The organism is Novosphingobium hassiacum (assembly GCF_014196055.1).
Taxonomy (GTDB): domain Bacteria; phylum Pseudomonadota; class Alphaproteobacteria; order Sphingomonadales; family Sphingomonadaceae; genus Novosphingobium; species Novosphingobium hassiacum.
Genome location: NZ_JACICY010000005.1, coordinates 265,021 through 320,083, shown reverse-complemented (window position 1 = coordinate 320,083; position 55,063 = coordinate 265,021). Strand labels below are relative to the sequence as shown.

General features: G+C 62.8%; 57 protein-coding genes, 2 tRNA genes and 2 riboswitches (1 of these 61 cut by a window edge). Of the genes, 43 read left to right on the top strand and 16 right to left on the bottom strand.

Features of this window, described 5'->3' with window-relative positions:
- The 9 genes from GGQ88_RS12585 to gcvPB form a co-directional block, all read left to right on the top strand.
- A partial coding sequence (locus GGQ88_RS12585; RefSeq protein WP_183613716.1) for an NAD(P)(+) transhydrogenase (Re/Si-specific) subunit beta occupies positions 1–195 on the top strand: 195 nt, incomplete at its 5' end.
- Positions 196–212: 17 nt separating this feature from the next.
- Positions 213–557 (top strand): hypothetical protein, encoded by a 345-nt coding sequence (locus GGQ88_RS12580; protein ID WP_246385893.1) that lies wholly within the window; start codon positions 213–215, stop codon positions 555–557.
- Between the two features lie 170 nt (positions 558–727).
- On the top strand, positions 728–1,390 hold the full coding sequence (locus GGQ88_RS12575) for an aspartate/glutamate racemase family protein (protein WP_484549391.1): 663 nt from the start codon (positions 728–730) through the stop codon (positions 1,388–1,390).
- 4 nt (positions 1,391–1,394) lie between these two features.
- On the top strand, positions 1,395–2,570 hold the full coding sequence (locus tag GGQ88_RS12570; RefSeq protein ID WP_183613714.1) for a deoxyguanosinetriphosphate triphosphohydrolase: 1,176 nt from the start codon (positions 1,395–1,397) through the stop codon (positions 2,568–2,570).
- Positions 2,563–3,240, top strand: coding sequence for an NAD(P)H-binding protein (locus GGQ88_RS12565; RefSeq protein WP_183613712.1), 678 nt, complete (start codon positions 2,563–2,565; stop codon positions 3,238–3,240). The genes GGQ88_RS12570 and GGQ88_RS12565 overlap by 8 nt, the downstream gene beginning before the upstream one ends.
- Before the next feature lie 54 nt (positions 3,241–3,294).
- Positions 3,295–3,394, top strand: a riboswitch (glycine riboswitch).
- A riboswitch (glycine riboswitch) is annotated at positions 3,395–3,523 on the top strand.
- Between the two features lie 33 nt (positions 3,524–3,556).
- Positions 3,557–4,738 carry a glycine cleavage system aminomethyltransferase GcvT gene (gcvT, locus tag GGQ88_RS12560; RefSeq protein ID WP_183613710.1) on the top strand — a complete coding sequence of 394 codons (1,182 nt, stop codon included), beginning with the start codon at positions 3,557–3,559 and terminating at the stop codon, positions 4,736–4,738.
- Positions 4,738–5,109 carry a glycine cleavage system protein GcvH gene (gcvH, locus tag GGQ88_RS12555; protein ID WP_183613708.1) on the top strand — a complete coding sequence of 124 codons (372 nt, stop codon included), beginning with the start codon at positions 4,738–4,740 and terminating at the stop codon, positions 5,107–5,109. The genes gcvT and gcvH overlap by 1 nt, the downstream gene beginning before the upstream one ends.
- 4 nt (positions 5,110–5,113) lie before the next feature.
- On the top strand, positions 5,114–6,472 hold the full coding sequence (gene gcvPA / locus GGQ88_RS12550; RefSeq protein ID WP_183613705.1) for an aminomethyl-transferring glycine dehydrogenase subunit GcvPA: 1,359 nt from the start codon (positions 5,114–5,116) through the stop codon (positions 6,470–6,472).
- A complete protein-coding gene (gcvPB, locus tag GGQ88_RS12545; protein WP_183613703.1) occupies positions 6,469–8,025 on the top strand; it encodes an aminomethyl-transferring glycine dehydrogenase subunit GcvPB in 1,557 nt (518 codons plus the stop codon). The genes gcvPA and gcvPB overlap by 4 nt, the downstream gene beginning before the upstream one ends.
- A gap of 64 nt (positions 8,026–8,089) precedes the next feature.
- Here gcvPB and GGQ88_RS12540 read toward each other — a convergent pair whose 3' ends face one another.
- Complete coding sequence (locus GGQ88_RS12540; RefSeq protein WP_183613701.1) at positions 8,090–8,221, bottom strand: Entericidin EcnA/B family protein; 132 nt, start codon at positions 8,219–8,221, stop codon at positions 8,090–8,092.
- Positions 8,222–8,313: 92 nt separating this feature from the next.
- Positions 8,314–9,210 carry a DMT family transporter gene (locus GGQ88_RS12535; RefSeq protein WP_221214644.1) on the bottom strand — a complete coding sequence of 299 codons (897 nt, stop codon included), beginning with the start codon at positions 9,208–9,210 and terminating at the stop codon, positions 8,314–8,316.
- Between the two features lie 60 nt (positions 9,211–9,270).
- Here GGQ88_RS12535 and GGQ88_RS12530 point away from each other — a divergent pair, with 60 nt between their 5' ends.
- Positions 9,271–9,492: a hypothetical protein gene (locus GGQ88_RS12530; protein ID WP_183613699.1), complete on the top strand. Its 222-nt coding sequence runs from the start codon at positions 9,271–9,273 to the stop codon at positions 9,490–9,492.
- Here the strand turns inward: GGQ88_RS12530 and GGQ88_RS12525 are convergent.
- Positions 9,489–11,024: a TadA family conjugal transfer-associated ATPase gene (locus GGQ88_RS12525; protein WP_183613697.1), complete on the bottom strand. Its 1,536-nt coding sequence runs from the start codon at positions 11,022–11,024 to the stop codon at positions 9,489–9,491. The two genes, GGQ88_RS12530 and GGQ88_RS12525, sit on opposite strands and share 4 nt — an antisense overlap.
- Positions 11,025–11,237: 213 nt before the next feature.
- On the opposite strand from GGQ88_RS12525, the gene GGQ88_RS12520 reads away from it, so the two are divergent.
- Together GGQ88_RS12520 and GGQ88_RS12515 are read left to right on the top strand one after the other, a co-directional pair.
- Entirely contained in the window at positions 11,238–11,882 is a 645-nt protein-coding gene (locus GGQ88_RS12520; protein ID WP_183613695.1) for a class I SAM-dependent methyltransferase, read from the top strand.
- Positions 11,875–12,738 (top strand): hypothetical protein, encoded by an 864-nt coding sequence (locus tag GGQ88_RS12515; protein WP_183613693.1) that lies wholly within the window; start codon positions 11,875–11,877, stop codon positions 12,736–12,738. The genes GGQ88_RS12520 and GGQ88_RS12515 overlap by 8 nt, the downstream gene beginning before the upstream one ends.
- A 20-nt stretch (positions 12,739–12,758) precedes the next feature.
- Here GGQ88_RS12515 and GGQ88_RS12510 read toward each other — a convergent pair whose 3' ends face one another.
- Together GGQ88_RS12510 and GGQ88_RS12505 are read right to left on the bottom strand one after the other, a co-directional pair.
- Positions 12,759–14,348: a glycosyltransferase family 39 protein gene (locus GGQ88_RS12510; RefSeq protein ID WP_183613691.1), complete on the bottom strand. Its 1,590-nt coding sequence runs from the start codon at positions 14,346–14,348 to the stop codon at positions 12,759–12,761.
- A gap of 71 nt (positions 14,349–14,419) precedes the next feature.
- Positions 14,420–15,430: a glycosyltransferase family 2 protein gene (locus tag GGQ88_RS12505; protein ID WP_183613689.1), complete on the bottom strand. Its 1,011-nt coding sequence runs from the start codon at positions 15,428–15,430 to the stop codon at positions 14,420–14,422.
- A 99-nt stretch (positions 15,431–15,529) separates the two neighbouring features.
- On the opposite strand from GGQ88_RS12505, the gene GGQ88_RS12500 reads away from it, so the two are divergent.
- Positions 15,530–16,531: a DMT family transporter gene (locus GGQ88_RS12500; RefSeq protein WP_246385891.1), complete on the top strand. Its 1,002-nt coding sequence runs from the start codon at positions 15,530–15,532 to the stop codon at positions 16,529–16,531.
- A gap of 6 nt (positions 16,532–16,537) precedes the next feature.
- Here GGQ88_RS12500 and GGQ88_RS12495 read toward each other — a convergent pair whose 3' ends face one another.
- The 5 genes from GGQ88_RS12495 to GGQ88_RS12475 are packed head-to-tail and all read right to left on the bottom strand — an operon-like array spanning position 16,538 to position 21,866.
- Positions 16,538–17,380 (bottom strand): HAD-IIA family hydrolase, encoded by an 843-nt coding sequence (locus GGQ88_RS12495; RefSeq protein WP_183613687.1) that lies wholly within the window; start codon positions 17,378–17,380, stop codon positions 16,538–16,540.
- On the bottom strand, positions 17,377–18,849 hold the full coding sequence (locus tag GGQ88_RS12490; protein WP_183613685.1) for a biotin carboxyl carrier protein: 1,473 nt from the start codon (positions 18,847–18,849) through the stop codon (positions 17,377–17,379). The genes GGQ88_RS12495 and GGQ88_RS12490 overlap by 4 nt, the downstream gene beginning before the upstream one ends.
- Positions 18,846–20,180 (bottom strand): acetyl-CoA carboxylase biotin carboxylase subunit, encoded by a 1,335-nt coding sequence (locus tag GGQ88_RS12485; protein ID WP_183613683.1) that lies wholly within the window; start codon positions 20,178–20,180, stop codon positions 18,846–18,848. The genes GGQ88_RS12490 and GGQ88_RS12485 overlap by 4 nt, the downstream gene beginning before the upstream one ends.
- Positions 20,177–20,623 (bottom strand): acetyl-CoA carboxylase biotin carboxyl carrier protein, encoded by a 447-nt coding sequence (locus GGQ88_RS12480; protein WP_183613681.1) that lies wholly within the window; start codon positions 20,621–20,623, stop codon positions 20,177–20,179. Before GGQ88_RS12480 ends, GGQ88_RS12485 begins: the two co-directional genes overlap by 4 nt.
- Before the next feature lie 7 nt (positions 20,624–20,630).
- Positions 20,631–21,866: a Tm-1-like ATP-binding domain-containing protein gene (locus GGQ88_RS12475; protein WP_183613679.1), complete on the bottom strand. Its 1,236-nt coding sequence runs from the start codon at positions 21,864–21,866 to the stop codon at positions 20,631–20,633.
- 93 nt (positions 21,867–21,959) lie between these two features.
- Here GGQ88_RS12475 and GGQ88_RS12470 point away from each other — a divergent pair, with 93 nt between their 5' ends.
- From GGQ88_RS12470 to GGQ88_RS12415, 13 genes are all read left to right on the top strand, one after another.
- The gene (locus tag GGQ88_RS12470) at positions 21,960–22,781 is read left to right on the top strand and encodes an IclR family transcriptional regulator domain-containing protein (protein ID WP_246385889.1); all 822 of its coding nucleotides are present in this window, start codon (positions 21,960–21,962) and stop codon (positions 22,779–22,781) included.
- 84 nt (positions 22,782–22,865) lie between these two features.
- A complete protein-coding gene (locus tag GGQ88_RS12465; protein ID WP_183613677.1) occupies positions 22,866–23,879 on the top strand; it encodes a zinc-dependent alcohol dehydrogenase family protein in 1,014 nt (337 codons plus the stop codon).
- A 58-nt stretch (positions 23,880–23,937) separates the two neighbouring features.
- Complete coding sequence (locus GGQ88_RS12460) at positions 23,938–24,483, top strand: VOC family protein (protein ID WP_183613675.1); 546 nt, start codon at positions 23,938–23,940, stop codon at positions 24,481–24,483.
- A gap of 35 nt (positions 24,484–24,518) precedes the next feature.
- Positions 24,519–25,760 carry an MFS transporter gene (locus GGQ88_RS12455; protein ID WP_183613673.1) on the top strand — a complete coding sequence of 414 codons (1,242 nt, stop codon included), beginning with the start codon at positions 24,519–24,521 and terminating at the stop codon, positions 25,758–25,760.
- Between the two features lie 15 nt (positions 25,761–25,775).
- Positions 25,776–26,729 (top strand): helix-turn-helix domain-containing protein, encoded by a 954-nt coding sequence (locus tag GGQ88_RS12450; RefSeq protein WP_183613671.1) that lies wholly within the window; start codon positions 25,776–25,778, stop codon positions 26,727–26,729.
- 117 nt (positions 26,730–26,846) lie between these two features.
- A complete protein-coding gene (locus GGQ88_RS12445) occupies positions 26,847–28,598 on the top strand; it encodes a TonB-dependent receptor (protein WP_343057195.1) in 1,752 nt (583 codons plus the stop codon).
- A complete protein-coding gene (locus GGQ88_RS21660; protein ID WP_343057194.1) occupies positions 28,541–29,341 on the top strand; it encodes a TonB-dependent receptor in 801 nt (266 codons plus the stop codon). The genes GGQ88_RS12445 and GGQ88_RS21660 overlap by 58 nt, the downstream gene beginning before the upstream one ends.
- 71 nt (positions 29,342–29,412) lie before the next feature.
- Complete coding sequence (locus GGQ88_RS12440; RefSeq protein WP_183613669.1) at positions 29,413–29,946, top strand: 2,4'-dihydroxyacetophenone dioxygenase family protein; 534 nt, start codon at positions 29,413–29,415, stop codon at positions 29,944–29,946.
- 13 nt (positions 29,947–29,959) lie between these two features.
- Positions 29,960–30,499 (top strand): 2,4'-dihydroxyacetophenone dioxygenase family protein, encoded by a 540-nt coding sequence (locus GGQ88_RS12435; protein ID WP_183613667.1) that lies wholly within the window; start codon positions 29,960–29,962, stop codon positions 30,497–30,499.
- 19 nt (positions 30,500–30,518) lie between these two features.
- The gene (locus GGQ88_RS12430; RefSeq protein ID WP_246385887.1) at positions 30,519–31,043 is read left to right on the top strand and encodes a 2,4'-dihydroxyacetophenone dioxygenase family protein; all 525 of its coding nucleotides are present in this window, start codon (positions 30,519–30,521) and stop codon (positions 31,041–31,043) included.
- Between the two features lie 18 nt (positions 31,044–31,061).
- Positions 31,062–32,129 carry an aromatic ring-hydroxylating oxygenase subunit alpha gene (locus GGQ88_RS12425; RefSeq protein WP_183613663.1) on the top strand — a complete coding sequence of 356 codons (1,068 nt, stop codon included), beginning with the start codon at positions 31,062–31,064 and terminating at the stop codon, positions 32,127–32,129.
- Positions 32,130–32,139: 10 nt separating this feature from the next.
- On the top strand, positions 32,140–32,979 hold the full coding sequence (locus GGQ88_RS12420) for an SDR family NAD(P)-dependent oxidoreductase (RefSeq protein ID WP_183613661.1): 840 nt from the start codon (positions 32,140–32,142) through the stop codon (positions 32,977–32,979).
- An 11-nt stretch (positions 32,980–32,990) separates the two neighbouring features.
- Entirely contained in the window at positions 32,991–33,998 is a 1,008-nt protein-coding gene (locus tag GGQ88_RS12415; RefSeq protein WP_183613659.1) for a zinc-binding dehydrogenase, read from the top strand.
- Between the two features lie 9 nt (positions 33,999–34,007).
- Here GGQ88_RS12415 and GGQ88_RS12410 read toward each other — a convergent pair whose 3' ends face one another.
- A complete protein-coding gene (locus tag GGQ88_RS12410) occupies positions 34,008–35,024 on the bottom strand; it encodes a LacI family DNA-binding transcriptional regulator (RefSeq protein ID WP_183613656.1) in 1,017 nt (338 codons plus the stop codon).
- Positions 35,025–35,291: 267 nt separating this feature from the next.
- Here GGQ88_RS12410 and GGQ88_RS12405 point away from each other — a divergent pair, with 267 nt between their 5' ends.
- The 7 genes from GGQ88_RS12405 to GGQ88_RS12375 all read left to right on the top strand — a co-directional run bounded on the left by GGQ88_RS12405 (position 35,292) and on the right by GGQ88_RS12375 (position 43,370).
- Positions 35,292–36,929, top strand: coding sequence for an alpha-amylase family glycosyl hydrolase (locus GGQ88_RS12405; protein WP_183613654.1), 1,638 nt, complete (start codon positions 35,292–35,294; stop codon positions 36,927–36,929).
- Positions 36,930–37,108: 179 nt separating this feature from the next.
- Positions 37,109–38,557 (top strand): glucose-6-phosphate dehydrogenase, encoded by a 1,449-nt coding sequence (zwf, locus tag GGQ88_RS12400; protein WP_183613652.1) that lies wholly within the window; start codon positions 37,109–37,111, stop codon positions 38,555–38,557.
- Positions 38,550–39,176, top strand: a complete 627-nt coding sequence (locus GGQ88_RS12395; protein ID WP_183613650.1) for a 6-phosphogluconolactonase — start codon at positions 38,550–38,552, stop codon at positions 39,174–39,176. Before zwf ends, GGQ88_RS12395 begins: the two co-directional genes overlap by 8 nt.
- Positions 39,176–40,996: a phosphogluconate dehydratase gene (gene edd / locus GGQ88_RS12390; protein ID WP_183613648.1), complete on the top strand. Its 1,821-nt coding sequence runs from the start codon at positions 39,176–39,178 to the stop codon at positions 40,994–40,996. The genes GGQ88_RS12395 and edd overlap by 1 nt, the downstream gene beginning before the upstream one ends.
- A 25-nt stretch (positions 40,997–41,021) precedes the next feature.
- Positions 41,022–41,990 carry a glucokinase gene (locus GGQ88_RS12385; protein WP_183613755.1) on the top strand — a complete coding sequence of 323 codons (969 nt, stop codon included), beginning with the start codon at positions 41,022–41,024 and terminating at the stop codon, positions 41,988–41,990.
- Positions 41,991–42,097: 107 nt separating this feature from the next.
- Positions 42,098–42,880 carry an enoyl-CoA hydratase-related protein gene (locus GGQ88_RS12380; protein WP_183613646.1) on the top strand — a complete coding sequence of 261 codons (783 nt, stop codon included), beginning with the start codon at positions 42,098–42,100 and terminating at the stop codon, positions 42,878–42,880.
- Between the two features lie 40 nt (positions 42,881–42,920).
- Positions 42,921–43,370: a DUF488 domain-containing protein gene (locus GGQ88_RS12375; protein ID WP_183613644.1), complete on the top strand. Its 450-nt coding sequence runs from the start codon at positions 42,921–42,923 to the stop codon at positions 43,368–43,370.
- Position 43,371: 1 nt separating this feature from the next.
- Here GGQ88_RS12375 and aroB read toward each other — a convergent pair whose 3' ends face one another.
- Complete coding sequence (gene aroB, locus GGQ88_RS12370; RefSeq protein WP_183613642.1) at positions 43,372–44,481, bottom strand: 3-dehydroquinate synthase; 1,110 nt, start codon at positions 44,479–44,481, stop codon at positions 43,372–43,374.
- Positions 44,472–45,053 carry a shikimate kinase gene (locus GGQ88_RS12365; protein ID WP_183613640.1) on the bottom strand — a complete coding sequence of 194 codons (582 nt, stop codon included), beginning with the start codon at positions 45,051–45,053 and terminating at the stop codon, positions 44,472–44,474. Before GGQ88_RS12365 ends, aroB begins: the two co-directional genes overlap by 10 nt.
- A gap of 100 nt (positions 45,054–45,153) precedes the next feature.
- Here GGQ88_RS12365 and GGQ88_RS12360 point away from each other — a divergent pair, with 100 nt between their 5' ends.
- From GGQ88_RS12360 to GGQ88_RS12340, 5 genes are all read left to right on the top strand, one after another.
- Positions 45,154–45,297, top strand: a complete 144-nt coding sequence (locus GGQ88_RS12360; RefSeq protein WP_183613767.1) for a hypothetical protein — start codon at positions 45,154–45,156, stop codon at positions 45,295–45,297.
- Positions 45,294–47,210, top strand: a complete 1,917-nt coding sequence (locus GGQ88_RS12355) for a hypothetical protein (protein WP_183613638.1) — start codon at positions 45,294–45,296, stop codon at positions 47,208–47,210. The genes GGQ88_RS12360 and GGQ88_RS12355 overlap by 4 nt, the downstream gene beginning before the upstream one ends.
- 2 nt (positions 47,211–47,212) lie before the next feature.
- Positions 47,213–48,112, top strand: a complete 900-nt coding sequence (locus tag GGQ88_RS12350; protein ID WP_343057193.1) for a tyrosine recombinase — start codon at positions 47,213–47,215, stop codon at positions 48,110–48,112.
- A 32-nt stretch (positions 48,113–48,144) separates the two neighbouring features.
- Positions 48,145–49,089, top strand: a complete 945-nt coding sequence (locus GGQ88_RS12345; RefSeq protein WP_183613636.1) for an acetyl-CoA carboxylase carboxyltransferase subunit alpha — start codon at positions 48,145–48,147, stop codon at positions 49,087–49,089.
- A gap of 111 nt (positions 49,090–49,200) precedes the next feature.
- Positions 49,201–50,682 (top strand): M48 family metalloprotease, encoded by a 1,482-nt coding sequence (locus GGQ88_RS12340; RefSeq protein WP_183613634.1) that lies wholly within the window; start codon positions 49,201–49,203, stop codon positions 50,680–50,682.
- 65 nt (positions 50,683–50,747) lie between these two features.
- On the opposite strand, the gene GGQ88_RS12335 is transcribed toward GGQ88_RS12340, so the two are convergent.
- Complete coding sequence (locus GGQ88_RS12335) at positions 50,748–50,933, bottom strand: Flp family type IVb pilin (RefSeq protein ID WP_183613632.1); 186 nt, start codon at positions 50,931–50,933, stop codon at positions 50,748–50,750.
- A gap of 96 nt (positions 50,934–51,029) precedes the next feature.
- Positions 51,030–51,212 carry a Flp family type IVb pilin gene (locus GGQ88_RS21810; RefSeq protein WP_183613631.1) on the bottom strand — a complete coding sequence of 61 codons (183 nt, stop codon included), beginning with the start codon at positions 51,210–51,212 and terminating at the stop codon, positions 51,030–51,032.
- A 69-nt stretch (positions 51,213–51,281) separates the two neighbouring features.
- On the opposite strand from GGQ88_RS21810, the gene GGQ88_RS12325 reads away from it, so the two are divergent.
- The 5 genes from GGQ88_RS12325 to GGQ88_RS12305 all read left to right on the top strand — a co-directional run bounded on the left by GGQ88_RS12325 (position 51,282) and on the right by GGQ88_RS12305 (position 54,751).
- Positions 51,282–51,737 (top strand): (deoxy)nucleoside triphosphate pyrophosphohydrolase, encoded by a 456-nt coding sequence (locus tag GGQ88_RS12325; protein ID WP_343057192.1) that lies wholly within the window; start codon positions 51,282–51,284, stop codon positions 51,735–51,737.
- A gap of 14 nt (positions 51,738–51,751) precedes the next feature.
- Positions 51,752–51,828: transfer RNA gene (locus GGQ88_RS12320), tRNA-Arg, on the top strand.
- 67 nt (positions 51,829–51,895) lie between these two features.
- A tRNA-Arg gene (locus GGQ88_RS12315) sits at positions 51,896–51,972 on the top strand.
- A 234-nt stretch (positions 51,973–52,206) separates the two neighbouring features.
- The gene (gene pdhA, locus GGQ88_RS12310; protein ID WP_183613629.1) at positions 52,207–53,346 is read left to right on the top strand and encodes a pyruvate dehydrogenase (acetyl-transferring) E1 component subunit alpha; all 1,140 of its coding nucleotides are present in this window, start codon (positions 52,207–52,209) and stop codon (positions 53,344–53,346) included.
- A gap of 1 nt (position 53,347) precedes the next feature.
- Positions 53,348–54,751 (top strand): pyruvate dehydrogenase complex E1 component subunit beta, encoded by a 1,404-nt coding sequence (locus GGQ88_RS12305; protein WP_183613627.1) that lies wholly within the window; start codon positions 53,348–53,350, stop codon positions 54,749–54,751.
- Between the two features lie 56 nt (positions 54,752–54,807).
- Here GGQ88_RS12305 and GGQ88_RS12300 read toward each other — a convergent pair whose 3' ends face one another.
- A protein-coding gene (locus tag GGQ88_RS12300) for a TadE/TadG family type IV pilus assembly protein (RefSeq protein WP_183613625.1) crosses the window boundary here: on the bottom strand, positions 54,808–55,063 show its 3' end. It continues 389 nt past the right edge of the window; the window shows 256 of its 645 coding nt (coding positions 390–645); the start codon falls outside the window, past its right edge — the gene reads right to left on this strand; it ends in the stop codon at positions 54,808–54,810.

The following is a 55,063-nucleotide window of genomic DNA, read 5'->3' as shown; positions in this document are numbered from 1 at the left end:
AAGTCCTCGCCGATCTACGGCATGCCGGTGTTCGACGTCGACAAGGCCAAGACGATCTTCTTCGTCAAGCGCTCGATGGGCGGGGTCGGCTATGCTGGCGTCGACAACGACGTGTTCTACATGGACCAGACGATGATGTTGCTGGCCGATGCCAAGAAGATGGTCGAGGATATCGTCAAGTCGCTCGGGCATTAATCGGCAAGAAGCACGTGTTGCGCGGCATCCTTCGACAGGCTCAGGATGAGCGGGTCTGGGGTGCCGCGTTGTTGCTTTGCGTCGCAGCGTGCGCACCGGCCAAGCTGGCGGAGGGCCGCGTGAAATCCGCGCTGGTCGATGCGGGCATTTCGGATGCGAACGCGGCTTGCATGGCCGAGCGGATGACCGACCGGCTCTCGATCGGGCAGCTCAAGAGGTTGCAGTCGCTGCAGGGTGCAAAGCGCGGGATCGGCGATTATCTGGCGACGGTGCGGCGCTTGGGCGATGCGGAGCTGCTGGGAGTGACGACGAGTGCGGCGGCGTTGTGCGCAACCGGGTTTGCGCCGGAGAAGAAGTCCTAGCCGCAATCCTGCCCCTCGTCGGTTCGACACGAACGGAACTTGTGAGTTGGGGCGCAAAACACCCCTCCCGCTCTGGACCTCGCCCATTCGCTTTCGTAAGGCCGATGCCGACAGGGGCTGTGGAACTCTGGGAGTATCTGACTTTGCGCAAGATCGGGCTTATTGGCGGTATGAGCTGGGTTTCGACCCGGACCTACTACGAAGACATCAACCAGCTCGTCCAGGCACGCACCAACAAGCTGGCGAGCGCGCCGATGCTGATCGAAAGCCTCGATTTCAGCGACTTGGTCCGCCTGTCCACGCCTGAGCAGTGGGACCACGCGGCGCAGGTTCTATCGGACAGCGCGCGTCGTCTCGAACAGGCCGGAGCCACTGCGCTGCTGATCGGCGCAAATTCGATGCACAAGGTCTACGACAAGGTCGCCGAGGCTGTTTCGGTGCCGGTGATCCACATCGCCGACGTTGTCGCCGCGCGGATGAAGCAGGATGGTGTGACCAATGCGACGCTGCTCGGTACGCGCAACGTCGTTATGGAGAGCTTCTACCGCAAGCGCCTCGTCGCACATGGCGTGACGCTGATTGCTCCGGTGATCGAGGATGTTGAGGAAGTCGACCGGATCATCTATGAAGAGCTGATGCACGGCAAGGCGACGCGCGCTGCCGAGCGGACGTTCAAGACCATGCTGACGACGATGGGCCAGCAGGGCGCGCAGGCGGCCGTGCTTGGGTGCACTGAACTCGACATGGTGATCGACGTCGATGCCAATGTCCTGCCGATCTATGACGGCACCCGGATCCACGCGTCAGCGGCGGTCGACTGGATACTCGGCTAGCCTGATGCACAACGGAGGCCGCGCGCCTTATGCCAGTGATCCCGACCGTTCGCGAGGACGCGAATTTGTGTTGGACGATGGCGCGGCGCGGGGGCCACGCAGTGCGTTCCAGCGCGACCGCGACCGGATCATCCATTCGATCGCGTTCCGGCGCCTTCGCCACAAGACGCAGGTGTTCATCGCGCCCGACGGCGATCACTACCGCGTCCGCCTGACCCACAGCCTGGAGGTAGCCCAGATCGGTCGGGTGATCGCGCGCGCGCTGGGGCTTGACGAGGACCTGACTGAGGCGCTGTGCCTGGCGCACGACATCGGCCATCCGCCGTTCGGCCATGCGGGCGAGGATGCGCTCGAAGCCGCCATGGCGCACGCGGGCGGGTTCGATCACAACGCCAATACCTTGCGCGTGCTGATGCGGCTCGAAAGTCCCTATTGCGGGCACGAAGGGTTGAATCTCTCGTGGGAGACATTGGAGGGACTGGCCAAGCACAACGGGCCGATCCTGAAGCCGGGCTGGGCGTTGTCGGAACTGGACGCGGCCTATCCGCTCGCCCTTGGAACGTTCGCCTCGCTCGAAGCGCAAGTCGCGGCGATTTCCGACGACATCGCCTATGATAACCACGACATCGACGATGGCTTGCGTGCAGGATTTCTGTCGCTTGATGATCTGATGGAACTGCCCAGCGTGGCGGATCAGTGGCGACAGATCGAGGCGCGCTATCCACGCGCGCCGCAGGACCGCATGTTGCGCGAGCTGGTGCGCGGCCAGATCGGCCGGATGGTCAACGATGTGATCGCAGAGAGCCGCGCGCGGATTGCCGAGAGCGGGGTCGCCAGCGTCGAGGACGTTCGCGCTGCTGGCCGCCCGCTCGCCACGTTCTCGTCTGCGATGGGCGACGAGGAGCGCGCGCTCAAGCGGTTCATGTACGAGAGATTGTACTTGCACGAGGAGCAGCGAGGGACGGCGGACCGCGCTGCTGAGGTGATTTCGGCCCTGTTCGCCGCTTATGCCGAGGACCCTGCCTTGCTGCCACCGAGCTGGCGCGCTGGCCTGCCAGAAGCGGAGCCTGCCAAAACGCGGCATATCGCCGATTTCATCTCGGGCATGACCGACCGCTATGCCATCGACAGCTACGTCCGCCTGTTCGGGCGCGTGCCGGAGGGCCTGAAGAATGTCTGAGCAGACCCGCGTGGTCCTTGTCGGCGCGACCGGCCTGATCGGTCGCGCTGTCATGGCCGAGGCGGTCGGACGCGTGGATATTCATCTGGTTGCCGTGGCCCGCCGCGAGGTGCGGTTGCCGCCGGGTGCGCGGATGGAACTGCTGCTATCGGATACCGAACACTGGCCCGATGCGATCGCGGCAGGGCGTCCGCATGCGGTCGTGATTGCGCTTGGCACCACGATCAAGGCAGTCGGCGGCGACAAGGCCGCGTTCCGCGCGGTAGATCATGATCTGGTGCTTGAATCCGCCCGCGCGGCCAAGGAGGCTGGGGCGCGGCAACTGATCGTCGTGTCCTCGGTCGGCGCCCAGTTTTCGTCGAAGAACTTCTATCTCTCGGTCAAGGGGGAGGTCGAAGACAAGCTGGCCAAGCTGCGGTTCGACCGGCTCGACATCATTCGCCCCGGTTTGCTGCGCGGGAAGCGCGAGGGTGCGGCACGTCCCGCTGAGCGCATCGGCATGGCACTAAGCCCGCTGCTCGATCCGTTGATGCTGGGCTCGCTGAGCAAGTACCGCTCGGCAAAGGACAGCGATCTTGCCCGCGCGATCCTCGCGTTGACCGGTGATACCCGTCGTGGCCGTTTCGTTCACGAGCATGATGAACTGCGCCGCATCCTGCGTCGGGGATAAGCCTTCGGGCATCAGGTTGACTTAACCTCGCACCGCAGCGAGAAGGCTCGCGTCGCTGGTCGCGCGGGAGAGCTCTCTCGATTCGTCAGTATCGAGAGACGCCGAAGGAGCAACCGCCCCGGAATCTCTCAGGCAAATGGACCGCGTGGGTCGATAGCGACGCTCTGGAAAGTGCTACTTCCCGTACGGGAGGGGCCGCCGAAGGGGTAACCCCGCACAAGCCCTCTTCTCGGGAGAGGAGGGTGGGGGAAAGCTCTCAGGTTTCCGTGACAGAGGGGGCGCCGAATGGCGTCTGAACTGTACGGGACACTGATTTGTGAGCGACACATACAATAATTCTGAAGGTGCGAACGTCGATATCGACGGTGACGAGTTGATCGGCACCCTGACCTTGCCGCTCGATTCCTGGCACCGCGCACGCGATGGCCGCGTGGTGGAATTCGCGGGCTACTGGATGCCGGTCCAGTACAACGGCGAAGGCGGCGGGATTATCGCCGAGCACCTGTGGACGCGCACAAGCGCCGGCTTCTTCGACGTTTCGCACATGGGCCAATTGTACATCTCGGGCGAGGGCGTCGAAGCTGCGCTCGAAGCGGTGTTGCCGATCGACCTGTCGACGCTGCCCGTGGGCGGCGTGCGCTATTCGCTGCTGCTGAACGAGACGGGCGGCATTCTCGACGACCTGATGGTCACGCGCTGGGGGACGGGGTTCTACCTCGTCGTCAACGGCGCGACCAAGTGGGATGACATCGGAACGTTGCGTGAGGCTCTGCCCGACAATGTGACGCTCAATCACCTCGACGATACCGCGCTGTTCGCGTTGCAAGGACCGATGGCTGCCGAGGCGCTGGAGCCGCTCGTGACCGGCGAGCAGCCGCTGTCGGCGCTTACGTTCATGCGCGGCGCGGCGTTCAAGCTCGGCGGGATCGACGCGTGGATCAGCCGCTCGGGCTATACCGGTGAGGATGGTTTCGAAATCTCGGTTCCGGGTGAGAACGCGGCAGAGCTTGCCGACCTGATCTGCGCCCAGCCTCAGGTCCGCCCGATCGGGCTCGGTGCGCGGGATTCGCTGCGGCTCGAGGCGGGCCTGCCGCTTTACGGGCACGACATGAACGAGGACGTCGATCCGGTCAGCGCCGATCTGCTGTTCGGTATCAACAAGCGCCGCCGCAGTGAAGGTGGCTTCCCCGGTTGCGATGTCATCTTGCCTTTGATCGCCAGTGGCGCACCGACGCGCCGCGTCGGCCTCCTGATCGACGGACGCATGGCCGCCCGCGAAGGCGCCAAGGTCCTGAACGGCGACGTCGAAGTCGGCACGGTCACCTCGGGTGGCTTCTCGCCCAGCCTTGAACGACCGATCGCCATGGCATTCGTAGCCAGCGAACTTGCCGTCTCCGGCACATCCCTTTCCATCGATGTACGGGGCCGCAAACTTGCCGCCACGGTCGCACCGATGCCCTTCGTTCCCCATCGCTACCATCGCAAAGGAGCCGCATGATGACCCGCTATTTCACCAAGGACCATGAATGGATCGCGGTAGAAGGCGACGAAGCGACGGTCGGGATCACCGACTATGCGCAAGGCCAGTTGGGTGACATAACCTTCGTCGAAGTGCCCGGTGTCGGTGCCGAAGTCGGCAAAGGCGATGCCGCCTCGGTAGTCGACAGCGTCAAGGCTGCGTCCGATGTCTACGCGCCTGTTTCGGGCACGGTTACGGTGGTCAACGATGCGCTCGAAGACCAGCCCGAACTGGTCAACACCGACCCCGAGGGCGAGGGCTGGTTGTGGAAAATGACCCTGTCCGACACCGCCGAACTCGACAGCCTGATGGACGAGGCTTCGTACCAGTCGTTCATCTCGGGATTGTAAACCGATGCGCTATCTTCCCCTGACCGACGCTGATCGCGATGCGATGCTGGCGGTGATCGGCGCGGGCTCGGTCGACGAGTTGTTCGCCGATGTGCCCGCCGCCGCGCGCCTTGCCGAGCCGATCGCTGGCCTGCCCAATCATGCCAGCGAAATGGCGGTCGAGCGTCACATGGCGCGGCTGTCGGCCGACAACCTGACTGCCGGTGCCGCGCCGTTCTTCCTGGGCGCAGGCGCGTACCGCCATCACATCCCCGCCAGCGTCGATCACATGATCCAGCGTGGCGAGTTCCTGACGGCCTATACGCCGTATCAGCCGGAAATCGCGCAAGGCACGCTGCAGGTGCTGTTCGAGTTCCAGACGCAGGTCGCGCGGCTGTTCGGTACCGATGTCGCCAATGCCTCGCTATACGATGGTTCGACGGCGTGCTGGGAAGCGATCGCCATGGCGGCGCGCATTACCAAGCGCAACAAGGCGATCATCTCGAGCGGGCTGCACGCGCACTACGTCGAGACAGCACGCACGATGGCGAAGTTCACTGGCGACGAGCTGGTCACGAGTGCGCCTGAGCTTGTCGCCGAACCCGACGATGCGGCTGTGATCGCCGCCATTGATGGCGGAACGTCGTGCGTTGTCGTGCAGTATCCCGACGTGCTCGGGCGGATTCCTGATCTGGCAGCGATTGCGCAAGCCGCTCAGGCCAAGGGCGCGCTGCTGATCGCGGTCGTGACCGAGCCGGTCGCGCTCGGACTGCTCGAAAGTCCAGGCAGCCTTGGCGCCGACATCGTGGTGGGCGAGGGCCAGTCTATCGGCGTCGGGCTGCAATTCGGCGGGCCTTACCTTGGCCTGTTCGGGTGCCGCGAGAAGTTCCTCCGCCAGATTCCCGGTCGGCTCTGCGGTGAGACCGTCGATGCGGATGGCAAGCGCGGTTTCGTGCTGACGCTGTCGACGCGCGAACAGCACATCCGCCGCGAGAAGGCGACGAGCAACATCTGCACCAACTCCGGGCTGTGCGCGCTGGCATTCTCGATCCACATGACCTTGCTGGGTGGGGAGGGGCTGTCGAAGATGGCCAAGGCCAGCCACATGCGCGCGCGTCAGACGGCAGAGCGCCTGTCCGCGATTCCGGGCGTGGCGGTGATCAACCGGCACTACTTCAACGAGTTCGCCGTCACCCTTCCGCACGACGCGCGGCAGGTTGTGCGTGATCTTGCCGACCGGCAAGTGCTCGGCGGCGTGTCGCTGGGACGGCTTTACCCGCACGTCGACGCGCTGTCTGGCGGTCTGCTGGTCGCAGCGACCGAGTGCACGACCGACGAGGATATCGAAACATTCGCCACGACGCTCGCGGAGGTGCTGGCATGAACGAACTGAACCCCTCGGGCTGGCGTCCGGCGATGGGCGCGTCTGCCCCCCCTGATACCATCGAGACCTTCACCGGAAATCGCGCGCTGCAGCTTGAGGAAGCGCTGCTGTTCGAACTCGGCTCGCCCGACCGTTCGGGCGTCGACTTCGACGATATACCCGATTTCGATACGGCGCTGCTCGGCCCCAACGCGCGCAAGGCGCGGCTTGATCTGCCAGGCCTGTCCGAGCCCGAGACGGTGCGCCACTATACCCGCCTGTCGCGGCAGAACTATGCGATCGACCTCGGGCTGTTTCCGCTGGGATCGTGCACGATGAAGCACAATCCGCGACTGGACGAGAAGGTCGCGCGGTTCCCCGGTTTTGCCGATGTGCATCCGCTGCAGCCCGTGCAGACGGTGCAGGGCGCGCTTTCGGCGATCAACGAACTCGCGGTGTGGCTGATCGAACTGACCGGGATGCACGGCGTGGCGATGACGCCCAAGGCAGGCGCCCACGGCGAATTGTGCGGGCTGCTGTGCATTCGCGCCGCGCTCGAAGCCAAAGGCGATCCGCGTGCGGTGATTCTTGTGCCGGAAAGCGCACATGGCACAAATCCTGCCACTGCAGCTTTTGCAGGCTACCGCGTCGAGAATATCCCGGCGACTACGGACGGTCGCGTCGATGTCGACGCGCTCAAGGCTCGGCTTGGGCCGGACGTTGCAGGCGTGATGATCACCAATCCCAACACCTGCGGGTTGTTCGAGAGCGAGCTCAAGAATATCGCCGATGCGGTCCATGCGATCGGTGGCTACGTCTACTGTGATGGCGCAAACTTCAACGCGATCGTCGGGCGGGTGCGTCCGGGCGATCTTGGCGTCGATGCGATGCACATAAACCTGCACAAGACGTTCTCGACCCCGCACGGTGGCGGTGGTCCGGGTTCGGGGCCGGTGGTGCTGTCCGAGGCGCTCAGCCCGTTCGGTCCGCTGCCGTTCACGTCACGGCAGGCCGACGGCTCGATGAAGCTGATCGAAGAAGAGCAGGCGCATGAAGAGCACCCGCAGGCGTTCGGCCGCATGTGTGCGTTCCATGGCCAGATGGGCATGTTTACGCGTGCGCTGACCTATATCCTCAGCCACGGCGCTGACGGACTGCGTCAGGTGTCGGGAGATGCCGTGCTCAATGCCAATTACATCCTGCGCAGCCTCGAAGATGTGCTGGATGCGCCGTTCGGGGCGGCAGGCCCATGCATGCATGAGGCACTGTTCAGCGACGATGGCTTTGCCGAGGGCTTTACGACGCTCGATCTGGCCAAAGGGCTGATCGACGAGGGCTACCACCCGATGACGGTGTACTTCCCGCTGGTCGTCCATGGCGCGATGCTGATCGAGCCGACCGAGACCGAGAGCAAGGCGGGGCTCGATCAGTTCATCGGCGCGATGCGTTCACTGGCGGAGCGGGCAAGGGCAGGGGACGAACTGCTCAAGTCGGCACCGCACCTTGCGCCACGGCGGCGGCTCGACGAGACGCTCGCCGCGCGCAAGCCGAAGCTGGTGTACAAGCCTGCATGATACGAAAAAGGGCCGCACCGGACATGCCGGGCGGCCCTTTCTAACTGGGACTGCGAAAGCAATCTTAGTTGATTGCGTCCTCGGTGGTCTTCGAGACCGACTTGAGGTCATCGCCAGCACCCTTGACGGTGTTGCAGGCGGTGGCGCCGAGCAGAAGGCCACCCATCATCGTGGCCATTACAAACTTGCGGATCATGGTTTTCACCCTTTCGAATACCGGGATAACACGCCGTGCGGCGCGTCACGGACTGGACGTGGTGAGAACGCTGGAGTGGGTGAGCGGTTCCGTCAGGCCTTGAGCTCGTCTGCGCGCGCCTTGCCGAGCATGCGTTCACGCCAGATTATCAGCAGACTGGCGCCTATAATGATCGGTGCACCGATCCATGTGGAGGCTGGGGGGAGGTGGTTGAAAATCAGCCAGCCCCAGAATGTCGCCCAAGCAAGCTGGACATAGTCCACGACGATGACGCTGGATACCGACCCATAGCGTAACGAAGATGTCATCGCGATCTGAGCACAGAGTCCGGTAATGCCGATCCCGCCGAGCATGAGCCAGCCGACCAGATCATGGCTCACGCCCGTCGTCAGCAGGAACAGGCCCAGCACGGGCGCGCTGAAGGCCGAAAAATAGAAGACCACCGTCACAGGCTCTTCGGTGCGGCTCAGGTCGCGAACCTGGATCGTCACGAGAGCGACCATGAGCGCCGCGCCAATCCCGACTGCCACGCCGGAAAGGGGCAGGTTCGTCGTATCCGGACCGGCAATGACCAGGACACCCAGCAACCCCACCGTCACGGCCATCCAGCGCCACACACCGACCTGTTCCTTGAGCAGCACGGCTGCCAGGATCACGGCAAACATCGGCGTGGTGAAGCCCAGAACTGTAGCCTCGGCGAGGGGCAGCAGCCGCACGACGCCCAGTGTCAGGAACATCCCGGTGCCGCCAATCAATGCTCTGCGTGCATGAATCCACGGTCGCTGCGTTCTCAGCCGGCCAAGCTCACCGCGCGTAGCCAGCCAGCCGAAGATCAGGACCGTGGGCACTGCTTGCCGCCAGAACAGCGTTTCGGAGAGCGCGATACCCCGCTCTCCGGTGAGCTTGACCAGAAGCAGCATGACGGAAAAGAGGATCGTAGCCAGAAAGCGCAGGAAAAGCGCGAAAATCGGGCGGTCATGCGATGGCATGGCAAGCCCTTAGGCGATGAGGTCTTGCGATCAAGTAGTTAGTTGACCATGGCGCGCGCGATGGATGACTGGTTCGCGCATATCTGGGAGTTTCACGCAGTGACGGGCGCGATCGCGCTCGTTCTTGCGCTGGTCGCGACTTGGGCCGAACGCCGTCGGCTGCGTCGAACGAACCTCGACGCTGTAGGGTTCATGCCGTGGACCGTGATCTATCTGATCGCATTCCTTGCCGCCGTCGTCCTGCTTGGCCTGGCGGCAAGAGAATGGTTCGCGACGCCTTAGAGGCAAGCTTCCAGATAGGCCTGATCGAAGCCGTACTGGCGCGCCTTTTCCAAGGTGTACGGACGCAGGCCCGACGAGCGGAATTCACCGATGATCTTGCCTTCGTCGGTTTCGTCGAGATACTCGAACTTGAACAGTTCCTGCGTCACGATCACATCGCCTTCCATGCCGATCACTTCGGTCACGTTGGTCGTGCGGCGCGAACCATCGCGCAGGCGCTTGACCTGAACGATCAGATCGACCGATTCCGCGATCTGCCGGCTGATGGCTTCCTTGGGGATCTTGATGTCGCCCATCAGGATCATGTTTTCCATACGGCCAAGGCATTCGCGCGGGGAGTTGGCGTGAAGCGTGCACATCGAGCCATCGTGGCCGGTGTTCATCGCGGCCAGCAGATCGAAACATTCCGCGCCACGAATTTCACCCAAGATGATGCGATCAGGACGCATACGCAGGGCGTTCTTGACCAGATCGCCGATGGTGATCGCGCCCTGGCCTTCAAGGTTTGGCGGACGCGTTTCGAGCGGCAACCAGTGCGGCTGCTGCAGGCGGAGTTCGGCGGCGTCTTCGATAGTCAGCACGCGCTCGCCCGGATCGATCATTTTCGACATGGCGTTGAGCATCGTCGTCTTGCCCGAGCCGGTGCCGCCCGAAATGACGATGTTCATGCGGCAGGCACCAGCGATCTTGAGGCAGGTCGCCATCTTGTCCGACATCGAGCCGAAATCGCGCAACATGTCGATCGTGATCGGCTTTTCGGAAAACTTACGAATCGAGATTGCGGTGCCGCGCAGTGACAGCGGCGGCACGATCACGTTGACGCGGCTGCCGTCCTTGAGGCGGGCGTCGGCCAGCGGCGTGGTCTGATCGACGCGGCGGCCGACCTGGTTGACGATGCGCTGGGCGATCTGGAACAGATGGCTTTCGTCGCGGAAGCGGATTGGGGCGAGCTGGAGCTTGCCCTTCTTTTCGATGTAGGTCTGCTCTGGCCCATTGACCATGATGTCCGAGATGTCCGGATCGTTGAGCAACTCTTCCAACGGACCGAAGCCGAGCAGCTCGTCGATCAGAACCTTTTCGAGCGCGAACTGCTCGCGCCGGTTGAGCGTAACCTTGAGCTCGGCCAGCACTTCCATGATGATCGGCCGGAACTCTTCCGACAGTTCTTCCTTGGTCAGCGTGGCGGCAGCTTCGGGATCGACGCGTTCGAGCAGGCGCGGGAGCACCTGTTCCTTGATCTTGTGGACCGATGCCTCGAAGCCCTCGGCCTGATAATTGCCCTCGTTCACGCCGTTCGCGCGATCGGCCAAGCGGGTCAGCGCATCGGCCTTCAGCGCGTTGGCGCTAACGGGCGCATCGCCGGGATCCATCGCCGGCAGTGGAGGAAACTGGTCGCCACCCATCGGCAGGGGCACGGCCGCCGCCTGCGCCTGCGCCTGCTCCGCGCTCTTCATGGGTCGAGCCACGCCGAACTGCGTCTTTGATGCGCCGGGCGAGCTCGTCACCCCATTGCGTCGACCGAATGCGCTCATTTCGCCAAGACCCCTGCGTACCTGTCTTCAAGGCGAACAACCGGTTGGCCATCCGCAAACTTCTCGACGTGGTGAATAACGTGCAAACTTTGACGTTTTGCTAACGACGGTCCGAGTGCTTGATGCCCGCCATCGCAGCGACAAAACATCGTTAGTGCAATCTTAACGGCGCTCGCGGTACTCGTGCGGGGAAGGGCATTCAGGGGAAATTCGATGCAGATCGCCAAGCAAGTCTATTCGTCATCTGCTCAGGCGATTGCGGCGCTGCCGATGCTCGATGAGTTCTGGCACGGCGCTGCGTCGGCTGATCCTGCGGGCTTGCATCGCTGGTTCGCATCGCTCCTCGCAATTCATCAGCCGGAACGCATGATCCCCTTGGATTGCCCATGGTGGAATGTCGAAGCCACTCTCGAGATCGACGCGTTTCTCAAGACACGCCCTGATGCCCGCGTGTTCGAATACGGATCTGGCGCAAGCACCGCGTGGTTGGCACGCCGTGCTCGCGAAGTGATCAGCGTTGAACATCACGCGGGGTGGCATCAAAGGCTTGGGCAGGTCATTTCAGACCGTCCGAATGTCCGCCTTTGGCATCGTGATCTCGCAGGTCCCGGCTACGTCGATGCGATTGCCGAGGCTGGCGGTGCGTTTGATCTGATCGTGGTCGATGGCCGCCAGCGTAACATTTGTCTCGAGCGCGCAATACCTTTCATGAAGCCTGGCGGGGTGATCTTGTTCGACGATACGGGTCGGCGGCGCTACCGCAGTTCGATCAAGACTTGCGGCCTGAGAGAGCGCCGGCACTTCGGCCGCTCGTATTGCGTACCTTACCCTGACTTCACCAGCATTCTGCATGCCTGAAAGTAATTGGCAGGCCCGCCCTGCTAGCAGCAAACCCCGCTCCTTTCGCGGCAGCGCTGTCCGCTGGGGCGGGTTTGCAGTCTTGACCGCTTGCGCAGGCTTCGTCAGCTACCGGTTGATCCAGCTGGATCCGAGGCAATTGGTCGATCAGGCCTCGTGGCGACTGGGCGCGGCAATGGTCGCTGCCCCCGTCTTGTTTGCGGCATCCGATAAATTGCTGGCCTCTGCGTGGTCCGTCCTTGCAGGCGCGGACGGTTTGGTCGCATCGCGACGGACGGACGCTATCTATGGTCGCGGCGTGCTTGCAAAGTACCTTCCAGGCTCGGTTTTTCAGTACGCAAGCCGTCAGATCGAGGGCGCTAGCGCTGGTCTGCCGCATGGCGCGTTGGCTAAGGCCAGCGTGCTTGAAATCGCATTGCACGTGCCAGCGAGCCTGACCGCAGCCGGCATTGCGCTCGCTCTGGCACAAGTGCCGGTACTTGCGGTCCTCGCCAGTCTGGGCGCTTCGTTTGTTGCAGCCAAGACGCGCAACAAAGTACTGCGTGCTGGCGCGCTCCAGTTCGGTGCGTTCACCTGCTTCGCGATCGCTGCAGCTACCATCGGCACGGCCCTTCTTCCCGGATCGGCAGCGCTCGGGGTGTTTTCGGCGCTGTTTCTCCTGTCCTGGCTTGCCGGCTTTCTTGTTCCGGTGGCGCCAGGCGGATTGGGTGTTCGCGAAGCGGCGTTGTTGGCGTTAGCAGGCTCGCAGTTTCCGGCCGAACCGCTGCTGGCATGCGTGCTGGCACTGCGCGTAGCCTCGATACTGGGGGATGCTCTGTTCGGTGCTATAACGCTTTGGCGCGCTAGCCGAACCTGACTGCTTCCCGGCAGTGCCTATCAGAAATCCTTGAGCACGGGGCCGACCGGTTCCAGCATGCTCGGCCGCGCGAGATGATCGCCCCAGCGCAGTACCACGGAACCATTTTGCAGTCGGACAAAGAGGTGGTTGCCGCGTGCAAGTTGCACCGTCTGGCCAGCGGCAACGACTGCACCGTCGATTCGCGCAGCGCCACCTTCAAGCGTGTAAGTGCCCGGGGCATAAATGGTAAAGCTGGCCTGGTCTGTCCGGGGTTTGAAAGCGTGCCCTGCGACCCAGAGTGGACCCCAGTGTGGGATAAAGCCATCTTTCAAAAGCGCGCGGTCTTCGGGCTTTAGCTCCCAGGCGCCGTCGGGCGTCGTCTGATTGCGTTCAAGCGGCTCTTGGTTGACGATCAGGAGCGGGACGACTTGCATACGCGCAGCTTCTGCCAACGAAGGTTCTAGCCCAGCCATGTACTTGCGAACACCCCACACGGTCATGAAGAAATTGGCTTTTGAAAATTCCGGCACCATTCCCGGAAAGTCAAAGTATGCGACCGGTTGGGGAAAGATCTGATGGACAGCAGCCAGCATCTGCTTTTGCGCAGGCAGCACGCTGCGCGGGGTCGAAACACTTGATGCCATGGCTTGTATAAGCATCGCCGCGATCAGAAATTTCACGCTCACGCTTTTTGCCAACGCTTCCATCCCGATTGCCGCAACCACTGCCACGGGTGGCAGGATGAAGGCGTAAAAGTATGGGAAACTGTTGGCGTAGAACGACACGCACCCGATCGTCGCGAGCATCAGCCACGCGGCGATGCGAAGATTGCGTCCGGGCGCAGTTGCCGAACGTGCCAGCACCGCTGCGGCACGCAACGCGGCAAGCGTCAGCACAGGCGCGGTGAACATCGCCATCAGAAGATAAGGCCAGCGCGGAAACAGTCCGAGGTCGAACATCATCGTGCCGGACGAAGACAGGCTCTTGCTTGCCTCGCGCGCTGCCGGTGGCGGTGCCGAAGGCAATGTGAACCAGCTCGCCAAGGTGAACAGTGCGGCAAATGCTATGCTGAAGAAAATCAGGATTGCCGTCTTGCGGAGCAGGTCCCGCCGATCGGCAGTTTCGTGCCACCGCACCCAAGCCACCGCTAGAAAGGCGGGGGCGTAGAGCACGATCTTGATCGTGACGGCGAATCCCAAACCGATCAGGAACGCGGCGGTGATGATGTTGGCAATGTGCAGTCGGCCACGCAGGAGAATCCATAGGGCCGCCATGAGCGTGGCGGCTGCCATCGGGTCAGCCCTGAACGACATGCCGTGCTGTAAGACGTAGCCTGCAGATATGTAGGCAAGCGTTGCGAGCAGGGCTGCAGTTTTGTTGGCAAAGCGCCGTGCCGTTGCGTAAATTGCGCAGCAGGTCACGATCTCGCAGGCAAGCATGAATACGCGCGCTACGCGGATCTGGTCGACTGCATCTATCTTGAGCCATGCCAGCCAGAAGAAGCCGCGGGCGTAGAACACTTGCAACAATTCGCGCAGTTCACCACGCGCGAAAGCGTGCGCTTCACTCAGGTGAAAGAATTCGTCCCAATTGACCGGTCGGTTCCAGACCAGCTCAATTTGAAGCAAGGCGACGACCGCTAGCGCAAACAGGACCAGTCTTGCTTCCGCACTGGACCTTCCAGCTACGTCGCTCGATGTCATGCGCTACGTTTCCGAAGGCGGTCGTCGGTTGATTTGGCATCGTGTGTCGGATGATCGAACCCGTCGAGACGCTCTTCGAGCGTACGCAGCTTATGCAACGAGGTTTCAAGCAACTTGCGATTGGCACCGATCAGTTCGGCGAGAAGTCCCATCAGGCCGGTTAGCGCGCCGAGCACCAGCAATGCGCCGCCGATGACCAAAGATTGCACATGTCCATCGCCGTCACCCATTGCCCAGAGCACGACAAAACGAAGCATGGGCAGAATGCCGACAAACGCGAGCACGCCACCGATAATCGCGAACGTCCGCAGCGGATTGTAAGTGGCGTAAGCGCGCGCCATCGTCATCAGCTGGCGCGAGATGAACTGCGGGATCGACTTGAACAGCCGCGAAGGTCGCTCGGTCGCGTTTGTGCGGATCGGCACACTGATGATTTTGAACCGCTTGCGTCCGGCTTGGATCAGCATGTCGGTGGTGTAGCTGAACTCGGTGGTAATCGTGATCCGCTGAGCCGCTGCGCGGCTAATTGCGCGAAATCCGCTGACGGCGTCGGTAACATCGGTGCCCGAAAGATTGCGCACAACCGCGCTGCCAAGGCGCTGCAGACCGCGCTTCAAGGGGCCGAAATGCTCGTTGTGGCCAACGCCACGGTCGCCGATCACGATGTCGGCCTCGTGAGCCACAATCGGCGCGACCAGCTTGGCGATGTCCTCGCCGACATATTGGCCGTCGGCGTCGGTGTTGACGATGATGTCGGCGCCCGCAGCGAGCGCCGCGTCCAGACCGCTTTGGAAGGCGGCGGCGAGCCCGCGATTGCGGTGGTGGCGAACGATATGATGCGCGCCAAATCGGCGGGCGACTTCGGCAGTACCGTCCGTACTCCCGTCATCGATGATCAGGATTTCGATCTTGTCGATACCCGCAATGCGGCGGGGCAAGGCGATCAGCGTATGGGGCAGGCTGTCTGCCTCGTTAAGGCAGGGAATCTGGATGATCAGCTTGGTCATGGTGCCCCGATTTCGTCCGTTCGCCGATGGCCCCCGAAGCCGTCGCGTGTCCGTAGTCGTAGGCTCCCATGGTTAACTCTCGGTAAAGTTGCGCCGTCGATGCCCAAGCGATTGCGTGATCTGCGGCTGTGCGTCATGGCGGTTGCGGCGGTGGTCGATCGGGCGGTTGCCCCGATCAACGGGCAGGACGGGCTCAACTTGGCGAATCATTACAAATCCGCGCTGCTTCTGGCTCTGGTCGGCTTTGCGCTGCTCTCGGTCGGCGACGCGCTGGTCAAGACCATGGCGGGCGTCTGGCCGGGGATAGCCATCGGAGCGTTGCGTTACGTGTTCGGCGCAGTCGGACTGGGCGTGGCCTTGCTCGTGCGCGAAGGGCGGGCAGGGTTTAGATTTCCGCGCCTGCGCTGGCAGATCGTGCGCGGAGCCAGTGTTGCCGTATCGGCTATGTCGTTCTTCACCGCAGTGCAGGTGATGCCGATCGGTGAGGCGACCGCGATTTCGTTTACGAGCCCGATGATTACCGCGCTTCTGGCAGCCCTGATCTTGCGCGAGCCGATGCGCAAGGAGACGTGGATAGCGAGCGGGATGGCCTTTGTCGGTGTGTTGGTAATCCTGCGACCGAACTTCCTGATGCTCGGCCCGGCAGCACTGTTGCCGGTGATTGCCGCCACCGGGATGGCGCTGCTGATGATCGCCAACCGGAAGGTCGCGGGCATGGGGAGCGCGTTGTCCATGCAATTCAACGTTGCGCTGATCGGGGCGATCTGTCTTGTTTCGGCGACGGTTGCTGGCCATTTCGGCGGCCTCGCTTTCATGCAACTCACCGTTCCGCCAGCGTCGGTTGCGATAAAATCCGTTGCGATCGCCGTGACGGCCAGCACCGCGCACATGCTCATCTACCTTGCAACGACACGCGCTGGTCCTGCAGCCATCGCGCCGATGACCTACGTCCAATTGTTGATGGCCGGAATGTTTGGATGGGTCCTGTTCGGCGAGCGGCCCGATTTTGCTGCGGCGACCGGGTCGCTGGTGATCGTTGGCGCAGGAATTTATCTGTGGCGCTCAGGCCGTGCTCCGCCCGAACCCGCAATGACCGATTGACGCGGGTCAGAGCGCAGCGAGCAGCGGCGCCAAATCGTTGAGCAGGACGCTCGGTCGGTCCTTGTCCGGCAGCACGGCGTCGAGCGCCATCATTCCGGTGGCCAGGCCAACAGAGTGCGCGCCGACAGCATTGGCCATGCGCATTTCGAGTGCAGGATCGTCACCCACCACCACGACATGGCCAGCGGCCGAGCGCGGCAGGCGCATAACCTTCATCGCGGTCTCGAACGCCACGAGGGATGGTTTGCCAAGGATGCGCGGGCGCTTGCCGGTCATCGCGGTCAGCATGACGTTGATCGGATAACTGGCTCCGATGGCGCGGCCATTCTCGGCGGCAAAGAACGGCACGTTGCTGGCGGTGACCAGCTTTGCGCCGTTCCATAGCGAGTGGCAGCCGGCCTCAAGCGCCTCGAAGCCGAATTCGCGGAACCACCCGGTGTAGACCGCCTGCACGCCCTCGGCTTCGTCCGATGGGCCGACAACCTCCAACCCCGCATCTATCAAGGGGGCGGCGCAGCCCGCGTTGCCGAGCACGCGGACCTTGGTCAGTCCGGTCCTGGCGAGCCAGACGGCGGCGGACGATGAGGGCGTGAGCATTTGACCATCGTCCACCGGAAGTCCGGCATTGCGCAGCGACTGCGCATAGGCCGCCGGTGGCTTGGCCGTCCCATTGGTGAAGACCACGAACGGCGTGCCGCTGGCCTTCAGCGCCTGCAGGACTTCGATGGCGTGGGGCAGGGCGCGATGCCCGCCGCTTTTGGAATCGCCCAGCGCGATCGTCCCGTCCATGTCGAAGACGTAGCCCGCAGCGTCACTCAGGCGGGCCTTGAAATCAAGTGACAGGGTCAAAGCGATGCTCCGGCGTGAAGGGCCATGCGCAAGCCGCCGCGTTCGACGACGATATCGCGCGCATGGGGCCGTGCCGCGAGCTGCCGCAGAAGGGAAATGATCGGGGCGGCTTCCGGCGTATAGGTGGAACGCGAGGGCCCCGCAGCCAGCATCGCGTCGACCTGCTCACCCGGCATGACCGCCCGGAGCAGAAACTCCTCGTCGGGCAGGTGGCTGCCGAACTGGCGGCGCAGGTCGGCGACCGCAGGGAACATCGGTTCATTTTCCAATTCGCGCGAGCGCGGCCGGTCCATGATCGTGGCCAGCACAGCCGGGTCGACCGGCGAGGTCGGCTTGCCGAATTTGCCCATGCAATAGCGGATCACCTGGTCGGAAACCTGCGCGTAACGGCGATCGCCGATCACGTTGAACAGCGCCTGGGTCATGACCATCTGCGGGAAGGGCGTGACCATGATCGGGTAGCCGAGATCGGCGCGGACCTGCCCGGTTTCCTCGATCACCGCGTCCATACGGTCGGCAAGACCCAATTCTTCGAGCTGACGCGCGATCGTGGTCATCACCCCGCCTGCGATTTGATGCCGCAGGAAGCTGGCGTCGAAGTTCTGCGGACGACCGGGCGGGAGACCTTCTGCCGCGGCGACCTTGTTCCAGTAGGTGGTCAATCGGGCGAGCGCGGGTTTGTCGATGCCGACCAAAAAGCCTGCTTCTTCGAGGTTCGCAACCATACGGTTGGCTTCCGGAAGCGACGATCCATCGCCACCTGCGCCAACGCCGACATGGATCGCCGAGACGCCGAGCCGTGCGGCTTCAAGGCTCGACAGCATGCCTTGGCCGACGGTGGTATGCGCGTGGATCTCCAGCGCCTTGTCGCCGATCACCGCCTTGATCGCAGGCACGAGAGTGCGCACGCGGTCGACGCTGAGCAGCCCCGCAGGGTCCTTGATATAATACAGGTCGATGTCGGCGCTTTGCCCGACCGCCATGGCGAAATTCGCGTAGAATTCGTCGGTATGGATCTCGGACAGGGTGAACGTCAGCGCGCACATCACCTCGGCGTCGCCTTCGGCTTTCACTAGCCTGGCCGCCTCGATCACCGCCGGAACTTCGTGCATCGGGTCGAGCAGGACGAACCGCCCGACGCCGTTCGCCTGAAGCGCGCGGTAGACCAGACGCATGAATTCGGGGTCGGCCTGCTGCCACGCGATGAAGCGCAGGCCCGTGGTGATGAACTGTAGCGGCGTGGTCGGCATCGCCGCGCGCATCCGCCGCATCCGCTCCCACGGATCGTTGCGGAAATAGCGCACGGCCACGGCCATATGGCTCGACGAGCTGAAGTCAATCGCGCGAAAGCCGCAGGCCTCGGTCAACGCGGCGGCCTGCAGCATATGCGCGGTATTGAGGCCGGTTGCGCCCCACAGGCTCTGATTGCCGTCGCGCATGGTGACGTCGACGAGGCGGATTTCGGTCATTTGGCAAGGCCTGCAAGGAAGCCGGTATCGACGCCGCCTGCGATAAAGCGCGGGTCTGCGGCGATGCGGCGATGGAGTGGTGTAGTGGTGGGCAGCCCCTCAATGACCAGCGTGTCGAGCGCCTTGCCGAGCCGTTCGACGGCCTCGGCGCGCGACTTCCCATGGACGATCAGCTTGCCCATCAGTGAGTCGTAGTACGGCGGAACTTCACCACCATTGGTGATGTGCGTATCGACGCGGACGCCCGCGCCTGCGGGCCACGCCGCGCGAACGACACGGCCTGGCGACGGGCGAAAGTCGAGCTCGGGGTCCTCGGCATTGATGCGTACTTCGATCGCGTGCCCGACCGGGCGGACCATTGCCTGCGTCAGGCCAAGGGTCTTGCCGCTTGCGATGAGCAACTGCTGCTCGACGATGTCCACTCCGGTGATCGCCTCAGTGACGGGATGTTCGACCTGGATGCGGGCGTTGAGCTCAAGGAAGAAGAACGAGAAATCATCGGCATCGACGAGGAATTCGGCCGTTCCCGCGCCGCGATAGGCGATGTGGCGGGCGAGCTGAACCGCCGCGTCCTCGATCGCGGCGCGTGCCGACTCGGGCATGGCCGGGGCAGGGGCTTCCTCGACCAGTTTCTGAAAGCGTCGCTGGATCGAGCAATCGCGGGTTCCAAGGTGAATCGCGCTGACGCCATCACCGAGGATCTGCACTTCGACATGTCGCCCGCGCGCGACGAAACGTTCGACATAGACCGCAGCATTGCCGAACGCGGCCTGTGCCTCGGCCTGCGCCATGTCGAGCGCGGTATCGAGCTCGCCAGCATGATCGACGCGGCGCATGCCCTTGCCGCCGCCACCCGCGACCGCCTTGAGCAACAGCGGATAGCCGGTTTGCGCAGCACGTGCGTGCACATCGGCGCGGGTTGCAGCTTCGCCACCCTGCAGCACCGGGAGTCCCGCCTCGACCGCAAGCGCGCGGGCTGCGAGCTTGTCGCCCATACCTTCGAGCGTCACGATTTCAGGGCCGACAAAACGCATTCCCGCAGCGATTACCGCGCGGGCGAACGCCGCATTCTCGGACAGGAATCCGTAGCCCGGATGGACCGCGTCGCATCGCGCAGCGATCGCGGCGGCGACGACGCGCTCGATTACCAGATAGCCTTGCGATGATGGTGCGGGGCCGACCAGCGCAACCTCGTCGGCCATCATGGCAGGTAGCGAGTTCATGTCGGCCTGCGATGCGCCGAGCACGGTCTCGATGCCCATGCGCTGCGCGGTGCGGACGATCCGCAGGGCGATTTCGCCACGATTGGCAATGAACAATCGCCGGATCATGCGAGCCGCACCAGCGCCTGCCCCTTGGTGACCAGCGTCCCGTCGGTGATGAAGATTTCCGCGATCGTGCCGCTTCGCCCGGCATGGACCGGGTTCATCAGCTTCATCGTCTCGATGATGCCGATGACGGTTTCCTCCCCTACCGTGTCACCAGCGTTCACGAACGGTGGGGCGCCGGGCTGTGGCGAACGATAGAACGTACCCGGCAACGGTGAACAGATTGCCGCAGGATCGGCCTGCACGCCTGCAACATCCGCAGCAATTTCGCCCGACGCTCCAGCCCATTGCCATTCCTGCGTCAGTCCATCTTGGGCGCCGTCACCTTTGGCCACGCGCAGGCGGAAGCGGCGTGTGGACAGGTCGAGTTCGCGGAAACCGGAGTGCTCAAGAATCGCTGCAATCTCGGCGACGTCTTCGGCAGTGAGGGGCAGGTCGTCGGACATCTGGCAGTCAGGCCTTTGCAGCCAGCATTTCTCGCGCTGCTGCGGTCACCGCATCGGAGAAAGCTTCGTCGTTGAAGTGGCAATCCACGGCGGTAACCGGCACGTGGTCCGGCATCACCTTGCGCAGATATTCGGCGAAGGGCCCCGGCACCGACAGGTCGAACAAGTGCCCCGCCGCGCTGTCGTGGCTCGAGAAGCCGCGAAGCGGCGTGAACACGCGCACCGGCCCTTTGGCATCCCGCACATTGGCGGCAAGGTGATCGGCCAGCTTTTCGAGATCGGCGGACTTGGTGCGTACTGCGGTCAGTTGCGGGTTGTGCTCATGATAGCGCCGTCCAGGGAACTGCACTTCCGACGATGCCAACGGACCTCCGATGATGAAGTCGGCGTTGCCCGATGCGATGATCGTTGGAATGCCCTTGCGCAGCGCCGGACGCCCGCGATCGGGTCCGGCATCCGCCAGCCCGCCAAACAGGTGATCGATGATCTCTGTCGGCGACAGGTCGAGCACAAGCGCCACATCCTTGTCGATTGCCAGCGCGTCGAGCGTCGGCCCACCCGCGCCAGAGGAATGGAACACCATCACCTCGCAACCATCGGCTTCGAGCGACTGACGGATACGCTTCACGCTGGCTTCGGTCGTGCCGAGCGTCGTGATCAGCACCAGCGGCTTGATCGGGCCGGTATCGGGATCGTATCCATTGGCCATTCCCGCTACTGCATTGGCGGCATTGCGGAATACGTCGCGGCTGATTGTGTTGATGCCCGAGATATCGGTCACCGCGTTCATCATCGCGATGTCCTTGACGCCCATGTACGGCTTGGTGAAACCCGACGCCATGGTCGATACGATCAGCTTGGGCAGGCCGTAAGGGAAGCTTTGCATCAGCGCGCCGGCAAGCGCCGATCCCATCGATCCGCCGACCGCAAGGATGCCCGAGAGCGGCGCATCGGCGTCCCATGCGTGAGCCGCAGCGATTGCGCCGCGGATCATTGCTTCCTGGCATTTGCCTTCGTGGCCGAGCGCGCGGATTTCCTCGATCGTCGTGCCGGCGAACTGCGCAACCACCTCGGGAGATATCTCGGCACCACCGACGCTCCGGCGCACGCTGGGGTCAAGGTGCACCACGTTCACGCCCGCAGCTTCAAGAGCGGCCCGCGTAAAGCGCGCCTCTTCTTCCTTGGTGTCCTGCGTGCAAATGAACAGCACGCTTGGCCTGTCTTTCGGCAGCTCGTCAGTCATGGTTTCCCTCTCCGTCCCCTTAGGCTGCGTCAGCGCGATTGACTTTGCACCTGCCTTTGGTGATTTTGCGTTCCATAAGGTGAAACGCCATCAATGGCGCATGAGGGGCGGGTGATGCTGGAACGCAAGGTCAAGACTGTGCGCGCGCTCGAACGGGGGCTGGACGTTCTCGTTGAAGTGCAGACCCGCAAGGCGGCCAGTCTACATGAACTGCATCTCGCTACGGCGTTGCCCAAGGCCACCTTGCTGCGGATGCTGGTCACGCTAGGGCAGAAGGGTCTGGTGTGGCAGCGCCTCGCCGACGGCGCCTATCTGCCGCATGTCGACAGCATGGAGCGGGTGTCGGTGACGTCATCGTCGCACATTGCCGAAGTCGCCTCGCCGCACATGAAAGCGCTCTCGACCCGTGTGGCTTGGCCCTCGGTCCTGGCCGCCCCGCGGCTCGACCATATGGAGATCATCGAGACCAACAGCCCGTTGTTCAAGCTGGATTCGGCGATCCTCGGTCCGGTTGGGGTCAAGTTGTCGTATATTCATACCGCCACCGGGCGCGCCTATCTTGCGGCGTGCGGCGATGCCGAGCGCGATGCGATCATCGAGCGGTTGCGCCCGCGCAACAGCGCGCAAAGCAGCGACGCCGAACTGCGCCACATCCTTCAGCAGGTGCGGCAGCGCGGCTACGCCACACGCGATCCGCAGCATCCCTGGCCCGACCGGTCGAAGCAACTGGTCCTGCGCGACGGGCGGAGGTCGATGGCCGTACCGATCGTCGTAGCTGGCGCGCCGATCGCGACGATCAACGTGACGTGGCCCGGAAGGCGCGGCGCCGATGACGCGGTCATCCAGCGCCATCTCGATGCATTGAAGGCGACTGCCCGCGCAATCGGCAAAGCGCTCGAGATCAATCCGAATTAACTTTCACTGGGTGAAATTCGTTTGCCTTGCTCATTAATACCGGCGCGATAATCGGCAATGGTATTGTTCAGGGAGATAACAAAAATGCGGCAGTGGCTGGTTCCGGCAGGTTCGACATCGCTGGACGATCTGCGTCTGGTCGACGCGCCCATGCCCGAAGCGGGGCCCGGCGAAGTGCTGGTACGGGTTCGCGCCTGCTCGCTCAACTTCCGTGATCAGATCATTCCGCTCGGCCTGTATATGGGCGGCGTCGTGCAGCAGGACATCGTGCCACTGTCCGACGGTGCGGGTGAAATCGTTGCCTTGGGGCAGGGCGTCACCGCACTTTCCGTCGGTGACAGGGTTGCCGGCACGTTCTTTCAGAACTGGGCGGACGGCCCACCGAATCCCGGTGCTGGCCCCGCGCTCGGCGCGCCGCCGGCAGCAGGAATGTTGCAGGACTATGTGGTTCTGCCCGCCCATGGCGTCGTCCCACTGGCGAGCAGCCTCGATTATGCTCAGGCTGCCTGCCTGCCATGTGCCGGGGTGACTGCATGGAATGCGCTGATGGAAGGCCCGCACCCGGTCGCCGCTGGCGAAAGCGTGCTGGTCCTTGGCACCGGCGGCGTTTCACTGCTTGCTCTGCAGATCGCCAAGGCAGCAGGGGCCCGGGTCATCGCCACATCATCGTCGGATGAAAAGCTCGCGCGGGTCAAGGCGCTCGGCGCCGACCACGTGATCAATTATCGCACGACGCCCGAATGGGGTGCCGAGGCTGCCCGTCTTGCCGGTGGTGGGGTGGACCACGTCGTCGAAGTAGGCGGGGCAGGGACGCTTAAACAGAGCATCGCTGCGGTCGGCTATGCCGGCGAGATCGCGCTGATCGGCGTGCTTACGCGAGAGGGTGACACCAGCCCGCACGGCATGATGTTCAAGGGCGCGACACTGCGCGGAATCTTCGTTGGTTCGAAGGGCATGGCGCAGCGCCTCAACGATTTTGTCGATAGCCATGCGATCAAGCCGATCGTCGACCGCACGTTCGGCATCGAACAGGCGATGGACGCTTATCGCTATCAGTCATCGGCAGCCCTGTTTGGAAAAGTCGTGATCGAAATCTGACGTACAGGCCAAAGCATCACCGGTCCGCAAGCGATCGGGATGCAGGAGAGGAAGACTGATGGGACGAATGCTCGGCTTCGGCCAGGCGATCGGTGGCGTGATCCAGACCGCGTTCGTGGTCGAGGATGTCCGCGCCTCGATCGCGCACTTCCAGCGCGATTGTGCCGCCGGGCCGTTCTTCCTGCTGGACCATTTTCTTAGCGACGGACAGACTTATCGAGGAGCGCAATCGACTGCAGACGTTGCCATCGCAATGGGCTTCGTTGGCCACATGCAGATCGAACTGATCCAGCCTCTCGACGAAAACCCGTCGGTATACCGCGAGACCATTGGCGAGCGGGGATACGGCTTCCACCATTTCGGAGTCGCTTGCGAGGACGTTGATGCCGAAATGGCGGACTACGTAGCGCGGGGATACGCGCTCGCGTTCAAGGCGGCCGTGCCGACAGGGGGCAGCGTCGCCTATCTTGAGGGTGGCAACATGGCAGCACCGGGCTTCCTCGAGCTGATACCGGCGACAGCGGGGATGGACACGCATTTCACGGCCATGTGGCAGGCGGCGCAGGGTTGGGATGGGTCTGATCCTGTCCGCCCATTCGCATGAGCCGGGTCGACCACAACATTGAGGGAACAGAGGCGATGCCGGGTACACAACGCAAGAGCGGCGGCTATCAGGCCTGGGTGGTCGGGCTGCTCAGCCTCAACTTCGGCATCCTGTTCTTCGATCGCAACGCGCTCAACTTCCTGATGCCGTTCGTCCAATCGGACCTGCAGCTTTCGAACACGCAAGTCGGCATGTTCAGTTCGGCGTTGTCGCTGACCTGGGCGTTGTCGGGTCTGGCGGTCGGCCGCATTTCGGACAAGCTGGGTTCGCGCAAGCCGGTGATCGTGATCGCCACGATCGCGTTCTGCCTGTGCTCGCTGATCTCGGGTCTTGCATCGTCATTCCTGATGCTGCTCGGCGCGCGTCTGCTGATGGGTGCGGCAGAGGGCGGGGTGATGCCGGTCAGCCATTCGATGATCGTGGCCGAAGTCGCGCCGGAACGTCGCGGCATGGCGATGGGCGTGGCGCAGAACCTGGGGTCGAACCTGCTCGGATCCGGCCTTGCCCCGCTGCTGCTGGTGCCCGTCGCCGTAGCTTCGGGATGGCGTACCGGGTTCTACCTTGCAGCCGTACCCGGTCTGGTTACCGCTGCGCTGATCTGGTTCACCTTGCGCGAACCGCCGGTCGAGGTGGAGAACCACGCGCATCCCAAGGTTACCCTGCGTGAGGCATTCGCCCATCGCAATGTCATCCTCTGCGCGCTGATCTCGATCCTGCTCGTGTCATATCTCGTCGTATGTTGGGCATTCATGCCGCTCTACCTGACCAAGGCGCGCGGCTTCAGTCCCGAGACGATGAGCTGGTTGATGGCAACGCTCGGCGTTTCGGCCGGCATCGGCAGCTTCGTGGTTCCCGCGATTTCCGACGCAATCGGGCGACGACCGGTGATGATCTTCTTCTCGTTCCTCGGCGTCATCCTGCCGCTCTCAGCCATCTATTATCAAGGGTCGGCTGTCGTTCTGGCTGGGGTGTTCTTCCTTGGCTGGGGGCTGAACGGCCTGTTCCCGATGTTCATGGCGACCATCCCTGCGGAATCCGTCGATCCGCGGCTGACCGCAACACTCACCGGCGTGGTCATGGGTACGGGCGAAGTGCTTGGCGGCGTGCTCAGCCCGTTCTTTGCTGGCACGCTGGCCGATGCCTACGGCTTGACCGCGCCGCTTTGGCTCATGCTCGGGTGCACGATTGCTGCGGGTATCTGTGCGCTCGGGTTGATCGAATCCGCGCCGCGCATCGTTGCCCGGCGCGAGGCACTCGTCCCTGCAGCCGGATTCTGAAACGGGAGACAAACGATGGGTGAACTTCACAGGTTCTACACCGACGACGTTACTCCGCCGAACCGGGCGCGCTACTGGAACGAGCTTGCTGACCGCGTTTTTGCGGGCACGTTCATCAATGTACCGGGCGACGATTTCACCGGGCGGATGTTGACGTGGCGCGTCGGCGAGCTCGATATGATCCGCGCCGATTCCACCCGATCTGCGGTCGGGCGCACCCCGATCGCGCATGACAACGAACGCCTGATCCTGCATCTGCAATGTCGGGGCACAAGCGTGCACAAACAGCGCAACAACGAATGCTCGCTCGAGCCGGGCGACTTCGTTATCGCCAGCCCCCATCTGCCCTATTCGATGAATCTGACCGGGCACGAAATGCTCGTGGTCGAATTCCCGCGCGCGCCACTGGTCGAACGCTTTCCCGGCGTGGACGATGCCTTGCTGCAGCGCATGTGCGGAGCGACGCCAGGTGGCCGCGTGTTCCATGATTTCCTGCTCTCGCTTTGGCAGCAGGGCGAGCGTGCGTCCGAAGACAGTGAATGGGAAACCGGGGTCAACACCGTGTTCTACGACCTTGCAGCATTGGCAATGCGCGGCGCACAAAGACCGACAGCTGAAGTCGGCGAAGCGGATTTGCGTCGGCGGGTGCTCGCCATGATTTCGGCAGACCTCGAAGACCCTGCCTTGCGCACGGCGTCGATTGCGGATGCCTGCAACATATCGGTCCGCACCGTCCAGAACGTGTTCGCTGCTATCGGTACTACGCCCACTGCGCATATCCTTGAACAGCGGCTGCGGCGCGCTGCAGACCGGCTCGTCGCGCGGCCCGACGCCAGCATCACCGAGATCGCGTTCGAGCTCGGCTTCAACGACAGCGCCTATTTTACGCGATGCTTCCGCCAGCAGTTCGGTGCCGCGCCGCGTGACTGGCGGATGGGGCGTGGGCCGAAATTTGCGCACGAGTCCTGATTGCATTGCGCGCCAGTGCAAGCGCGGCGGTAGCGGCGCAGGTAGGGTGTACCAACAATAGCGGACCGCCAATCAATGGTCCGACGACGACAAGTGTAAAACAGGGAGAGGAAGACCATGAAATTTGCATCGGTTTCCGTTGCAGCAATGGCCGTGGCAATTACCATGCCGGCCTACGCACAAGACGCAGCAGCGCCTACGGGCGGGATCGCTGAGATCGTCGTCACCGCACAGAAGCGGGCTGAAAACGTCCAGGACGTTCCTATCGCAATCTCCGCGTTCAGCGCGGATTCGCTGCAGGAACGCGCGGTCAGCAGCGTCGCGTCACTGTCCAACATTTCGCCGAACGTGACGCTTGACGCGGGCACGCCATTCTCAGGCTCGAGCGCGGTGCTCTCGGCCTATATCCGCGGCATTGGTGCCAACGACTTTGCCTTCAACATCGATCCGGGCGTCGGCGTGTACCTCGATGGCGTGTATCTCGCCCGCTCGGTCGGCGCGAACCAGGATCTGCCTGACGTTGAGCGTATCGAAGTTCTCAAAGGGCCGCAGGGTACGCTGTTCGGGCGCAACACCATCGGCGGCGCGATCTCGATCGTCACGCACGATCCGGGCGACGAATTCCGCTTCAAGGGTGACGTTACGACTGGTCGCTTCGGCCTGCTCCAGACGCGCGGCACTGCAGATATTCCTCTGACCGACGGACTTGCTGCATCGGTCAGCTTCGCGACTAAGAACCGCGGCGGCTACGTCAAGCGCATCCCGTTCCCAGGCGCGTCGAACTTCGATTCGACCCCGATCACCAACTACAAAGCCGCCGGTTATGACAACATCGGTTACGGCACCGAGGGTGGCGATGACTCGTGGAACCTGCGCGGCAAGCTGCGCTATGACAATAGCTCGAACTTCCGTGTAACGCTCTCGGGCGATTACATGAAAGTGGATCAGTCACAGCTTGCCAACCGCCTGATCCGCACGACGCCTGCCGTCTTTGCAGGTACGTACAATTGCGCGATCCAGGGCATCGTTTCCGACGCCTGCGGAGGCGGCCCGCCTTCGTTCGCCTACATCGGCGGTATCGGCGGCCTGAATTCGATCTTCGACAACCCGACCGTGTTTGGTGTGAACGTCGATGCCAATCCGAACAACAATCGCCTGCCTTACGACGATCGCTTCGTCACCAAGGACATCGACACCAGCTACGCCAACGGCAACAACTACTCGAAGCTGACATCCTACGGCGGTTCGGGCACGATCGAATTCGACCTGTCGGATACGATGATGATCAAGTCGATCACCGCCTATCGTGAACTCCACTGGAATGTGGGCATGGACATTGACGGCTCGCCGCTCAACTTCCTGCACACCAGCTTCACCATGAACCAGTACCAGTTCAGCCAGGAACTCCAGCTGAACGGCTCAGCGCTCGACAAGAAGCTTAACTACGTTCTGGGCGCATACTTCTTCAAGGAAGCCGGCGACCTTCACGACTACGTGACCTTCGCCGAGGGCCTGCTGCAGGTCGACGGTCCCAACGACCTCTCGACCAAGAACTATGCGTTCTTCGGCCAGATTGATTACAAGCCGACCGAGCAGTTCGGCATCACCATTGGTGGCCGCTATACTAAGGAAAACAAGGAGTTCGAAGGCTTTCAGTCGGATGCCAACGGCCTGACCTACAAGATCTTGAACCAGGTCGGCGTGCCGCCCTGCGCCTCGATCAACCCGATCTCGGACGCATGCCGCCTCGCCGCCGGTTTCCCAATGCGGGTCAGCCACTGCGCTACTATATCGCCGGTACGCAGAAGAAGGTGTTTAGCAACTTCTCGCCCAAGGTCGGCATTCAGTATCATCCGGCAGACGACGTGATGCTCTATGCCAGCTGGTCGAAGGGCTACAAGACGGGGGGCTGGACCACGCGTCTGTCGAACCCGCTGCCCACCGCGCCGGACTTCGACGAGGAAAAGGCGACGACCTGGGAAGTGGGCATCAAGTCGACACTGCTCGACCGCCGCCTGCAGATCAACGCGGCTGCCTTCACCACCGACTACAAGGGTATCCAGCTCAACTTCCAGCAGGGCGTTTCACCGACCATCCAGAACGCGGGTAACGCCAAGATCAAGGGCTTCGAAGTCGAAGTCGTTGCTGCTCCGACCGATGGTTTCCTGATCAACGCTTCGGTCGGCTATACCGACGCCTACTACACTTCGGTGCTGGCAGGCGCGCAGGTAGCGCCCAATCCGTTCCAGGCGGGCGTCATTCCGGGTGCCGATCTGCCCAAGACGCCCAAGTGGAAGTTCAACATCAGCCCGCGCTATGAAGTTGCGTTGGGTGATGATGCCAAGGTCGTGATCCTGGCCGACTACACCCACACCTCATCGCTGTGGAACGATACCGAGCGGGCATTCCTGCTGCAGCGTGCGGCAACCGACATCGTCAATGGCAGCATTGCCTACAAGTCGGGCAATCACTGGGATCTGACCGTCGGCATGACCAACATCACCGACGAGCGTTATCTCGTCACCGGGCAAGCCCAGATTGCGGGTGGACAGTTCTACGGCACCTACAGCCGCCCACGTGAATGGTACGCACGTCTCGGCGTCGAATTCTAAGGACGCACGGCTCGCAAGCGCGGCTGCCCCCGTCAGCCCCGCTTGCGAGCAAATTTGACTGGAGAATGCAAATGCCTGATGCTGCGCACACGGAATTCTGGCGGGATATCAAGCCGGTCGAGAAAGTCTTCCGCGAAGGCGGGCTTCCCGAAATTTATCTCTCGAAGATCGCCGAAGGTGACGAGCGGTACTGGGTGCCGATCTCCGAGACCGTGTTTTCAAAGCCCGTATGGATCAGCCCGTCCAAGAATATGTGGGCCGATGTGCTGATGAGCAAGTCGGCTGGGCTGGTGAACCGTCACTACCACCCGCACCCGATCTGGGCCTACACGATCAGCGGCAAGTGGGCCTATCTCGAGCACGAATGGACCGCGACTGCGGGCGATTTCGTCTATGAGACGCCGGGCGAAAGCCACACGCTGGTTTGCTATGAACACGAGGACCCGATGAAGGTGTTTTTCGTCGTCTCCGGCCCGCTGATGTGGCTCGACGATGAGGGAAACACCACCGGCCACTTCGACGTGTTCGACTACATCAAAGGCGCGCGCGAGCACTACGACCGGGTCGGCATCGGCGCGGACTATGTCGACACCTTGATCCGCTGAGAGGACGTTTCCGATGACGACCGTAATGACCGCTCCGCCATCGAACAAAGCCGAGATCGTCGATGTTCCGTTTGCCCACAAGGAACTGGTCGCGCGGCTTAGCCCCGGCGGGCGTTACATCGATGCGCAGACCGATGTGGACAGTCCATGGGTGCCGTTTGGCGATAATGCCGCGATCAAGCATCTCGCCTTCGACGTGCGGCAGGGGCTGTTCTCGAACATCCTGTGGGTCAAGGGTCCCGGCGTGATCGGGACGCACTTCCATCGCGGCACGATCACCATGGTCTGCCTCGAAGGCAGCGTCCGCTATCTGGAATATGATTGGGTCGCAACGCCGGGCGGCTTGATCCTCGAAACCCCGGGCGAAAGCCACACGCTGGTTACCGACCATCCGGAAGGCTGCAAACTGTTCGGGTGGATGCAAGGCCCGATCGAGTTTTACGACGAGCATGCAAATCTGGTCGATACGACCGACGTCTGGTGGTTCATCAACCACTACGAAACGCACTGCCGCCAGGCGGGCATCCCGATCAACCCCAAGCTCTACATCTGAGGCACCCATGGCCAGCTCAATGAAGGCGCCGCCCTCGGGCGCGTACAAGATCGTCGACGTGCCGGAACTTTACGGCAACCTGATCAAGTCCAAAGGCGTCGAAGGCTCTTACGTCGGATCGGACGAAGCGGAGAGTCCGTGGGTTCCGTTCGGTGACAATGCGGCGATCCGGCACCTCGCGTTCGACGTCCGCGAAAATGTCTACGTCAACATTCTGTGGATCAAGGGACCCGGTGTTATCGGCACCCACAAGCATCGCGGCAAGGTCTGGGCCGTCGGGCTCGAAGGCTCTTTCCGCTATCTCGAATACGACTGGGTCTGTCGTGCGGGGGACTTCATCACCGAGACGCCGGGCACTGCGCACACGCTCGTCACCGATGATCCCAACGGCATGAAGGCATTGTTCCACATGCAGGGCGCCAACGAGTTCTTCGACGAGAACGGCAACCATGTCGAGACGCTCGACGTGTGGTGGTTCATGAACCACTACGAAAGCTACTGCGCCGAACACGGCATCGCGATCAACCCCGCGCTCTACTTGTAGCGGCGGCGGCGGCTGCCTGTGGACAGGACCCCGGTTCCCCGCCTGTCGGGCAAGCCCGTCGGAACGTACTTGCGCAACATCTGGTACGTTGCCGGATGGGCGGATGAACTTGGGGAAACGCCGCAGCAACGCACGTTTCTTGAAGAACCCGTCGCGCTGTTCCGGGATGGTGAGGGCCACCCCAATGCTGTAGCCGGTCGCTGCCCGCACCGCTTCGCGCCGCTCGGGCACGGCTGCGTCATCGACGGCGCTTTGTCCTGCCCTTATCACGGATTGCGCTTCGATGGTGCGGGGGCCTGTGTGCACAATCCCCATCCGGGCGGGCAATTGCCCGACGCCCGGTTGCAGGTCTATCCGCTCGTCGAACGGCACGCATTGCTATGGATATGGATGGGCGATCCGGCACAGGCTGATACGACCGCGATCCCGGACTTTTCGTGGCTGTCAGATCCCAGATGGGAGGCGGTCCGGGGCGCCACTTTGGCAGAGGGGCACTACGAACTCTACAGCGACAACATTCTCGATCTCAGCCACGCGAATTTCGTCCACCCTGCGCTCGTCGCCAGCGCCTTCACGCAAGGCGAGCGCAAGTTCTGGCAGGACGGCGAGAACGTCTTTGCCGAATACGTGCAGCGTGACGATCACCTGTCAGTCGGCATCTCGGCCGTGATGGGGACCGAGGGCCGCCGCCAGGATTTCTACGGTCGAGTGAAGTGGCATGCGCCCGCTGTGCTCTACTTCGATTTCCGGGCAGGCGATCCAGGCACGCCTCATGACGCCTGTACGTTGCTCCCGTCGCTCCACGCCTTCACCCCCGAGACGCCAGACACCACCCACTACTTCTGGGCGACCGCGCGCGACTACAAGCTGGGCGATGCCGAGTTTACGGCTGGCATGCGCGCGGCGCTCGAATTCGCGTTTGAGCACGAAGACATGCCTCTGATCCGCGACAGCCACCGCCTGATGCGCGGCGAGGACTTCTGGGCACTGCGCCCCTTGGTCCTTGGTGGTGATGGCGGCGGGGTACGCGCCCGCCGGATGCTGCAGCGTATGATCGAGCGTGAGAACTTGGGAACAGCACAGTGAGAGGAAGCCGATGAGCACGCTCGACAAATTCGACATCAGGGGCCGCAGCGCCTTCGTGACCGGCGCAGCGTCGGGTATCGGTCTTGCCTATGCGGAGGCCATGGCCGAGGCGGGCGCCCAGGTGACCCTGTCCGACATCGACGAAGCCGGAGCGACGCGAGAGGCCGAGCGCCTGCAGGGGGAGGGCCACACCGTCCGCGCCGCCAAGCTCGATGTCAGTGATTGGGACCAGGTCGCCGCTGCATTTGACGATCACGACGCGGCTTATGGAGGCCTCGACATCTGCTTTGCCAATGCCGGGATCGATACCGGCGCAGGTTTCTGGAATCCGGCCGGGCACCGCAATCCCGACGGCCAGGTCGACACTTACGACCACAAGCGCTGGGACCGCTCAATCCAGATCAACCTCAACGGCGTGTTCTACACCGTCAGCAATGCGGTGCGGATCATGAAGAAGGCGGGCCGCACCAACGGTCGCACGGGCGGATCGATCATCACCACCGCGTCGAATGCCGGTCTCGTGACCGAACCGATCGTCGGCCTGCCCTACATGCCCGCAAAGGCCGGTGTGCTGCACATGGTCCGTGCCCTGGGGCTGGAACTTGCTGAATTCCGCATTCGCATCAATGCCATCGCGCCCGGACCGTTCGTGACCAACATCGGCGGGGGCTGGCTCAAGAAAGACCCCGTCGCGCGCAAGGCCTGGGATGCGATCGTGCCGCTGGGACAAGTGGCCGAGACTGACCAGCTCAAGCCGCTAGCGCTGCTCCTGGCGTCGGACGCTTCCGATTACATGACCGGCAGCCATTGCGTGATCGATGGCGGCATGATGCTCGGCAAGTTCAACTAGGGATACAGCTGATGCGCGCAGCGGTAATGCAGGGGCTACACCGGCCACTCGCCCTCGAAACGGTTTCCGACCCCACTCCCGGCGAGGGCGACGTCGTGGTAAAGGTCGGGCGCTGCGGCATCTGCGGCTCCGACCTGCACATGACCGAGGACGCTGCCTACGGACAGGGTACGGGCTCGATCCTCGGTCACGAATTCGCGGGCGAGATCGTGGCGCTGGGCAAGGGCGTCGAAGGCCTGGCGAACGGCGACCTCGTCTCGGTCATACCGCTTAAGAGCTGCGGTCACTGCCATGCCTGCCGGACAGGCGCAGTGCAGTGGTGCGAACACTTCGGCCTGCAGGGCGGGGGCTATGCCGAGTACGCGCTGACCCGACCCAACCAGTGCATACGCCTGCCCGCCAGCGCAAGCCTTGCCGATGGTGCGATCGTCGAGCCGCTCGCAGTCGCACTGCATGGAGTGGCCCTGAGCCAGTTGCGCATCGGCGACAAGGTGCTCGTCCTTGGCGCAGGACCGATCGGCCTTGCGGTCGCGTTCTGGGCAAGGCGGTTCGGCGCGGGTCGCGTGGTCGTGCAGGATCTCGCCGAATGGCAGCGCGAACGTGCCACGCAGATGGGCGCACACGATTTCGTGGTCGATCCGGAAAACCCGGTCAGCGGGGCCGAACGTGGGCTCGGCGCCAAGGCCGACATCGTCTTTGAATGCGTCGGCGTACCCGGCCTGATCGCGCAAGCCGTCGAACAGGTGCGCAATGATGGCACCATCGTGCTGCTCGGGCTGTGCACGCGGCCTGACACGTTCAACAGCTTCGCAATGCTATCCAAGCAGGTGAAGCTGATCACATCGGCGTTCTTCACGCGGCAGGAATACGAGGCGGCGCTCGACGCGCTCGATCGCGGAGCGGTCGAGCCGCGACTGCTCGTGACCGACACGATTTCGCTGGCTGCTACGCCTGACGTGTTCGAAAGCCTGAGGCGGCGGTCAAGCCAGTGCAAGGTGCTGATCGATCCGGCAGCCTGATCGCCCGGATCAGGTGCTTTCGCGGACGATCAGTTCCGGCGCCATCACAGTCGACGGCGCGTCCTCACCGGCCATACGCCGGCACAGGGTGTCGACCATCGCACGGGCACCCGCAGCGAAGTCCTGCCGTACCGTTGTAAGCTGGGGGACCGTACGGGTTGCCAGCGGAAGATCGTCGAACCCCGTGACCGCAATCTTGCCTGGGACGGCGTGCCCGCGCTCGTGCAGCAGACGCATGGTCGTCATCGCGATCGTATCCGAAGCGCAGACGATACCGTCCACATCATTATCCAGCCGATCCAGCTGATCAGCAATCTGCGCCGCCATCTCATCGCTAGCCAAGGGCGTGGGGAAGGCTGTCAACGGCACATCGGCCGCATCGGCTACGGCCCGCGCACCAGCCAGACGGTCAGCGATTTCCGGTCCTTGGGTATCACCCAGAAACGCCAGACTGCGCGACCCCCGGGCAATCAGGTGCCCGGCGACCAGTCGGCCGCCAGCATGGTTGTCGGTGCCGACGGTACATTGGTCGAGCCCGTCACGTTTGCTCCCCCAGATCACCAGCGGATCGTATTGCTGTGCCACGCGCTCGATCGCGTTCGTCTGGTTCGACTGACCGATGACCAACGCACCGTCGAGCATACCGGAGTCCACGATCCGCTCGAGCCACTCCTCGTCGCCGGGGTCGACGCGCGAGAGCATCAGATCATAACCGATCTCGGTAAGTTCGTCGGCCAGATAGCCGAACAGGGTCATGAAGAACGGGTCCGAGATGTGCTGTCGGCGCTCGTGCCCCAGCGGAATCACGACGCCGATCACGCCGGTCTTCTGCGTGCGCAGACGGCGCGCCATCTGATTGGGGCGAAAACTGTGCTCACGGGCTAGTGCCTGGATGCGCTCGCGGGTTTCCTTGTTGACGAGGGTCTTGTTGGCCAGCGCACGCGAGACGGTGCCCGCCGAAACGCCAGCCATGCGCGCAAGTTCGGCTATGTTCCTGATCTTCTCCGGTGCCTTGCCCTCGTTCATCGGATTATTGGTTCCTGATCAGTACATTAACCATGTGACGCCCCAACTGCCGGACTGCCAATCGGTTTCCGGTTCCTGCGGAATTGTTGCGCAAATGTTGCGGCCAAGTGCTCGTCGGGTGGGATGAATGCGCGGCTATTCGGCCAGCAGTCATGAAATGCGCATGTCATCCGGGTAGGGCAGATCGGCCAAGGGCGTTGCACACGCGCGCGACTTCATACAACGACTGAGCTGTTCATGCTGATGTAAGCCGGGAAGTCCGAACCTATGACTGCCAGACGCGTTACCGATGAAACGCCGAATACAAGCGTGCAAACACCTTGGTGGCGAGGGGCCGCGATCTACCAGATATACCCCCGCAGCTTCAGCGATTCGAACGGTGATGGCATCGGCGATCTGCCCGGGATCACGGCGCGGTTGGACCACGTTGCGCGGCTCGGCGTCGATGCGATCTGGATTTCGCCATTCTTCAAGTCGCCGATGAAGGATTTTGGCTACGACGTTGCGGACTACTGCGATGTCGATCCCATCTTCGGCACGCTTGCCGATTTCGATGCGCTTGTTGCCCGCGCACACGAACTCGGCCTCAAGGTCACGATCGATCAGGTATTTGCCCACACATCGGATCAGCATGCGTGGTTCATCGAGAGCAGGCAGGACCGCACGAACCCGAAGGCGGACTGGTATGTCTGGGAAGACCCGAAGGCCGATGGTTCTCCGCCATCGAACTGGCAGTCGGTATTCGGTGGTCCGGCATGGACCTGGGACGCGCGGCGATGTCAGTACTATCTGCACAATTTCCTGCCGAGCCAGCCACAAGTCAACGCCCATAACCCGCAGGTGCAGGCCGCGCTGCTGGCCGCGATGAAGTTCTGGCTGGATCGCGGGGTGGACGGGTTTCGGCTCGATGCGCTCAATTTCCTGATGCACGACCCGGACCTGCGCGACAATCCGCCTGCGCCCGACGATGGACGCCGCAAGACCCGGCCATTCGACTTCCAGCTCAAGCTGTACAATCAGTCGCATCCCGACATCCTCCCGTTTATCGAGCGCGTGCGCGGGTTGTGCGACGGGTATGGCGCCATCTTCACCGTTGCCGAAGTGGGTGGCGACATTGCGGAAGAGGAAATGAAGGCGTTCACCGCCGGGGAGAGCCACCTCAACAGCGCCTATGGTTTCGACTTCCTCTACGCCGAGAAACTGACACCGCAGTTCGTTGCGCAGGCCGCAGCCAAATGGCCCGATGAACCCGGAATGGGCTGGCCTAGCTGGGCGTTCGAAAACCACGACGCCCCGCGCGCGGTCTCGCGCTGGTGCACGCCGGATGAGCGCGAAGCGTTTGCCCGTGCCAAGGCCGTGCTGTTCGCGACGCTTCGTGGCAACATCATCATATATCAGGGCGAAGAGCTGGGGCTGTCGCAGGTCGATATTCCGTTCGAGCAGTTGCAGGATCCAGAAGCCATCGCCAACTGGCCGTTGACGCTTTCGCGCGACGGGGCACGTACGCCGATGCCGTGGGAGGCGCAGGCGGGTGAGGGTGGCTTCACCACAAGCGCACCCTGGCTGCCGCTGGGGGAGGACAACCTCGCGCGGGCGGTCGACCGGCAGGAGGCCGATCCTACATCGCAGCTCAATCTGACCCGACACTTGCTGAGCCTGCGCCGCGATCATCCGGCGCTTCGTGTGGGAACATTTGCCGTCATGAAGGCCGATGAAAGCGTGCTGGTCGTGCGACGCGAGCATCGAGGCCATTCGATCGTCGGCGTGTTCAACCTGTCCGCTGCACCGGCGGTCTGGCCCGCCGAGCATGCGAGGAGCGGCAGCTTACTCGTTTCGGTCAACGACGCCACGCCGGGTGATCTCCCGGCGTTTGGCGCACTGCTGATCGTGGAAAGCGCGATCTGAAGCGGATTGACGGATCAAACGATTGCTCTCGGCGATGGTGCGTTGCACACACGTCGCGAGCTTGCGTTTCCTCGCATACTTATGCGCCGTGCAAGAATGGCGGATCGGGTCTAGTCAGCGCCACGAGGCGACCGGCTGCGCTTTGATCGAGTGCCGTTCGTCAAGGGAGAATTGCGTCGATGATCCAGACCAGCTGTTCCGCGTTGCTGCTTTTCGGCGCGACCGGTGATCTTGCGCGCCGCATGCTCCTGCCATCGCTCTACGCGTTGCACGAGGACGAACTGATCCGCCCCGACTTGCGCATCGTCGGCACCGCGCGTTCCGAGCATGATGACGCGGAATTCCGCGAGATGGCGCGCGCCGCGCTCGCCGAGTTTCTGCCAGAGGACCGGCGCGACGAGGCCAAGTTGGCATCGTTCCTCGATCGGCTTGAATATCAGACGCTCGATGCGTCGAACATCGACGGCTTCGACGATCTGGCGAAAAAACTGGGCGATACCTCGTGCGGGCTGTCGATCTTCCTGTCGACCGCGCCATTCCTGTTCGAGCCGACCATTGAGGGCTTGCGCAGTGCCGGACTGACCCACGGGAATGTACGGATCGGCCTCGAAAAGCCGCTTGGCAATGACCTCGCATCGTCGACCAGGATCAACGACGCTGTGGCAGCGGCGTTCAGTGAGGAACAGATCTTCCGCATCGACCATTATCTTGGCAAGGAGACGGTCCAGAACCTGATGGCGCTGCGTTTTGCCAACATGATGTTCGAGCCGTTGTGGAACGCAGGCGGTATCGACCATGTGCAGATCACGGTCAGCGAAACGGTCGGGCTGGAAGGGCGCAAGGGTTTCTACGACGATACCGGCGCGCTACGCGACATGGTCCAGAATCACATGCTCCAGCTGCTCGCACTGACCGCGATGGAACCGCCGGTCAGCCTCGATGCCACTTCGATCCGCGATGAAAAGGTCAAGGTTCTGCGCGCCCTGCGTCCCGCCAAGGCCGAAGAAATGGTGCGCGGCCAGTACCGAACCGGCGCGGTCAAGGGCGCTTCGGTTGCTGGATATCTGGATGATCTGGGCGAAGCTTCGTACACTGAGACGTTCGTTGCGATCAAGGCGCACGTCGACAACTGGCGCTGGACGGGGGTGCCATTCTATCTGCGTACGGGGAAGCGGCTGGCTGAACGCCGCAGCGAAATCGTCGTCGAATTCAAGCCGGTGCCGCACAACATCTTCGCCGATCGCGGCGGCCGCATCCGCGCCAACCGCCTCGTCATCCGCCTCCAGCCCGAGGAATACGTGCGCCTGCAGGTCATGGCCAAGGAACCAGGACTTGACCGGGGCGGCATCGTCCTGCGTGAGGTGAACCTCGACCTGTCGCTGACCACAGCCTTTGCCAAGGCGCGTCGGCGGATCGCATACGAACGCCTGTTGCTCGACCTGATCGAGGGCGAGCAGACGCTGTTCGTGCGCCGTGACGAGGTCGAAGCGCAGTGGCGCTGGGTCGACGGCATCCGCAAGCTGTGGGCCGAACTCGACGTCGAGGCCAAGCCCTATGCCGCCGGAAGCTGGGGTCCGAACGCCGGGATCGCACTGACCGAGCGTGACGGACGGAGCTGGAATGACTGACCTTCCGCCAACCGAGATCAAGTGGGCCAAGCCAGGCGATGCGGCTGCGGTTGCCGATCATATCGCCCGTGTGATCGGTGCGCCGGGATCGAAGCGGATCGCCTTCACCGGTGGTTCCACACCGCTCAAGGTACTGGCATTGCTGAAGGACCGGGCACTCGACTGGGGCAGCGTGACGATCGCGCTGACCGATGATCGCTGCGTGCCGGACGACCATCCGGCGAGCAACTTCGGCAAGCTTTACGCAGCCCTCGGACACTCGGGCGCTACGTTCGAGCGGCTTGAAGAAGGCGCTGGCGTGGCCCCATTCGACCTCGTTTGGCTTGGCATGGGCGAGGATGGGCACGTCGCCTCGCTGTTTCCGCACATGCATGCCGTGGTGCGGCCCGGCCCTGCGGTCATCGCGACCACGCCCATCCCGCTTCCGCCCGAAGCGCCCTTCGATCGGCTTACCCTCAACCGCAAGGCACTGAATGCCACGAAGGAGATCATCCTCGTCGTGACCGGCGCTTCAAAGAAGGCGCTGATCGAGCGCGCGCTTGGTGGCGATGACAGGCTCCCCGTCGCAGATTTCCTGCGCGGCTGCGGCCCGCCCGTGACTATTTACTGGAGCGAATGATGACCATCAATTCCACCGTAGAACGCGTCACGCTGCGGATCATCGAACGCTCGCGCGCCACGCGCGCGGCCTATCTCGACCTTATCGAGCGTTCGCGGGACAACGGGCTCAACCGTCCGCAACTATCGTGCGGTAACCTGGCACACGGCTTTGCCGCATCGGGCGACGACAAACCGCTGATAAAGTCGGGCCGGGCGATGAATATCGGCATCGTCACTGCCTACAACGATATGCTTTCGGCCCATCAGCCCTATGGTCGCTACCCCGAGCAGATCAAGATCTTCGCCCGCGAAGTCGGCGCCACGGCGCAAGTTGCAGGCGGCGTGCCTGCGATGTGCGATGGCGTGACGCAAGGGCAGGACTCGATGGAGCTCTCGCTGTTCAGCCGCGATGTGATCGCGATGGCGGCGACCGTGGGCCTTAGCCATGCGATGTTCGAAGGCGCGCTGCTGCTGGGTATCTGCGACAAGATCGTACCCGGATTGCTGATCGGATCGCTTCGCTTCGGCCATCTGCCCACGATCCTCGTCCCCGCAGGCCCCATGCCGACCGGCATTGCCAACAAGGAAAAGGTTCGCGTCCGCCAGCTTTACGCCGAAGGTAAGGTCGGGCGCGACGAATTGCTCGAAAGCGAAAGCGCCAGCTATCATTCGGCGGGTACATGCACGTTCTATGGCACCGCCAATTCAAACCAGATGATGATGGAGATGATGGGCCTGCATATGCCCGGCTCCAGCTTCGTCCAGCCCGGCACCAAGCTACGGCAGGAACTGACCCGCGCGGCTACGCACCGGATCGCGCAAATCGGGTGGGACGGCGACGACTACCGGCCGCTCGGCAAATGCGTGGACGAGAAGGCCATCGTCAACGCCATCGTCGGGTTGCTGGCGACCGGCGGTTCGACCAATCACGTGATCCACCTGCCCGCCATCGCGCGTGCTGCCGGTATCCAGATCGACTGGGATGACATGGACGACCTGTCGCGCGTCGTTCCGCTGATCGCCAGTGTTTACCCCAATGGCGCGGGCGACGTGAACGCCTTTGCGGCAGCCGGGGGCATGCCTTACGTGATCCGTGAATTGATCGGTTCGGGATTGGCTCATGCAGACATCCGCACCGTCTACGGCGCTTCGTTGGCCGAAGGAGCGCAGGAGCCGGAGATGGACGGCGATGCGCTGCGCTGGAAGGCGGCTCCCGTCACATCGGCTGACGACAGGATGCTCCGACCCGTTGCTGCGCCGTTCCAGCCCGAGGGTGGGTTCCGCCTGCTGAAGGGCAATCTCGGGCGAAGCACGATCAAAATCAGTGCCGTCGATCCTTCGCACTGGACGATCGAAGCACCGTGCCGGGTCTTCTCGGATCAGAACGATGTATTGCGCGCGTTCAAGGCGGGCGAACTTGAGCGCGATGTGATTGTCGTAGTGCGGTTCCAGGGACCCGGCGCTAACGGGATGCCCGAACTGCATAAGCTGACCCCGCCGCTCGGCGTGCTGCAGGATCGCGGATTCAAGGTCGCTCTGGTGACCGACGGGCGCATGTCGGGTGCTTCGGGCAAAGTCCCGGCAGCGATCCACGTGTCGCCCGAAGCCAAGCACGGTGGCCCGCTAGCCAGGCTGCGCGATGGCGATGTGGTGCGGGTTTGCGCGGACTCCGGTATGCTGGAGGCGCTGGTTCCTGCCGATGAATGGGATGCGCGTGCGGATGCAGAAGCCCCGATAGATACGCAAGGTGTGGGCCGCGAACTGTTCGCGCTGATGCGGCTCCATTCCGATCCGGCCGAGCGTGGTGGATCGGCGATGCTGGCAGCAGCCGGGCTCTGATCCGACGGTGCAAGGGGTGGAAAACATGCAAGTCGTTGCGGTCGATATCGGCGGAACCCACGCGCGCTTCGCCATCGCCGAGGTTGCCGCTGGCAGGTGCGTGTCGCTGGGTGAGGCCGTCACGCTCAAGACTGCGGATCACGGCTCGCTTCAACTGGCGTGGGAAGCGTTCGCGCAAGGGATGGGTGCGCCTCTGCCCAAGGCAGCGGCCATCGCGGTGGCAGGCCCGGTCGGTGCCGAAACGATCAAGTTCACCAACAATCCCTGGGTCATCCGCCCGGCCACGCTTCCCCGGTTGCTCGGGGTGGACGAATACATCGTGGTCAACGATTTTGCCGCAGTGGCGCATGCTGTCGCGCAGGCAGACCCCCACTATTTCCAGCATTTGAGTGGCCCTGATGAGCCACTTCCTGCCGCCGGCACGATCAGCGTGATCGGTCCGGGCACCGGTTTAGGCGTGGCTCAATTGTGGTGCGCTGACGCAGGCTACCGCGTGCAGCCGACCGAAGGTGGACACATGGACTTCGCCCCGCTCGACGCCATCGAGGACGCGATTCTCTCGGGTTTGCGCGCACGCCACCGCCGCGTGTCGGTCGAGCGCGTCGTTGCAGGGCCCGGCATCGTCGCCATCCATCACGCGCTCGCGTTGATCGAAGGGCGCCCCTACACGCCAGTAAGCGATCGTGAACTGTGGGAACTTGGCACTTCGGGCCAGGACAGCCTTGCCGCCGCCGCAGTCGATCGCTTCTGCCTGTCACTTGGCAGTGTTGCGGGTGATCTGGCTCTGGCGCACGGTGCCACGGGCGTGGTGATGGCAGGTGGCCTTGGCCTGCGGATCAAGGACACCCTCATACAGTCAGGGTTCGCCGATCGGTTCCGCGCCAAGGGGCGATTCGAGGCGCTGATGGCCGCCATACCGGTCAAGTTGATCACCCATCCGCAGCCCGGCCTGTTCGGCGCCGCTGCAGCGTTCGCGCAAGCTCACGTAGCGTGATCCCCCGGGAAATTAAGTGAACGCTTAATTTTTGTTGTGTATTCGGCTGCGCACCTCCTTATGGCAAGGAACAAAGCCGCCAGAGTGCTTGGAAGGGGTGTTATCCGATGGAATATGAAACCATTCTCGTCGATCATGTCGGCGATGTTCTGAAGATCACGCTCAATCGGCCGGACCGGCTAAATGCTTGCCCGCCGCGTATGGCGGTGGAGATTGCCGACGCACTACGTGATCAAGGCGGTGCCCGTGCAATCTTGATGACTGGCAGTGGCCGTGCATTCTGCTCCGGCGCGGATCTCTCGGCAGATGGGGCCAGTTCGATCGCGACGGGTAAAGGCGCCTATGGTGCACTGACGCAGGCGTACAATCCTGTGATGATGGCGCTCTCACGCGCACCGGTGCCAGTAGTGTCGGCGGTCAATGGGCCAGCAGCCGGCATCGGGTGCTCACTCGCGCTTGCCTCCGACTTCGTGTTTGCCAGTCGCAGCGCCTACTTTTTGCAGGCCTTTGTCAATATCGGTCTGGTGCCCGATGGCGGAGCTTCGTGGATGCTCACGCGGCTGATTGGCAAGGCGCGCGCCACGCAGATGATGATGCTCGGCGAGAAGATCGGTGCCGAGCAGGCCGAGAACTGGGGCCTGATCTACAAGGCAGTGGATGACGCTGTCTTGCAGGATGAGGCGCTTGCTTTGGCGACCCGTCTTGCCGCCGGGCCGACTGTCGCGCTTGGCATCATGCGCCAAAATCTGGTCAAAGCACTCGAGTCGGATTACGCCAGCGCGCTGCTGACCGAGGCAGAAGGGCAACTGATCGCGGGCGACAGCGGCGACGCGCTCGAAGGGGCCACCTCTTTCCTCGAAAAGCGCAAGCCAGCGTTCACAGGCAAGTAAGGCCTTGAATTAAGAGTGGTCTGTCACGACTTCGCGAGGAATGACAGACCACACCATCTGGACCATTGGGTACGAACAGTCGTCGGTTCCGGGCGTCATGGCAGCTTTGCGCAAGGCCGGCGTCGAGGTTCTGGCCGATGTCCGCGCCCTGCCGCTGTCGCGCCGTCCGGGCTTTTCCAAGACGGCGCTTGGCGCCAATGCGCGTGAAGCGGGCATCGAATACGTTCACTTCAAAGCTCTCGGTACACCTGCCGAAGGACGTGCAGCGGCAAGGCGCAACGATCACGCCACGCTCGAACGGATCTACGAAGGCCAGCTTGAATTGCCCGAGGCGCTTGCTGCGGGCGCCAAGCTGGCGGACCTTGCCACTCGTCGCAAGGTAGCCCTGCTGTGCTACGAGCGTGAGGCCCATGGGTGCCACCGCACATTGCTGCGGCAGGCAATGCTACCTGATTTCGCCGTCGTCGATCTTGTACCCGAGGATACCTGACTCAGGCGCGCACCAGTTCCTCATCGAGAAACGCCGCAACGTCGGCGAGATCGACATTCTTGGCGAGGAACGTCTCTCCGATGCCGCGCATCAGCAGGAAAGGCAGCATCCCGGCATCCATCTTCTTGTCGTGGAGCATGTGATCGGCAAGCCGCCGTCCGTCGCAGCCTAGCCCCAGCGCTGGCAGTGATGCGGGCAGGCCGACCGAAGCGATGTGCGCCGAAACGCGTCCCGCGTCCTGACCGCTCATCAATCCTTGCCGTGCCGAGAAACGCGCCGCTAAGACCATGCCCAGCGCAACGCCTTCACCGTGCAAGAGTCGATCGCCGAAGCCGGTCTCAGCTTCCAGCGCGTGTCCGAACGTGTGGCCAAGGTTGAGCAACGCGCGAACGCCCGCAGTTTCCTTTTCGTCGGCCGCCACGATCCGCGCCTTGGCCGCAACGCTGTGGGCGATGGCGTATTCGCGCGCGGCGTGATTGCCAGCGAGCAACTTGGCACCGTTAGCTTCACACCACTGGAAGAAGGGCGCATCGTCGATCAGCCCGTACTTCACGACCTCGGCGTAGCCCGCGCGGACATCGCGCAAGGGCAGGGTGTCGAGCGCCAGCGGATCTGCCAGAACCAGCACTGGCTGGTGGAACGCTCCGACCAGGTTCTTGCCAGCAGGCGTGTTGATGGCGGTCTTCCCGCCCACGCTGGAATCGACTTGTGCCAGCAACGTGGTTGGGATCTGTATGAACCCGCAACCTCGCTTGAGGATCGCTGCGGCGAACCCGGTAAGATCACCGATCACCCCGCCGCCAAGCGCGACGATGCAGTCCTTGCGCTCGACTTCGCGCTCGAGCAGCCAGTCGCTGACCCGCGCAAGCTGCTCCCAGCTCTTGGTACTTTCGCCCGCCGGAAGGACGAGCCAGTCGCTGGCAACGCCGACCCTGTCGAACGAAGCGGTGACGGCCTCGCGCCAATGTCCTGCAACGTTCTCATCGGTGATCACCACCGCACGGTCCTTGCGCAGGAACGGTCGGCAATGCTCGCCAGCCTGTGCCAGCAAACCGGCCTCGATCCTGACCTCGTAAGGTGCGCCTGCGATGGCGACCGGAATTACAGCCATTGATCGACCGCCTTGAGTATCTTGCTTGCCGTCACCTGGTGGGGCTGGGCATTGCTGCTGATGTGGATGTGCGCCTGTGCGTAGAACGGCTCGCGCTCGGTCCTGAGCCGGGTGAGAATTTCACGCGGGTCTCCGGTCTTGAGCAAGGGACGGTTGTCCTTGCGCCCGACGCGTTCGATCAGCGTGGTAATGTCGCTGTCGAGCCAGACGGCAATGCCCTTCTCGAGGATCAGGGCCCGCGTCGCATCGTCGACAAAGGCACCGCCGCCGGTTGAAAGGACCTTGCGATCGACGTGCCGACCTGCGCCGATCAGGCGCGCGATCACCCGCCGCTCGCCAGCGCGAAAGTAGGGCTCGCCATATGTCGCGAAGATTTCGGGGATGGGCATGTGCGCGGCCCGTTCGATCTCTTCGTCCGCATCGCTGAAAGGCATGTGGAGCATATGCGCAAGCTTGCGGCCGACTGTCGTCTTGCCAACGCCCATCATGCCGACCAGCACCAATGGACGATCGATCCGCCGCGCGATGCGGGCGATTTCGGACGAGCTGAGAAGGGCTGCGTCAAGTTCCATTGCCGCGCCGCCTATAGTTGCGCTAGTGCCGGTTGCAAGTATCGCCTGAAGTAACAGTTTTGCCTAGGCGCTGGCCCGGGCCTGCGACCGGATGCGGGTAATGAAGAAGTTTGTCGTGGTCGGCGCGTTGGCGCTTGCTGCAATCGTGGTGTTGGCATGGACAATGGGTGGGGCGCAACCGATGCGATGGATCGAGCAACCGGTAAGCGCTGGAACCGCGACCGGCGGGGTCACGCCGCAATGACGCGGCGGATCGCGTGGCTGGGCGGAGCGTCGCTGCTGGTCGGGATATCGGGCACGCTGCTCGCACAGGAGTCATTGTTGCCGCCGGGCTTCGATAGCCCTCCCGCGCAATCCCGGCCCGCTCCTGCGCGCTCGCCGTCACCGACGCAGGGAAGAAGCGCCACACCAGCACCAGCGCCGTCAGCTGCACGCCCGGCTGCGGCCGTTGCCGGAGCCGCTCCGTCAGCCGCGCCCAGTGCGACCTCGATCCCGGTTGTGCAGGCACTGCCGGCCGGTGCGTCCCCTGCGGCGTCCATCAGCCCCGATGGAAGCGATCAGGCCCTGCTTGATTCGCTTGACCCCGCTCTGCTTGAAAAGCTGATCCAGTCGGCCCGGCCAAAATTCGACATTCCCCCGTCCGCGCAACGCAGCCTCGACATCGTCGGAGTTGTCGATGAGCGCGAGGGCGGTTTTCCGGCGGCTTCGACGCACTATCTCAACGGCCCGTTCGTCGAAGGCGTGATCGGCAAGATGAGCGGTCGCTTCGTTTCGCGCTGGGGCCACATGCTGGCCCGCCGCGCAATGGCGAGCAGGCTGGCGACGCCCGTCGGCATGTCTGGAGCAGACTGGGCCGCGATCCGTGCGCAGCTGCTGCTGCGTATGGGCGAGGCCGATGTTGCCCGTGCGATGGTCCAGTCGGTGGACAGCGGGCATTTCACACGCAGCCTCGAAGATGCAGCGATGGCAAGCTTCCTCGCGACCGCCGATCCTGTCGGTCTGTGTCCGATCACGGCGCTGACGGCAGCGGGTCGTCCCGGGTGGGACTGGGACCTTAGCCGAGCGATATGTTCCGCGTTTACCGACGAAGGCTCGCCGGCGATGTCGCAGCTTGACCGAGCTTTGCGGCGCGGCACCGGCTCGAAGATCGACATCCTGCTCGCGCAGAAGTTCGCGGGAGCCGCCACAAATGCGCGGCGCGCGGTCAAGATCGAATGGAACGACGTCAATACGCTGACGCCGTGGAGCATCGGCATGGCCTTCGCCACTGGCCTCGAACCGCCCGAAACGCTTCGATCGAAGGCGGGGGCAGCGTACGCGTTGCTGGCAGCGCGAGCGCCCATGCTGCCGCTCACTTCGCGTGCAGCCGCTGCCGAGACCGCAGCGGCGCGTGGGGTGCTTTCCGGTCAGGCCATGGTTGATCTCTACAGCCAGCTCTATTCCTGGCGTGATACCAATGGTGGTGAGGGCGAGGCGGACGAATGGACCGGCCGAGCCGAAACGCTCCGTGCAGCGTACGTCTCGAAAGAACAGGCCGACAGATTCGAAGCGATCCGCAAATTGTGGGGCGATGGCAGCGATCCGGATCGCGCTTACTCCGGGCTGGTCCTCACGTCCTATGCGTCGGCGCGGCTCGTGCCGTCGCAGGGCCTTTCCGATAGCGCCGCCTCGCTGATCGCGTCGATGCTTACGGCAGGACTCGATCGCAACGCGCTGAAATGGGCGCCGTATCTTCCGGTTGGTAGCGAGGGATGGGGCCTTGTGGTTCTTGCCAACCCTGCCCGGGCCACGCAGGTCGGCAACGAAGGCCTCAACGCCTTTGCCGATGACGATGATTCGGAGGGCTCATTGCGGTCTCGCTTCCTGTTGGCGGGGCTGATGGGGCTTGAGCGCGTAGATGCCGCGGCAGCGCGGGACTTCGCAGGCAAGCTTGAGGTCGATCTTGCGCGCCAGACGCGATGGACCCGCGCGATCGACGCTGCCGCCGCGTCGGATAACCAGTCGCTCGTTGCACTTCTGGCAGCATTCGGGATGCAGGGCGATCGCTGGGACCGGATGACCCCGTTGCACCTCTACCATATCGTATCGGCGCTGCACCGCGTCGGCCTCGACGGTGAAGCGCGGATGATTGCGGCCGAAGCGGTCGCGCGCGTCTGAACGTGGCAGCTCCCCGACCAGCGGCTGCGCCCGAGGTCGAGAGCTTCCTTGCGATGCTCGCCGCTCAGCGCGGAGCGGCTGCCAATACGCTGGCGGCCTATCGTCGTGACCTTGCGGGTGCTGCCGAAGCAATCGGGTCGCTCGCAGTAGCGCAGCGCGATGACATTGCCCGGCTCGGTGCCGCCTGGTCAGACCTTGCGCCCGCATCGCTCGCACGCAAGGCGTCTGCTTTGCGGCAGTTCTTCGGCTTCCTCGTCGATGAAGGCTTGCGCGAAGACGACCCCTCGGCGGCGCTCCCGCGTCCTCGCGCGCGCCGACCGTTGCCCCGTCTGCTGGGGCATGACCAGGTCTCGGCACTGTTCGTGACGGCCGAGCAAGACGCCCGCAACGGCACACCCGAGGGTGTTCGCATGCTTGCCCTGCTCGAATTGCTCTACGGCTCCGGCCTGCGTGCGACCGAGCTGGTTTCGCTGCCGCTCGCAGCGGTGCCGCGTGACGCTCCGTTTCTCACGATCACCGGCAAGGGCGGGGTCCAACGGATGGTTCCGGTTTCTGGCCGCGCGATCCACGCGCTCGCCGATTGGCTGGTCGCGCGGGGGAAGGGCGGTCGATTCGTGTTTCCCAGCCCACGCGGCGGACACCTGTCGCGTGTCCGCCTGTTCCAGCTGCTGCGCGATCTTGCGTTGCGGGCAGGCCTCGATCCCGAAAAGGTCAGTCCCCACGTCTTGCGCCATGCCTTTGCCACGCACCTGCTCGAAGGCGGGGCTGATCTGCGGGTGTTGCAGACGCTGCTTGGCCACGCCGATATCGCCACCACGCAGATCTACACGCACGTCGATTCCGCACGCCTCGTGGCGCTGGTCAACCAGCGTCACCCGCTGGGGCAAGCGGCTACCGGTTGACCGGAGCCGCGCGTACGCTTAGCGGAAGCGCCATGATTTCGTATCTCGAGTTCGAAAAGCCAGTTGCCGCGCTCGAAGCCCGCATCGCCGAACTGCGCCAGACCGCGCAGGGCGGGGACATAGATATCGGCTCGGAGATCCGGCGGCTCGAAGCCAAGTCTGCCGAACTTCTCACGAGCACCTATCGTGCGCTGACGCCGTGGCAGAAGACGCAGGTCGCCCGCCATCCGGCGCGTCCGCACTTCAAGGACTATGTCGAGGCGATCTTTACCAATTTTCTGCCTCTGGGCGGTGACCGTCTGTACGGTGAAGATGAGGCAATCGTCGGTGGCTTTGCCAAGCTCGGCGCGCGCCGGGTAATGCTGATCGGCCACGAAAAGGGCAACGATACGCAAAGCCGCATTCGCCACAACTTCGGCATGGGCAAGCCTGAGGGCTACCGCAAAGCAATCCGCCTGATGGAAATGGCGAGCAGATTCGGCCTGCCGGTCGTAACCTTGGTCGACACGTCAGGTGCGTTTCCGGGCGTCGAAGCCGAAGAACGTGGTCAGGCGGAAGCCATCGCCCGCTCGACCGAAGCCTGCCTTGGGCTAGGCGTGCCCATGGTCGCAACAATCGTGGGCGAAGGCGGTTCAGGCGGCGCGGTCGCTCTTGCCAGTGCCGAACGCGTGCTGATGTTCGAACACGCCATCTATTCGGTGATTTCGCCTGAGGGCTGCGCCTCGATTTTGTGGCGCACGTCGGAAAAGGCGGCTGACGCTGCCGAGGCCATGAAAGTCACCGCACAGGATCTGGCGTCGCTCGGCGTAATCGATCGCATCGTACGCGAACCCATTGGCGGTGCTCACCGCGATCCTGCTGCCGCCTGCGCAGAGCTTGGCAAGGCGATCGCTGAGGAGCTCGATGCGCTGGCGGGCAAATCTGGCGACGAACTGCGCAACCTGCGTGCGGAAAGATTTCTCCGAATCGGTGCCTGAACCGACACCTCCACTGGTGTTCAGGAACCGTTTTTGCGACAAACGGATTATGGGTCCGAAGTCGAACGGTGCGCGCGGATAATTTTCGCTCGACCGATTGGGGAGAAAACGATGTCCTTGAATCGCCATGCGCGGACTGCGCTGCTGTCCGTTACAGCTCTTTCCTTGGCCGCCATACCGGCTGCGACCGCTCACTTCGGCGGCTCCGCGATGGCGCAGGGCAACGTTCAGACAATCAGCGCTTCCGACAAGAAGCAAGGCGCAGAAGCACACCCCCAACTGCTCCAGGAATTCGGCGGGGCGATGACCGGCCCGCAGGCGACGTACGTGGAAGGCGTCGGCAAGACCATCGCTTTGCAATCCGGCCTCGGTAACGCGCGGTCGGACTTTACAGTAACTCTGCTCAACTCACCCGTGAACAACGCATTCGCCATCCCCGGTGGCTATGTCTACGTCACCCGCCAGCTTACCGCGTTGATGAACAACGAGGCCGAACTCGCCGGTGTTCTCGGACACGAAGTCGGTCATGTCGCCGCACGCCATGCTGCCAAGCGCCAGAGCGCGGCAACTCGCAACTCGATCATCGGCGCGCTCGGCACGCTCCTATCGGGTGCCCTGCTGGGTAACGGCGCGCTCGGGCAGGTCGGCCAGAAGATATTTTCGACCGGGAGCCAGTTGCTCACGCTGAAGTATTCGCGCGGTCAGGAAACCGAAGCCGACAACCTCGGTGTCACCTATCTGCAGCGTGCCGGATACGATCCGCGCGCAATGTCGAGCGTGCTGCAAAGCCTTGCCAACCAGAACGCGCTGGACGCGAGCCTAAAGGGCACGGCCAATCAGGTCCCGGAATGGGCCAGCACGCACCCAGATCCAGCCTCACGCGTTCGCGCCGCCCTCACGCGCGCCGGAAACACCGCGGGTAAGACCAATCGCGATATTTTCCTGAACGGGATCAATGGGTTGACCTATGGCGACGACCCGGCGCAGGGTATCGTCGATGGCTCGAAGTTCACGCATCCCAGCTTCCGCCTGTCGTTCCAGGCGCCCAACGGCTTCTATCTGGTCAACGGCACACGCTCTGTCGCCATCAGCGGGCAGAGCGGGAAGGGCGAACTATCGACCGCGCCCTACAGCGGTAATCTCACGACTTACGTGAACACCGTGTTTGCGGGTCTTTCAAACGAACAGCAGATCCGGCCCGATGCGGTCCAAACGACCACGATCAACGGCATTCCGGCGGCCTACGGGACCGTCCGTGCAACCAGTGGCGGTTCTCAGGTCGATATCGTGGTGTTCGCCTACGAATGGGGTCCACAGCAGGCCTTCCACTTCGCCACGATCAGTCAGGCAGGCCAGGCCGCGCTATTCGATCCGATGTTTCGTTCAATGCGCCGGATCAGCGCGACCGAAGCGGCTGCGGTTAAGCCACGGCGCTTGTCTGTCGTCACGGTCAGGGCGACCGACACGCTACAATCTTTGGCGGGCCGCATGGCCTATACCGACAAGGCGCTCGAGCGGTTCCTCGTGCTCAACGGGTTGACTTCGTCAAGCAGGTTGACGGCAGGTCAGAAGGTCAAACTGGTCATATATTGAAGCACATACAAAAAGGGCGGCCGGATAACCGACCGCCCCTCGTTTGCTATCAAAGCAGGCTGGTTTTACAGAGCCGGCGCGTTGTTAGCGTTGGTCATCTTGCCGCTGACGGTGTTGAAGGTGTTGGTCAGCGAGGTGCCGAGGGCACCCATGGCGGTGATTGCGGCAACAGCCACGAGAGCGGCGATAAGGCCGTATTCGATCGCGGTGGCACCATCTTCGTTTGCAAGCAGGTCACGGAAAAGCTTCATGGTCGGTCTCCTAGAGTTTGGTCTTCTTCCCGTCCCACCCCAATTTGTCCCCGGAGCAGGCATCTGTATAAGTACTTGCCATTGACTAAAGAATGATTAATTGGCCGGTTGGTGCTCTTGAACAGCATTGTCGACGTCAACGTAAACGTTGTACAGCGCAGCCGAGAACGACTTCATTCCAAAAGTTGCCGCCAAACCTATGCAAGCGATCAACAGACCATATTCGATAGCAGTGGCGCCGCTTTCGTTGCGAAGGAATTTGCATAATAGCGCCTTCATTACAGTTCCCAACGATTGCGGCTGAAACACAACTACGCAGGCTTGACTAAGGAAAGGTTTACGTAGCGCGTGGAATTGGAAAAAATCTCGACATGGGTAATCGTGGTCGCAGCGGCCTTGATCGCGGATGGCGGCACCGTGCTGATGCAGCAACGCCCACCGGACAAGCAGCATGCAGGGCTCTGGGAGTTTCCGGGTGGTAAGGTCGAAATGGGCGAGACGCTGGTTGCGGCACTTGTAAGGGAAATCGACGAGGAGCTCGGGGTGACGCTGTGTGCCGCTGATCTGTTTCCTGTCCGCGCAGCTTCGGGCGATCCAGCCAAGGGCGAACCATCGATTGTGCTCCTGCTCTTTGGGACGCGCCGCTGGCAGGGCGAACCGCGTGCAGTCGAACCCGGTTGCCAACTGCAATGGACAACTGCCGGCGCATTGACGACGCTGCCGAGGCCACCGCTCGACATACCCCTTTCTCAAGCCTTGATTCCTTTGCTCGAAGGGGTTGCCAAAGCGGGAAGACACACTTAAAGGCGCGTCTCCCAGCACCCGTAGCTCAGCTGGATAGAGCATCAGACTACGAATCTGAGGGCCGGACGTTCGAATCGTTCCGGGTGCACCATTCCCTTCGCAAAAGGGGAAATCAGGGTAGGACCGTCGATAGATGGTCCGGGAATTTGCTTGTGTGGGCACCCGTAGCTCAGCTGGATAGAGCATCAGACTACGAATCTGAGGGCCGGGCGTTCGAATCGCTCCGGGTGCACCATCCCCACACTATAGCCCCACGTTTTGCTAGCGGCCCGCGATGCGCGCCGTTTTTACATCAGCATTTGACGCGCCTGCGAACTGGGAACCCATATGGTTACCCAAAATCGAATAGGTATCCATCAAGGGTTCGCGGCAAGCAAACGACGTTGCGCCCGCGTGCTGCTTGGGTATAGGCTTCGGCAAGCGTTCCAGACGTTACGGAACCCGAGGCAGCCAAAAAAGGAAACCCGACTTGGCCAGATCCGCCAGGCCCAGTGCCGCCAAATCGCCCGTCAAGACGACCGCCCGTGCAAAAGCACCCGCAGCAGCCGTGGATGATCCGACGATCTCCTCATCGCTTGCCGATGAAGCCGCGTTCGCACTTCGCAGCCTTCAGCAGGCGCATGCCAACAACAAGCGCTATGATGCGTCTGACGAGGAACTGCTCACGTTCTATGAGCAGATGGTGCTGATCCGGCGATTCGAGGAAAAGGCCGGGCAGCTTTACGGTCTCGGGCTGATCGGCGGCTTCTGTCACCTCTATATCGGGCAGGAAGCCGTCGCCGTGGGGCTGCAGTCGGCGCTCAAGGAAGGCCACGACAGCGTCATCACCGGCTATCGCGACCACGGACACATGCTTGCCTACGGGATCGATCCGAACGTGATCATGGCCGAACTGACCGGTCGCGGTGCAGGTATCAGCCACGGCAAGGGCGGCTCGATGCATATGTTCAGCACCGAGCACAAGTTCTTCGGCGGCCACGGCATCGTCGGAGCGCAGGTCTCGCTCGGCGCAGGTCTCGCGTTCGGACACAAGTACCGTGACGATGGCGGCGTGTGCATGGCCTATTTCGGTGACGGCGCGGCCAATCAGGGCCAGGTCTACGAAGCCATGAACATGGCCTCGCTGTGGAAGTTGCCGATCATTTTCGTGATCGAGAACAACGGTTATGCCATGGGTACGGCGGTAAAGCGCGGGTCGGCCGAAACGCATTTCTATCGGCGCGGCACAGGATTTCGCATTCCGGGGATGGACGTTAACGGCATGGACGTGCTCGAAGTCCGTCAGGCTGCCGAAGTGGCGCTCGAATACGTTCGTGCAGGCAACGGCCCGGTCCTGATGGAACTCAAGACCTACCGCTATCGCGGCCACTCGATGTCCGACCCTGCCAAGTATCGCACGCGTGAGGAAGTGCAGGACATGCGCGACAATCACGATCCGATCGAAGCTGCGAAAGTCGAACTGCTCAAGCGCGGCGTGACCGAGGACAAGATCAAGGAAATCGACAAGCGCATTCGCCAGACCGTCGCCGAATCGGCCGATTTCGCGGAGAGCTCGCCAGAGCCTGATGCGGCTGAACTCTATACCGATGTGCTGGTGGGGACGTACTGAGATGGCGATCGAACTCAAGATGCCGGCGCTCTCCCCGACGATGGAAGAGGGCACGCTCGCCAAGTGGCTGGTCAAGGTCGGTGACGAAGTGAAATCGGGCGACATTCTCGCCGAGATCGAAACCGACAAGGCGACGATGGAATTCGAAGCCGTCGATGAAGGAATCATCGGCGACATCCTGATTGCCGAGGGGACCGAAGGCGTGAAGGTCGGCACGGTGATCGCCACGATCACCAGCGACGATGACGACAAGGCATCGCCTGCGCCCGCGCCAACCGCGCCACCGGCCAAGGCTGAGGCTCCGGCGACCGAACAGAAGGCAGCGGAATCCGGCGCGGTGAAGGCGCCGACTGGCACCGATGCGCTCGTTCCCGCATCTGCTCCTGCCCCCGCAGCCTCCACCGAAATACCCGAGGGCACCGCAATGGTCGGCACCACCGTCCGCGAGGCCCTGCGCGATGCGATGGCCGAGGAAATGCGCGCCGACGACCGCATTTTCGTAATGGGCGAGGAAGTCGCCGAGTATCAGGGTGCCTACAAGGTAACGCAAGGCCTGCTCGCCGAATTCGGTCCGCGTCGTGTGATCGACACACCGATCACCGAATACGGCTTTGCCGGCATCGGTGCCGGTGCGGCAATGGGTGGCCTCAGGCCGGTCATCGAATTCATGACCTTCAACTTCGCGCTGCAGGCGATCGACCACATCATCAACTCTGCCGCCAAGACCAACTACATGTCGGGCGGCCAGATGCGCTGCCCGATCGTGTTTCGCGGCCCCAACGGTGCCGCCAGTCGCGTCGGCGCACAGCATTCGCACAACTACGCCGGGTGGTACGCCAGCGTACCCGGCCTGATCGTGATCGCTCCTTACGATGCAGCCGATGCCAAGGGCCTGCTCAAGGCTGCGATCCGCAGCGAAGACCCGGTCGTGTTCCTCGAGAACGAGCTGGTCTACGGCAAGACCTTCGACGTGCCGCAGACCGACGATTTCGTCCTGCCGATCGGCAAGGCGCGGATCGTGCGTCCAGGCACGGACGTGACCATCGTGACGTATTCGATCGGCGTAGGCCTTGCGCTCGAAGCGGCGCAGAAGCTGGCGGACGAGGGCATCGATGCCGAAATCGTCGATCTGCGCACGTTGCGGCCGCTGGACAAGCAAGCCGTGCTGGCCTCGCTCGCCAAGACCAATCGTTTGGTCGTGGTCGAAGAGGGTTTCCCGGTGTGCTCGATCGCGTCCGAAATCATCACGATCTGCATGGAAGAGGGTTTCGATCATCTTGACGCGCCAGTCCTGCGCGTGTGCAATGAGGACGTGCCGCTGCCCTATGCGGCAAACCTCGAAAAGCTCGCTCTGATTGACGCGAAGCGGGTCGCCGACGCCGTGCGCAAGGTCTGCTATCGCTGAAGACCGTTTTCTTGAACGTAGCCAAGGGCGTCCGGCCTCCGGGCGCCCTTACTGTATCAGGTGAATCCGTTGAACACGTTGCACCCGGCAACAGTGTCGGGCGCAGCGACGTCACGCTGGTAAATCTGCGTCAGATCCCGGTCATCACGGACGTTGAACGCTGCGGTAGACGTGATCACCCGGTTGGATACGAACCGTGCCGATATGAGCGGTTGGTATTCGTATTCCACCTCGACAAAGATCACCGCGTCGTCCTGTCCCGCCGTAACTTCCTCACCCGGATTGCCCATGCCGACCAGCGATCCGTCCGTC

Coding starts and splice junctions, on each gene's coding strand:
- GGQ88_RS12445 (WP_343057195.1), top strand. CDS start 26,847: ATGAAATTTGCATCGGTTTCCGTTGCAGCAATGGCCGTGGCAATTACC.
- GGQ88_RS21810 (WP_183613631.1), bottom strand. CDS start 51,212: ATGAAGGCGCTATTATGCAAATTCCTTCGCAACGAAAGCGGCGCCACT.
- GGQ88_RS12355 (WP_183613638.1), top strand. CDS start 45,294: ATGACGCGGCGGATCGCGTGGCTGGGCGGAGCGTCGCTGCTGGTCGGG.
- GGQ88_RS12405 (WP_183613654.1), top strand. CDS start 35,292: ATGACTGCCAGACGCGTTACCGATGAAACGCCGAATACAAGCGTGCAA.
- zwf (WP_183613652.1), top strand. CDS start 37,109: ATGATCCAGACCAGCTGTTCCGCGTTGCTGCTTTTCGGCGCGACCGGT.
- GGQ88_RS12515 (WP_183613693.1), top strand. CDS start 11,875: ATGCCTGAAAGTAATTGGCAGGCCCGCCCTGCTAGCAGCAAACCCCGC.
- GGQ88_RS12470 (WP_246385889.1), top strand. CDS start 21,960: ATGGCGCATGAGGGGCGGGTGATGCTGGAACGCAAGGTCAAGACTGTG.
- GGQ88_RS12500 (WP_246385891.1), top strand. CDS start 15,530: ATGCCCAAGCGATTGCGTGATCTGCGGCTGTGCGTCATGGCGGTTGCG.
- GGQ88_RS12505 (WP_183613689.1), bottom strand. CDS start 15,430: ATGACCAAGCTGATCATCCAGATTCCCTGCCTTAACGAGGCAGACAGC.
- GGQ88_RS12530 (WP_183613699.1), top strand. CDS start 9,271: ATGGATGACTGGTTCGCGCATATCTGGGAGTTTCACGCAGTGACGGGC.
- GGQ88_RS12360 (WP_183613767.1), top strand. CDS start 45,154: ATGAAGAAGTTTGTCGTGGTCGGCGCGTTGGCGCTTGCTGCAATCGTG.
- GGQ88_RS12385 (WP_183613755.1), top strand. CDS start 41,022: ATGCAAGTCGTTGCGGTCGATATCGGCGGAACCCACGCGCGCTTCGCC.
- GGQ88_RS12465 (WP_183613677.1), top strand. CDS start 22,866: ATGCGGCAGTGGCTGGTTCCGGCAGGTTCGACATCGCTGGACGATCTG.
- GGQ88_RS12410 (WP_183613656.1), bottom strand. CDS start 35,024: ATGAACGAGGGCAAGGCACCGGAGAAGATCAGGAACATAGCCGAACTT.
- GGQ88_RS12335 (WP_183613632.1), bottom strand. CDS start 50,933: ATGAAGCTTTTCCGTGACCTGCTTGCAAACGAAGATGGTGCCACCGCG.
- GGQ88_RS12575 (WP_484549391.1), top strand. CDS start 728: ATGAGCTGGGTTTCGACCCGGACCTACTACGAAGACATCAACCAGCTC.
- GGQ88_RS12460 (WP_183613675.1), top strand. CDS start 23,938: ATGGGACGAATGCTCGGCTTCGGCCAGGCGATCGGTGGCGTGATCCAG.
- aroB (WP_183613642.1), bottom strand. CDS start 44,481: ATGGCTGTAATTCCGGTCGCCATCGCAGGCGCACCTTACGAGGTCAGG.
- gcvH (WP_183613708.1), top strand. CDS start 4,738: ATGACCCGCTATTTCACCAAGGACCATGAATGGATCGCGGTAGAAGGC.
- GGQ88_RS12435 (WP_183613667.1), top strand. CDS start 29,960: ATGACGACCGTAATGACCGCTCCGCCATCGAACAAAGCCGAGATCGTC.
- GGQ88_RS12475 (WP_183613679.1), bottom strand. CDS start 21,866: ATGACTGACGAGCTGCCGAAAGACAGGCCAAGCGTGCTGTTCATTTGC.
- GGQ88_RS12395 (WP_183613650.1), top strand. CDS start 38,550: ATGACTGACCTTCCGCCAACCGAGATCAAGTGGGCCAAGCCAGGCGAT.
- GGQ88_RS12440 (WP_183613669.1), top strand. CDS start 29,413: ATGCCTGATGCTGCGCACACGGAATTCTGGCGGGATATCAAGCCGGTC.
- GGQ88_RS12455 (WP_183613673.1), top strand. CDS start 24,519: ATGCCGGGTACACAACGCAAGAGCGGCGGCTATCAGGCCTGGGTGGTC.
- GGQ88_RS12305 (WP_183613627.1), top strand. CDS start 53,348: ATGGCGATCGAACTCAAGATGCCGGCGCTCTCCCCGACGATGGAAGAG.
- gcvPB (WP_183613703.1), top strand. CDS start 6,469: ATGAACGAACTGAACCCCTCGGGCTGGCGTCCGGCGATGGGCGCGTCT.
- GGQ88_RS12345 (WP_183613636.1), top strand. CDS start 48,145: ATGATTTCGTATCTCGAGTTCGAAAAGCCAGTTGCCGCGCTCGAAGCC.
- gcvPA (WP_183613705.1), top strand. CDS start 5,114: ATGCGCTATCTTCCCCTGACCGACGCTGATCGCGATGCGATGCTGGCG.
- GGQ88_RS12565 (WP_183613712.1), top strand. CDS start 2,563: ATGTCTGAGCAGACCCGCGTGGTCCTTGTCGGCGCGACCGGCCTGATC.
- GGQ88_RS12485 (WP_183613683.1), bottom strand. CDS start 20,180: ATGATCCGGCGATTGTTCATTGCCAATCGTGGCGAAATCGCCCTGCGG.
- GGQ88_RS12480 (WP_183613681.1), bottom strand. CDS start 20,623: ATGTCCGACGACCTGCCCCTCACTGCCGAAGACGTCGCCGAGATTGCA.
- GGQ88_RS12340 (WP_183613634.1), top strand. CDS start 49,201: ATGTCCTTGAATCGCCATGCGCGGACTGCGCTGCTGTCCGTTACAGCT.
- GGQ88_RS12420 (WP_183613661.1), top strand. CDS start 32,140: ATGAGCACGCTCGACAAATTCGACATCAGGGGCCGCAGCGCCTTCGTG.
- GGQ88_RS12520 (WP_183613695.1), top strand. CDS start 11,238: ATGCAGATCGCCAAGCAAGTCTATTCGTCATCTGCTCAGGCGATTGCG.
- GGQ88_RS12415 (WP_183613659.1), top strand. CDS start 32,991: ATGCGCGCAGCGGTAATGCAGGGGCTACACCGGCCACTCGCCCTCGAA.
- GGQ88_RS12490 (WP_183613685.1), bottom strand. CDS start 18,849: ATGACCGAAATCCGCCTCGTCGACGTCACCATGCGCGACGGCAATCAG.
- GGQ88_RS12570 (WP_183613714.1), top strand. CDS start 1,395: ATGCACAACGGAGGCCGCGCGCCTTATGCCAGTGATCCCGACCGTTCG.
- GGQ88_RS12540 (WP_183613701.1), bottom strand. CDS start 8,221: ATGATCCGCAAGTTTGTAATGGCCACGATGATGGGTGGCCTTCTGCTC.
- GGQ88_RS12525 (WP_183613697.1), bottom strand. CDS start 11,024: ATGAGCGCATTCGGTCGACGCAATGGGGTGACGAGCTCGCCCGGCGCA.
- GGQ88_RS12365 (WP_183613640.1), bottom strand. CDS start 45,053: ATGGAACTTGACGCAGCCCTTCTCAGCTCGTCCGAAATCGCCCGCATC.
- GGQ88_RS12380 (WP_183613646.1), top strand. CDS start 42,098: ATGGAATATGAAACCATTCTCGTCGATCATGTCGGCGATGTTCTGAAG.
- GGQ88_RS12450 (WP_183613671.1), top strand. CDS start 25,776: ATGGGTGAACTTCACAGGTTCTACACCGACGACGTTACTCCGCCGAAC.
- GGQ88_RS12375 (WP_183613644.1), top strand. CDS start 42,921: ATGACAGACCACACCATCTGGACCATTGGGTACGAACAGTCGTCGGTT.
- GGQ88_RS12535 (WP_221214644.1), bottom strand. CDS start 9,210: ATGCCATCGCATGACCGCCCGATTTTCGCGCTTTTCCTGCGCTTTCTG.
- edd (WP_183613648.1), top strand. CDS start 39,176: ATGACCATCAATTCCACCGTAGAACGCGTCACGCTGCGGATCATCGAA.
- GGQ88_RS12430 (WP_246385887.1), top strand. CDS start 30,519: ATGAAGGCGCCGCCCTCGGGCGCGTACAAGATCGTCGACGTGCCGGAA.